Source organism: Rufibacter radiotolerans (assembly GCF_001078055.1).
In the GTDB taxonomy this organism is placed as follows: domain Bacteria; phylum Bacteroidota; class Bacteroidia; order Cytophagales; family Hymenobacteraceae; genus Nibribacter; species Nibribacter radiotolerans.
The window spans coordinates 3,560,068-3,617,738 of the sequence record NZ_CP010777.1; the positions used below are offsets into that span (position 1 = coordinate 3,560,068).

At 51.5% G+C, this 57,671-nt stretch carries 41 protein-coding genes and 1 pseudogene (1 of these 42 running past the window's edge); 18 read left to right on the plus strand and 24 right to left on the minus strand.

Annotated features, from left to right (window positions below; translation table 11 throughout):
• Positions 1 to 15: 15 nt before the first annotated feature.
• The 9 genes from TH63_RS14500 to TH63_RS14540 all read right to left on the minus strand — a co-directional run bounded on the left by TH63_RS14500 (position 16) and on the right by TH63_RS14540 (position 13,831).
• Positions 16 to 1,206 carry an AGE family epimerase/isomerase gene (locus TH63_RS14500; protein WP_048921571.1) on the minus strand — a complete coding sequence of 397 codons (1,191 nt, stop codon included), beginning with the start codon at positions 1,204 to 1,206 and terminating at the stop codon, positions 16 to 18.
• Between the two features lie 11 nt (positions 1,207 to 1,217).
• Positions 1,218 to 2,153 carry a DUF4434 domain-containing protein gene (locus tag TH63_RS14505; RefSeq protein ID WP_048921572.1) on the minus strand — a complete coding sequence of 312 codons (936 nt, stop codon included), beginning with the start codon at positions 2,151 to 2,153 and terminating at the stop codon, positions 1,218 to 1,220.
• A 128-nt stretch (positions 2,154 to 2,281) separates the two neighbouring features.
• Positions 2,282 to 2,968, minus strand: coding sequence for a GDSL-type esterase/lipase family protein (locus tag TH63_RS14510; protein ID WP_048921573.1), 687 nt, complete (start codon positions 2,966 to 2,968; stop codon positions 2,282 to 2,284).
• A 4-nt stretch (positions 2,969 to 2,972) separates the two neighbouring features.
• On the minus strand, positions 2,973 to 4,853 hold the full coding sequence (locus tag TH63_RS14515; RefSeq protein WP_048921574.1) for a sodium:solute symporter family protein: 1,881 nt from the start codon (positions 4,851 to 4,853) through the stop codon (positions 2,973 to 2,975).
• A gap of 36 nt (positions 4,854 to 4,889) precedes the next feature.
• The gene (locus TH63_RS14520; RefSeq protein WP_048921575.1) at positions 4,890 to 6,356 is read right to left on the minus strand and encodes a DUF5009 domain-containing protein; all 1,467 of its coding nucleotides are present in this window, start codon (positions 6,354 to 6,356) and stop codon (positions 4,890 to 4,892) included.
• Between the two features lie 261 nt (positions 6,357 to 6,617).
• Positions 6,618 to 7,961 (minus strand): alpha amylase family protein, encoded by a 1,344-nt coding sequence (locus tag TH63_RS14525; protein ID WP_082161704.1) that lies wholly within the window; start codon positions 7,959 to 7,961, stop codon positions 6,618 to 6,620.
• A gap of 135 nt (positions 7,962 to 8,096) precedes the next feature.
• Positions 8,097 to 9,995 carry an FAD-dependent oxidoreductase gene (locus TH63_RS14530; protein WP_048921576.1) on the minus strand — a complete coding sequence of 633 codons (1,899 nt, stop codon included), beginning with the start codon at positions 9,993 to 9,995 and terminating at the stop codon, positions 8,097 to 8,099.
• Between the two features lie 285 nt (positions 9,996 to 10,280).
• The gene (locus TH63_RS14535) at positions 10,281 to 12,530 is read right to left on the minus strand and encodes a GH92 family glycosyl hydrolase (RefSeq protein WP_048921577.1); all 2,250 of its coding nucleotides are present in this window, start codon (positions 12,528 to 12,530) and stop codon (positions 10,281 to 10,283) included.
• A gap of 122 nt (positions 12,531 to 12,652) precedes the next feature.
• Positions 12,653 to 13,831 carry a glycoside hydrolase family 10 protein gene (locus TH63_RS14540; RefSeq protein ID WP_082161706.1) on the minus strand — a complete coding sequence of 393 codons (1,179 nt, stop codon included), beginning with the start codon at positions 13,829 to 13,831 and terminating at the stop codon, positions 12,653 to 12,655.
• A gap of 330 nt (positions 13,832 to 14,161) precedes the next feature.
• Here TH63_RS14540 and TH63_RS14545 point away from each other — a divergent pair, with 330 nt between their 5' ends.
• Positions 14,162 to 15,394 carry an ROK family transcriptional regulator gene (locus TH63_RS14545; protein WP_048921578.1) on the plus strand — a complete coding sequence of 411 codons (1,233 nt, stop codon included), beginning with the start codon at positions 14,162 to 14,164 and terminating at the stop codon, positions 15,392 to 15,394.
• A gap of 106 nt (positions 15,395 to 15,500) precedes the next feature.
• Here the strand turns inward: TH63_RS14545 and TH63_RS14550 are convergent, their stop codons facing one another.
• The 10 genes from TH63_RS14550 to TH63_RS14595 all read right to left on the minus strand — a co-directional run bounded on the left by TH63_RS14550 (position 15,501) and on the right by TH63_RS14595 (position 31,511).
• Positions 15,501 to 17,171 (minus strand): phosphodiester glycosidase family protein, encoded by a 1,671-nt coding sequence (locus TH63_RS14550; RefSeq protein ID WP_082161708.1) that lies wholly within the window; start codon positions 17,169 to 17,171, stop codon positions 15,501 to 15,503.
• 75 nt (positions 17,172 to 17,246) lie between these two features.
• A complete protein-coding gene (locus tag TH63_RS14555) occupies positions 17,247 to 19,094 on the minus strand; it encodes a family 10 glycosylhydrolase (protein ID WP_082161710.1) in 1,848 nt (615 codons plus the stop codon).
• Positions 19,095 to 19,163: 69 nt separating this feature from the next.
• Positions 19,164 to 19,838 carry an SGNH/GDSL hydrolase family protein gene (locus tag TH63_RS14560; RefSeq protein WP_076606499.1) on the minus strand — a complete coding sequence of 225 codons (675 nt, stop codon included), beginning with the start codon at positions 19,836 to 19,838 and terminating at the stop codon, positions 19,164 to 19,166.
• Positions 19,839 to 19,961: 123 nt separating this feature from the next.
• Entirely contained in the window at positions 19,962 to 21,095 is a 1,134-nt protein-coding gene (locus TH63_RS14565; RefSeq protein ID WP_048921582.1) for an SGNH/GDSL hydrolase family protein, read from the minus strand.
• Positions 21,096 to 21,134: 39 nt separating this feature from the next.
• Positions 21,135 to 22,310: a hypothetical protein gene (locus TH63_RS14570; protein ID WP_048921583.1), complete on the minus strand. Its 1,176-nt coding sequence runs from the start codon at positions 22,308 to 22,310 to the stop codon at positions 21,135 to 21,137.
• A 307-nt stretch (positions 22,311 to 22,617) separates the two neighbouring features.
• The gene (locus tag TH63_RS14575) at positions 22,618 to 23,748 is read right to left on the minus strand and encodes a glycoside hydrolase family 10 protein (protein WP_053093824.1); all 1,131 of its coding nucleotides are present in this window, start codon (positions 23,746 to 23,748) and stop codon (positions 22,618 to 22,620) included.
• 21 nt (positions 23,749 to 23,769) lie between these two features.
• Positions 23,770 to 24,651: a hypothetical protein gene (locus tag TH63_RS14580; RefSeq protein ID WP_053093871.1), complete on the minus strand. Its 882-nt coding sequence runs from the start codon at positions 24,649 to 24,651 to the stop codon at positions 23,770 to 23,772.
• 78 nt (positions 24,652 to 24,729) lie between these two features.
• Entirely contained in the window at positions 24,730 to 26,532 is a 1,803-nt protein-coding gene (locus TH63_RS14585) for a DUF5018 domain-containing protein (RefSeq protein WP_048921585.1), read from the minus strand.
• A gap of 55 nt (positions 26,533 to 26,587) precedes the next feature.
• Positions 26,588 to 28,471, minus strand: a complete 1,884-nt coding sequence (locus TH63_RS14590; RefSeq protein ID WP_197088567.1) for a RagB/SusD family nutrient uptake outer membrane protein — start codon at positions 28,469 to 28,471, stop codon at positions 26,588 to 26,590.
• A gap of 13 nt (positions 28,472 to 28,484) precedes the next feature.
• Positions 28,485 to 31,511, minus strand: a complete 3,027-nt coding sequence (locus TH63_RS14595; protein ID WP_197088568.1) for a SusC/RagA family TonB-linked outer membrane protein — start codon at positions 31,509 to 31,511, stop codon at positions 28,485 to 28,487.
• A gap of 956 nt (positions 31,512 to 32,467) precedes the next feature.
• On the opposite strand from TH63_RS14595, the gene TH63_RS14600 reads away from it, so the two are divergent.
• Positions 32,468 to 33,712, plus strand: coding sequence for an N-acetylmuramoyl-L-alanine amidase (locus TH63_RS14600; protein ID WP_048921586.1), 1,245 nt, complete (start codon positions 32,468 to 32,470; stop codon positions 33,710 to 33,712).
• 144 nt (positions 33,713 to 33,856) lie between these two features.
• Here the strand turns inward: TH63_RS14600 and pruA are convergent, their stop codons facing one another.
• Entirely contained in the window at positions 33,857 to 35,509 is a 1,653-nt protein-coding gene (gene pruA / locus TH63_RS14605; protein ID WP_048921587.1) for an L-glutamate gamma-semialdehyde dehydrogenase, read from the minus strand.
• Between the two features lie 123 nt (positions 35,510 to 35,632).
• Here pruA and TH63_RS14610 point away from each other — a divergent pair, with 123 nt between their 5' ends.
• Positions 35,633 to 36,394 (plus strand): class I SAM-dependent methyltransferase, encoded by a 762-nt coding sequence (locus TH63_RS14610; RefSeq protein ID WP_048921588.1) that lies wholly within the window; start codon positions 35,633 to 35,635, stop codon positions 36,392 to 36,394.
• Positions 36,395 to 36,465: 71 nt separating this feature from the next.
• Here TH63_RS14610 and TH63_RS14615 read toward each other — a convergent pair whose 3' ends face one another.
• Positions 36,466 to 37,299: a metallophosphoesterase family protein gene (locus TH63_RS14615; RefSeq protein WP_082161711.1), complete on the minus strand. Its 834-nt coding sequence runs from the start codon at positions 37,297 to 37,299 to the stop codon at positions 36,466 to 36,468.
• Positions 37,300 to 37,386: 87 nt separating this feature from the next.
• Complete coding sequence (locus tag TH63_RS14620; protein WP_076606500.1) at positions 37,387 to 38,127, minus strand: nucleotidyltransferase; 741 nt, start codon at positions 38,125 to 38,127, stop codon at positions 37,387 to 37,389.
• A 298-nt stretch (positions 38,128 to 38,425) separates the two neighbouring features.
• On the opposite strand from TH63_RS14620, the gene TH63_RS14625 reads away from it, so the two are divergent.
• From TH63_RS14625 to TH63_RS14680, 12 genes are all read left to right on the plus strand, one after another.
• A complete protein-coding gene (locus tag TH63_RS14625; RefSeq protein ID WP_048921590.1) occupies positions 38,426 to 38,830 on the plus strand; it encodes a hypothetical protein in 405 nt (134 codons plus the stop codon).
• Positions 38,831 to 39,136: 306 nt separating this feature from the next.
• A complete protein-coding gene (locus TH63_RS14630) occupies positions 39,137 to 41,056 on the plus strand; it encodes a DNA polymerase III subunit gamma/tau (RefSeq protein ID WP_048921591.1) in 1,920 nt (639 codons plus the stop codon).
• A 60-nt stretch (positions 41,057 to 41,116) separates the two neighbouring features.
• The gene (locus tag TH63_RS14635) at positions 41,117 to 41,644 is read left to right on the plus strand and encodes a hypothetical protein (protein WP_048921592.1); all 528 of its coding nucleotides are present in this window, start codon (positions 41,117 to 41,119) and stop codon (positions 41,642 to 41,644) included.
• A 511-nt stretch (positions 41,645 to 42,155) separates the two neighbouring features.
• Entirely contained in the window at positions 42,156 to 45,119 is a 2,964-nt protein-coding gene (locus tag TH63_RS14640) for a M16 family metallopeptidase (RefSeq protein WP_048921593.1), read from the plus strand.
• A gap of 257 nt (positions 45,120 to 45,376) precedes the next feature.
• The gene (locus tag TH63_RS14645) at positions 45,377 to 46,387 is read left to right on the plus strand and encodes an alpha/beta hydrolase (RefSeq protein WP_082161713.1); all 1,011 of its coding nucleotides are present in this window, start codon (positions 45,377 to 45,379) and stop codon (positions 46,385 to 46,387) included.
• 33 nt (positions 46,388 to 46,420) lie between these two features.
• A complete protein-coding gene (locus tag TH63_RS14650; protein ID WP_048921595.1) occupies positions 46,421 to 47,071 on the plus strand; it encodes a hypothetical protein in 651 nt (216 codons plus the stop codon).
• A 174-nt stretch (positions 47,072 to 47,245) separates the two neighbouring features.
• A complete protein-coding gene (locus TH63_RS14655) occupies positions 47,246 to 47,740 on the plus strand; it encodes an RNA polymerase sigma factor (protein ID WP_048921596.1) in 495 nt (164 codons plus the stop codon).
• Positions 47,740 to 48,333 (plus strand): hypothetical protein, encoded by a 594-nt coding sequence (locus TH63_RS14660; RefSeq protein WP_048921597.1) that lies wholly within the window; start codon positions 47,740 to 47,742, stop codon positions 48,331 to 48,333. Before TH63_RS14655 ends, TH63_RS14660 begins: the two co-directional genes overlap by 1 nt.
• 234 nt (positions 48,334 to 48,567) lie before the next feature.
• On the plus strand, positions 48,568 to 49,350 hold the full coding sequence (locus TH63_RS14665) for an alpha/beta hydrolase (protein WP_048921598.1): 783 nt from the start codon (positions 48,568 to 48,570) through the stop codon (positions 49,348 to 49,350).
• Positions 49,351 to 49,380: 30 nt separating this feature from the next.
• On the plus strand, positions 49,381 to 49,779 hold the full coding sequence (locus TH63_RS14670; RefSeq protein WP_048921599.1) for a tetratricopeptide repeat protein: 399 nt from the start codon (positions 49,381 to 49,383) through the stop codon (positions 49,777 to 49,779).
• Between the two features lie 229 nt (positions 49,780 to 50,008).
• The gene (locus TH63_RS14675) at positions 50,009 to 50,470 is read left to right on the plus strand and encodes an ArsI/CadI family heavy metal resistance metalloenzyme (protein ID WP_048922874.1); all 462 of its coding nucleotides are present in this window, start codon (positions 50,009 to 50,011) and stop codon (positions 50,468 to 50,470) included.
• 635 nt (positions 50,471 to 51,105) lie between these two features.
• Positions 51,106 to 51,552, plus strand: coding sequence for a fasciclin domain-containing protein (locus TH63_RS14680; protein ID WP_048922875.1), 447 nt, complete (start codon positions 51,106 to 51,108; stop codon positions 51,550 to 51,552).
• Between the two features lie 241 nt (positions 51,553 to 51,793).
• On the opposite strand, the gene TH63_RS14685 is transcribed toward TH63_RS14680, so the two are convergent.
• Positions 51,794 to 52,699: an NmrA family NAD(P)-binding protein gene (locus TH63_RS14685; protein ID WP_048921600.1), complete on the minus strand. Its 906-nt coding sequence runs from the start codon at positions 52,697 to 52,699 to the stop codon at positions 51,794 to 51,796.
• A gap of 296 nt (positions 52,700 to 52,995) precedes the next feature.
• Here TH63_RS14685 and TH63_RS14690 point away from each other — a divergent pair, with 296 nt between their 5' ends.
• Complete coding sequence (locus TH63_RS14690) at positions 52,996 to 55,671, plus strand: metallophosphoesterase (RefSeq protein WP_048921601.1); 2,676 nt, start codon at positions 52,996 to 52,998, stop codon at positions 55,669 to 55,671.
• A gap of 239 nt (positions 55,672 to 55,910) precedes the next feature.
• Here the strand turns inward: TH63_RS14690 and TH63_RS14695 are convergent.
• A pseudogene (locus tag TH63_RS14695) lies at positions 55,911 to 56,185 on the minus strand (NADP-dependent isocitrate dehydrogenase).
• Positions 56,186 to 56,350: 165 nt separating this feature from the next.
• Here TH63_RS14695 and TH63_RS14700 point away from each other — a divergent pair.
• Positions 56,351 to 57,202, plus strand: a complete 852-nt coding sequence (locus tag TH63_RS14700; RefSeq protein WP_048921603.1) for a sialate O-acetylesterase — start codon at positions 56,351 to 56,353, stop codon at positions 57,200 to 57,202.
• 76 nt (positions 57,203 to 57,278) lie between these two features.
• Positions 57,279 to 57,671, plus strand: partial view of a glycoside hydrolase family 43 protein gene (locus TH63_RS14705; protein ID WP_048921604.1) — the 5' end (the start) only. Its footprint extends 966 nt past the window's final position; the window shows 393 of its 1,359 coding nt (coding positions 1-393); it begins with the start codon at positions 57,279 to 57,281; its stop codon lies off the right edge, out of view.

Genomic DNA, 57,671 nt, shown 5'->3' on the forward strand with positions numbered 1-57,671 from the left:
GCGGGCAAAAGTCTCTTAGCGGGAGTGCAGGGTGATCTCAGGCTGCGCCTGCTTCACGTTCTCCAGGGTCGTGTACACCTGGTACAGGCCGCGCGGAATATGGAAACAGCCTTTCCACTTGCCGCCTTTCAGGGGCAACAACACCTCATTGCGGCGGTTCAGGTAGCCAAACCATTCGCCGTACTGCTCATCCCTGAAATTGGCCCAGGTGTATTCATGCAGTTTGTCAAACCATTTCTGGCAGCGCTCATCGCCGGTGGCGGCGTAGGCCTTGGCCATGCACACCAGGGCCTCTACGTGCGGCCACCACAATTTCTGGTCCCACTCCAGCTGCTGCACCGGGTACCCTTTAATGTCTTTGAAATAGAACAGGCCACCAAACTCCTTGTCCCAGCCATAGTCCAGGGTGTGCAGGGCAATTTCAACGGTTCTGTTCACCAGGGCCTGGTCGCCCAGGCGCAGGGCCAGGTCCATGATAAACCACATGGCCTCAATGATGTGGCCCGGGTTGATCACGCGGCCTTCAAAACAGTCTGCGAAGGAGCCGTCCTGGTACACGTTCTCCAGAATAAGGCCGCTCTCCGGGTGGTAAAACACCTCCATCACCTCATAGATAATCTCAGACATGAGTGCGTCTACCTGGCTTTTGTCCAGCAGGTGCTCCATCTCCAGGGAAAGGTTGCTCAGGATCATGGGCAGCGAGAAGTTGCGCAGGTTGCGGGTGCCGGGGTAGGCCTTGCTGTACTTGCCCTTGGGGTTCTCGCGGCGGTCCAGAATGTTCTGGAAGGTCTGGCGGGCAATGTCTGCGTACTCGTCTTCGGGCTTTATTTTGTAGAGGGCACCAAAGCCCATGGCCGCAAAGCAGTCTGAGAAAATATTGTAGGGCTGCACCAGGGGCTGGCCGCTTTGAGTGAGGGAGAAATAGAAGTTGCCCTGGGCGTCTCGGCCATGTTTTTTCAGGAAATCTGCGCCGTGCACGGCCATGTCCAGCCACTCCTGCTTCTGCTCTACCTTGTCATACAGCATGGAGAACATCCAGGTCTCGCGGCCCTGCAGCCAAATAAATTTATCGGTGTCAAATACGTTTCCAAATTGATCCAGGCAAGTGAAAAAACCGCCGTGTTTCTCATCCTTAGAATGCTTCATCCAGAAAGGGATGACGTTCTCCAACAGCTCCTGTTTATACAGCGTAGAATAATGATTCATATAATCTGTGATTAGCGTAAACTCTGTAAATATTCTTTATATCTATTGTAAAGGTGGCCCGCCTGCAGGTACGCGCTCTGCGGACTCATGAAATGCGAAAACTCAAACGTGATGGCCTTGTCATAGCCGGCCTTGCGGGCGGCTTCCAGCTTCAGGCGCAGCTTCTCGAACTTGATAGGCAGGAACTTGATGGGCATGTCGCGGTCAAAGCTCTCGGCGTTGGTCCAGCACTGCAGGCCAAACCGGTCGGCCATCTTTTTGTTGATGGCGAAGAAATCCTCCAGCTCATGGTAGTCTATGTGCCCGTCCTGGAAGGCCACGGCGTCTACGCTGCCCTGCAGGCCGTCAAAGATCTCGCTCCACTCCTCTTCGTGTTGGCGCAAGGACACCGCGTCTTCTTTTGACAGCTGCGAAGTGGCCGCCATCACCGCTTTCTTGCCGTCAATCCAGGGCGAGATGAAGGTGGGCAGGCCGCCGCTCACGTCTTTGCACTGCTGGCCCAGCGTTCTAAAGGCATTGGTGGCGCCTTTGGTCTTGCGGCTGATTTCCATGCTCAGGTACCAGCCGCCAAAGCTTTTGAAGTGCCCGTACTGTTTCCAGACCTCGTCAATGACAAAGCGGTTGGCGTCTATCTCATCCTGCAGGTTGCCGGTGTCCCAGTAATGGCCGCTGTCATACAACCCGAAGTAGAACTTGAGGCCGTGCTTGTCTGCCAGTTCCAGGAACATTTCCACCAGGTCTACCGGCGGTGCGTAACACCCGTACTGCTTCTGCAGAAAGGCCGACGGGTAGGTGATGAATCGGCGGTAGCCGCTCCTGATCATGATCACCGTGTCAATGCCCACCGCTTTCATGTACCCAAAATCACGGTCCCATTCCTCCCGGCCCCAGTTCTGGTGCGGAATATCATGGGAGATCTCGTCTATAAAGGTTCCTGTTATCTGCATGCTTTTTTCAATGAGTGATTGAGTGGTTGAAGGAAGGAGTGAAGGTTTTCACTTCAATTCTTTCACCACTGCCTTTACTTCTGTTTTGGGCCTCTTTCCTGAAAAACAGGCTTAAAACGGCTTTGCTGCTACAGCGCTTTCTCTTTCTTCAGTTGGGCTACCCACTTGCTGTAGGCCACCAGTTTCAGGTGCAGGCCATCGGTACTCAGTTCCTTGTCCAGTTGGCCGGTGCTGTCTACCAGGGCCGGGTGAATGTTCACGTAGGTGTAGCGGTACTCCTTGGCCAGGGCCTGCAGTTGTGTGTTCAGCTCGGCTATGCGGGCGTTGGTGATGTTCTTGTAGATGGCGGCCAGCATGCCTTCGTTCACCGGCAGTACGCTCTGCACGTACACCTTGGTCTTGGGGCTTTCCTGCCGTACGCGCTGCAGTATGCGCCGGTACGCGCCGGCAATGGCCGCCGTGGGCACGCCGCGCTTAATGTCATTCACGCCAATGGCGATGAAGATCTTGGCGGGTTTTGAGGCCAGCACTTCCTCCAGACGGGCCAACACGCCCCAGACCACATCCCCGCTGATGCCCCGGTTCACCACCGGTTTGCCCGGTATCAGCTCCTGCCACTCCCCTACCTCGGTGATGCTGTTTCCCAGGAAAACGATCTCCTTTTTCTGGTTGGGCATGCTGCGGTAAAAGTCCAGGCGCATGTTGTAATGGCCGCCGCCATAGCTGCTGTCTATTTTGGCCGGTTCCTGCGCCAGCGCCTCTCTACTGAAAAGCACGCTGCCCAGCAACAGGCTTATAATGAGTATCTTCTTCATTTGCTTAGCCAACTTTTACCAGTTCCTTTTCTTTATGGGGCGTGTTCACAAACTCCTCATCGGCCTCCTTGAGGCGGTCCCACCAGTTTTTCTTCAGGAACACAGAAGTAATGATCAGGACCGCCACCCAGGCCGCGGTGTAGTAATTCTCCCTGATCATGAAGTAGATAGGAATCACTACCTGGGCCATCTGCCACACAATACCCACCAGAATATTGGCAGCATCTCGGCCTAAGTCTTTGTTCGGTACAAACGAAGGATCCTCGGCCATGACCTCGCGCTTGATAGGTCCCCAGAAACCCCAGGGGCGGGTCTCGCGGTAGTAGTTCTTCACGGCCTCGCGGTTAGGCAGCGGAGACATATAGGTACCCACCAGACAGCCAATCAACGAGAAAAGCAGAATAAGCGGGAACACGTAGATGTCCACAATCTCGGGGAACACGAACAGTTTGATGGTGGAGGCTATAAGGCCAAACAACATGCCGTAGAAGTAGCCAAAGCCGGTAAAGCGCCACCACACCCATTTAAGCACGTTAGCCGCCACGTAGCCACCGTACAGCGCCGAGGTAATCCAGAGCGTGAGCTTGTTCAGGGACCCGGCGTTAAACCCAAAGACAATGCCTACCATCACCAGCACAATAGAGGAAATGATGCTCAGGCGCACGTATTTCTTGTCAGAGGCGTGGGGGTTGATGTATTTGCGGTAGATGTCATTGACAATATAGGCCGGGGCCGAATTCACGAACGCCGAGAAGGTACCCATAAAGGCCGCCAGCAGACCGGCCAACAGCAAGCCGCGGAACCCGTCGGGCACGAACTTGTTAATGGCCAAGGGCAGAATCTTCTCAAAGTCCATGTTGGCGCCCATACCGTTCAGCTCAGGCACCAGGTACACCAGGGCCAGCACCGCAAAACCGGCCACCATCAGGTACCTCGGAATGTACATCACCCAGATGGTGGTAAAGCTCATCTTGGCGGCCTCTGAAGGGGTACGCGCCGAGAGCACACGCTGCATGTCATAAGACGGCACGGGCCCGGCAATAGAGGCAAAGATTCCTTTGAATAGCATCATCATGAACAACATACCAAACAGACCGAAGCCGTCATCAGATAACTTCTGGTTTACCGACGGGAACGGCGTCTTGCTCCAGTCCAGGTCCAGGTTCCAGCCAAAGGAAAGGTCTTTCCAGCCCGCCGGGATGGCGGCGTTGATCTGTTCGGCGCTCACCGAGGTGTAGGCCACGTACCCAATCACAAAACAGGAAATGGTCATGATGATGAACTGCAGAATCTCGGTGGCCACCACGCTGTACATACCGCCTTTCACGGTGTAGAGGGTGGTAATGGCGCAGATGATCAAGGCATAGGAACGCTCAGAAGAAACGGCCCAGTCACCTATCATAAAGGTTATGTCCCAGGGCAGAATGATAACACACAGTTTGCCTATCCCCTCAAAAAAGTAGGCGATAAAGCCCAGCACACTGATCACGGCAAAGGCCACAATAATGATATGCGAGAGCTTGGCCCCCTTGCCATCGCCAAAACGGAAGGTGATCCACTGCGCCCCGGTCATCACCTTTGAGCGCCGCATCCAGATGGCCAGGAACACAAACACGAACACCTGGTTCCAGACTGGCCAGAGCCAGGGAATCCAGGCGCTTTTGAGTCCGTACACAAACAGGATCATGACGGTCCACATGGTGCCCGAAACGTCAAACATACCAGAGGCGTTACTCAGGCCCAGGTAGTACCATTTCATGGTGTTGCCGCCCAGGAAATAGCTCTGCATGTCTTTGGAGGCCCTCTTGGAGATGTAGAAACCCACCCCCAGAATACCCACAATGTAGGCAAAGATGATAGCGATGTCTAAGACGCTTAAACTCATTTCAGTCAGTTAATTTGTTCGTTTAGTGGGCAAGTTCTAGGTGCGCCAGAACCAGCCTTTGCGTGTGGTATAGGCCGTGGCCGCCACTACGGCCCCGGTGATAAAGATACTCTTCACTACCCCCAGGTAAATATTTACATCGCGCAGCGCCGCCAACACGTCTGCCCCGTGCGTAAGGGCCAGCAGCGGAGAAATCAGGAAAGCCGTGGCCACGTAGGCCACCATAGGGTTCTGCCCAGTTTGGATAATGGATTTCCAGACCAAGTTTTGCGAGAACCTACTAGAGACCAGGTCACAGAGAATGTAGGCAAAAAAGGCCAGGCCGCTGGTCAAAAACCAGAAACTAAATGAAGACGGGTCTTTCTTGATACCGCCCCCATATGGCTCCATGGCCAACCCCAGGAACAGCAGAAACACGCCCCAGCCCACCAGTTGCCGGAACAGTTCGCCCTGCGGGGAGGCTGGTTTCCGGACCAGCCAGAGTGCCGCTGCACTCAATACCGCATCAAGAGTTAAAGTCAGGCCCAACTGGCGGGTATACAGGCCATACAGGTTCACTACTATCAAAGACAGACAGAGTAACCCCAGCAAGATTTTTGAAGGACCTTCTTCTTGTGCGGGCTCCTGGTTACTACGGTATCTGATCATCAGGTCGCCCAGCACCGAACCCGGCAACACAATGCACAGGTACTTGAGGAAGGAGAACTGGTACATCCAGCCTAAGGCCGGGTGGAAACCCCAGATGGCGTTGGTCCAGCTGCCTTCCAGGTCATGGGTGAGCCAGACCGCCGCAAAAAAAGCCAGCGCGCCCATGCGCAAGAGCAGGTTGTTTTGGGTGACAATCCAGATAAACGAGCCAAAAACGGCCATATTCGCCAGCACTACAATAATGATGTCATTGCGGCTTTTGTCAAAAGTGAAATCTGTGTAGAAAGCATGTGCCCAGAGCAGCGCGGCGATGACGGCAAAGCCGATCAGTTTCACCCCCGTGGCCCTAACGCTGCTAAGGGACGGAAACCGCATAAACACCAGAAAAAAGCACCCGAAGGCTACTAAAGAAGTTAGTTGGTTGACCCAACCCGGCCCCTGCAACCCAAACCAGTTCAGATGCCGGATCATGAGCGCAAAAAACACTAATAAGGCACCGCGCTTGAGCACGTTGACCAGCACCTCCGGTAATTTGCCTTCCTGGAGTTTCCGGCCCATTGCCAGCGGGAACGCCGCCCCCATGGAGAACAGGAAAAACGGGAACACCAGGTCTACCCAGGTAATGCCGGGCACGTCAGGGGTATGGGTGAAACTGGGCGGCCCCACCTGGGCATGGAACATCCAGCCCGGCCACGGCGCCTCATGCGGAAACACCCCCGAGAACACCATGCCAATGATGGCTATGCCCCGTAACGCGTCCAGCCCCAAGGCCCGCGTAGCCACCGGCCTGCCCACGGCTTCAGGAGCTGGGGCAATTGGTTTTGTGCTTACGGCTGGGGTGGCAAGTACGGCCATGGCTAAGTGGTTTAAGGCGTTGGTTCTGGTAGTCTATTCCTTGTTTCTGGCAATTAATTTTCTGGTTCTGTTCCTTTGTTCTTATTCGTGGCGGACCCCATCATTGCCACCCTGCCCGGCCCTGGCTAACATAGCGCCCAGTGTGGAGAGCGCCCGCTGTTGACCAGAAGCTTCTTGGCAGGAATGGCAATTAATGGGAATATGCCACAGAAAAACCTTGCCCGTTTTAGGCCTGCTTTCTAAAAAACAGGCCTAAAACGGTTATTCCGTGAGGCCTCGTTTCAGCTCTTTCCACCAGCCCTCATTGATCACGTGCACAATGTCAAAGACCATGGCCCCGTCTGATTTGGCGCGGCACATTTTCAGGGCTTTCACAAACTGCTCGGAGTGGCCTTTGTACTGGTCTACATACACTCCGGCGTAGACCGGCACTTTGCCCTTGGTGATCTTCATGGCCATCTCCGCGGAGCCTTCCACGGTGTACCAGTCTTCGGTGCCTTTGCCCTGCCCCGCCTCCGTGCGGTTCACCGTGGTTACATTTATGTTTTTGGCTTCTTTCTTCTCTACCTCAAAATAATAGCTGCCCGTGGTGTACAGGTCCAGAGCTTCGGCGTAGCCGTAGTTTTTGTAGGTGGGCGTGGCCCAATCATAGGTGGCCGAAGGGTCATATTCTTTGCTGGCCCAGTTCACGCCCACCTCATAATAAGTGGGGTACCAGGAGCCGGTATAATCCCCGAAGATGAGCTTGGGGTTGATTTTCTTCAGTTCGGTACGGGCCTGGTACACAAAGTCATAGATTACCTTGGCGCGCCACTCTACCCATTGCTTGAACAGCGGGCCCGGCACGCGCACCGGCTTCTCGTCTTTGGAATAGGTGTAAATGTCTGCCGGAAATTTAGCCACCGGTCTGCCCAGGTGCTTCTCAAACGCCTGTCTTGAGGCCTGGGAGAAATCTGACTCCAGGCCGTCATAGCGCACACGGTCCAGGATCACGCCGTCCAGTTTGGGGTAGCGCGTCACTAGTTCCTTTAAGATAGACAACTCATACTGCTGCACCTCAGGCAGGGCCGGGTTCACCATTGCAGAGTACTTGGTTTTGATCTGGGTGATGGGCGTCATGCCCTGCGGCGTGTAGTTGAGCGACTGCCAGTTTTTCTTGGCCGGGTCTGCGTACACCGGCCCGCGGTTGAAATGGTTGTGGCCCGCCACGAAGATATTGGTGGAGGCGTGCACGGTCATGCCCAGTTGGTGCGCCTCCTGGATGAAAGCGGTGAGCAGGTCAAATTTCTCGGTTTTGGTAAAGCCGGCCCACTCGTTCATGACCGGGGCAATCTTGCTGGGGTACAGCACCTCTCCCGAGATAGGCTTCACGTCTACCACCACATCAGTCACGCCCGCGTCTTTAGACTTCACCAGGTAATACCGGATAGAGTCCTGGAAGGAGAACCGTTTGAAATTGGCGGTGGCGTCAAAGTACAGCAGGTTGCGGTTTTTATTTTTTTTGTCAGCCGCAGCGCTATCCAAAGAAGACGTAGCCTGGGGCTTTCCGCACATGCTCATAGTTATCGCCAGAAACACCAGAACCGCTGAAGAATATTTGCTCATGTACCTTATGCTAAAAGTGCCGGGTGATGGTAAAAGGAAATAGGAGGTTTCCAGTGTGAATTTCCGTTTTGGGCCCGTTTTCCTGAAAACGGGCCCAAAACGCATTAGTGGAGTAGCCTTTTGAGCGGCTGCCGCCTACAGCTTTTCGTTGGTTTTAAGGGAGACTCCCTGCGTCTTTAAATGCCCCTTGAAATCTACCGGAAGACTGAATGGATTCAGGAACCGGTCCACAATCACGGCGGCCTGCCGTCTGTTCAGTTCCGTAGCGGGTGCGGCAGGGGCAGTTATCCCTAAGGAAGGCCACTGGGCCACTATGGTGTCATAAGTCACAGCAGGGTTCACCGCGGTGAGCATCTCGCCCAGGGTTTTAAGGGTAAGGTTGGCGCCAGACGCCTGAAAGGTCTTTAGTTGCTCTGGATAATAGGTTTTCAGGCCGGAGGCCAGTTCATGCTCACTGATGGGGCGCTCTGGGTAGAACCAGGTTTGGTTGGCCCACTTGTACGCCACGCCGGTGCCTTTCAAGATTCCCGTGGCGCCTATGCGCTGCAAGGCGGCAAAGTGCGGGTCTTGCGGTTTCACGTCAATGTAAGGCATAATAAAGGCTTTGGACGCCAGCAGGGCCTGTTGCACTTCCCGTATGCTTACTTCCCGCGGCTGCACGTTATTCCTGAGCGCCACGGCAGCTAAAGCTCCGGCCGCTTGCCCCAGCCCCAGTACCACAGGCTGCAGGCGGGTAGCACCGTTCACAATGTTGGTCACGCCAATGCTTTTCTCCGCCACAATCAGCCCGCCTACCTCCTGCGGGATCAAGGAACCCAGCGGCACATTGTAAGAGGGCACCTTGATCTTGATGAACTCAATGTTGGGCGCAGCCGGGTTCTTGAGGTGGTGGTGGTCAATGGTGTAGTCGCCCACGGCGATGCCGGTGCGGTAATAGGCTTCCTTCTGGTCAAATGGGTTGGCCACATGGTGCACCGCCAGTTGCGCCAGTCCCTTCACCCTCCTTGACTCCCGGTGGTACGGGATCATGGGCAGGTGGTCAGTAGTCGGGAACTCATCCTCGGCTATGCCGAAATTCTTGAAACCCAGTTCGGTCTGGAGGTAATACAGGAACCGGAGCGTATGAAGTTTGGCTTCTTTCAGAGCCTCGGTCCGTTGGGCCGGGGTCTTTTCCACAATATTCAGGTAGATGTCATTGCCGCACTTGGGCCAGTTGATCATGTACTTGTTATTGGGCAGCCTGCCGTACCCCATCATCTGCAGACAGTTCTTATTGGGGCCACCGTCGGCGGCTGGGTCAGACACGTCACAGGCGCAGTCAAACTCCTTGGGGTTGTAGCCGGCAGGTTTCTTGATGGTCTTGTCGGTCCCTTTGCCGTAGTCTTTCAAAACCACCACGTAGGTAAGGTCCTGCACAATATCGTTGGCTTTTTCTGGCGCGTAGGCCTCGCCGGTCTCCTGGCGGCTGTCCATACCCAGGTCATATTTGGCGCCGACTTTGGCCATGACGTCTCCTAGTTCTGTGGCATCAATGATGAGCTTGGCTTCAATGACTTTTTTCTTCTTGCCGTTTTTCACGGTTACCCGCCAGACCTTGCCGTGCTTTTTCACGTCTTGCCAGGCGGTGTTGTACCAAATGGTGAGGTTCTTTTCGTTGGCCAGTTCTTTGAGCAGGCGGTTGCCCACGCTAGGCTCAAACAGGGTATTGCTCACCCAACCGGTCTCCACGGCCGCCGGACCGCCATAGTAATTGTAAAGCTTCTGCCTAAACTCGCCCCACAGCCCCGAAGGCATCTGGTGGTTTCCGTCAATGGCGGCTACACCCGCCGAGGTGAGCATGCCGCCCAGCCACTCGGTTTCTTCAATCATCAGAACCTTGGTGCCCATGCGGGCAGCCTGCACCCCGGCCGTAGTACCGCTAGCGCCGCCACCTACAATGAGAAGGTCGGTTTTAACATCTTGGGCCTGCGCCTTGAAGGCCACCGATCCAAAACCCACGAGGATGATGATAAAAAAAGATAGTATTTGCCGCATATAGATTCCTTATACACCTCTAAATTATCTACATTTTTAAAAACTACAAAGTATTTTTAATTTTTTTTATTAAGTATTCTCATTAATGATGCCCTTGAAGCATTGGTCAATTTTGCGAAAAAGTGTATAATAGACACCAGAGAGGTTATAAAGAGCGTCTTTCCTGAGATGAATTTTCCAGAACCAGCCAGTAAACACCAAGGCCGCTTGCCGTTTTGAGCCTCTTTTACAGAAAACAGCCCCAAAACAGCAAACGGCCCCAAACAGGCAAATCTAAAACCGGCTCTACCTCCCGGTCATGGAAGGCGGACTTTGGGCGGGAGCCGTGGCCCACTTCTGATTAGGGGTATCACCCATCACAAAGGTCAGCTTGCCGCCCTGCATCACCTCCTGGTGGGTAATGTAGGAACGCTCCAAAGCCTTGCCGTTGAGGCTTACGGCTTGCACATAAAGGTTCCTGGTGCTATTGTTCTTGGCCTCTACCTCAAAGTATTTGTTGGGACCTACCTCAATGCGGGCCTGTGTCACCAGGGGACTGCCCAGCACATAGTTTCCGTCTGCGGGGTTCACCGGGTAGAAACCCATGGCACTGAACACGTACCAGGCGCTCATCTGCCCGCAGTCTTCGTTGCCCGCCAAACCGTCTGGTTTACTGCTGTACATGGTGGTCATGATCTGGCGCACCTTCTCCTGGGTTTTCCAGGGCTTGCCCGCGTAGTTGTAGAGGTAGGCAATATGGTGACTGGGCTCGTTGCCGTGCGCGTACTGGCCAATCAACCCAGAGATATCCGGGGACACGTTGGGGCCGGTCATTTTAGAGGTGACGTTAAACGTGGAATCCAGGTGCTGAATAAAGCTGGCATCTGACCCAAACAGATTGATAAGCCCCTGCACGTCATGGGGTACAATCCAGCTGTGCTGCCAGGCGGTACCTTCAATGTAAATACCGTCAAAACCGTGCTCAGAGTGGAAAGGATCAAAGGGAGACACCCAACTGCCGTTGGCGTTCTTGCCGCGCATAAACCTGGTCTGCTTGTCAAACAAAGCCTTGTAGGAGGCAGCGCGCTTCATGTACTTCTGGTAATCCTGGGGCTTGTTCAGTTTTTTGGCCACCTGGGCAATGCACCAGTCGTCATAGGCATACTCCAGGGTCTTGGTCACCGACCAGCCGTCTTTGTCAGCGGGAATATAGCCGTAGGTGCGGTAGAAATCTGTGCCGCGCACGTTTTGGGCCGCGCTCGCTTCCATGGCCGCGTAAATCTCATTTGCTTTCTCGGGCAGGTAGCCTTTCATGAGGGCATCGGCGAGCACGGGCACGGCGTGGTAGCCGGTCATAGTATTAGCCTCATTGCCCGAAAGCTCCCAAACTGGCAACAGCCCGTGCTCTTTGTAGCCCTGCAGCAGGGAATTCAGCATATCAGGCACTCGGTCTGGCTGCGTGATGGTGAACAGCGGGTGGGTAGCCCGGAACGTATCCCAAAGAGAGAAAACGGTGTAGCGCTGAAACGGCACGGTGGTCACCGTATCCCGGAAGCCTTTGTACTGGCCTTTCACGTCTGAGAACAGGCTAGGTGCCAGGGCGGTGTGGTACAAGGCCGAGTAGAAAATGGTATCCATGCCGGGCTCAATAAAGGAGGCCTGAATCTTGCCCATTTCCTGGGCCCACTGGTTTCTGGCCTGCCGCGCCACCCGTTTGAAATCCCACCCGGGCAGTTCCTGCCGGATGTTCTGCAAAGCCCCTTCAGTGCTGGCGTTGGAGATACCCACCTTCAGCAGCAGCGGTTTGGGCCCTTTGGCAAAAGTGAACAAGGCTTTGGCTTTTACGCCGTGTACCTCCTTGCCGGCCTTGGTTTTCACGCTATCCAGTAGTTGCGTCTTCTGTATAGGCTCTGAGAAAACGGCGGCAAAATACACCCACTGCTTGCGGGCCCAACCGGTAGACCGGCGCATACCGGTCACCAGCGTGTCATTCACCACGGTAATGCGGGTTTCCGTGGGTTTGTCCCAGTTAATCCTGAAGCCCAGATCCAGCACTACGCCTTTGGCCGAGTCGGCGGGGAACTGGTATTGGTGCAGGCCCACCCGCTCCGTGGCGGTAAGCGCTACGTTGATTTTATTGTTTAGCGTAACGGTATAAAACCCGGGCTCCGCCGATTCATTTGCATGGCTGAACTTCTGGCGCGGGTTCCTGGCCAAGTCAGGCAGGTACTGCGGCATAAAGGAAACATCGCAGAGGTCGCCAATGCCGGTGCCACTTAAATGCGTCTGGCTGAAGCCGGCAATCAGGCTGTCTGAATAATGGTACCCGGAGCACCAGTCCCACCCTTCCGTGCCGTTGTCTGGGCTCACCTGCACCATCCCGAAGGGGACCACCGCCCCCGGGTACGTATGGCCGTGGCCGCCGGTGCCCACAAAAGGATCAACCTTGTCTACACCAGCCGTTGCCTTCCCGGGCTCTCCCTGTTTCTGGAGGGCACACCCCGCCGCCAGGCCCAATGACAACATTACCCCAAATGCTCCTGTTTTTATCTTCATCTGCCAAGTATTCTTTAGTACTGTAGGCTGCCTTGCCCGCAGGCAAAGCGCCTTCTGTTTTGAGCCTGTTTTCAGGAAAACACCCCTGAAACAGTAATTGCTTTATTCTCCGTTACCGGAATTTACTGTTTTTGCTTTCTGAAGTCTGGGAACTGCACCCGGTCTTTATAGAGCGCCTTGAAGAATTCTTTGCGCTTCTTGAGGCCCTCATAGAAAAAGTACACTTCGCCATTAATGCCGTGGGCCCGGTTGTAGTTTACCATCTGGGTCAGCAACTCCGGCGAGGCCGTGTAGTCATCTACCTGCAGCAAGACACCCGGGTAAAAGCCTTCGGGGTTGAAGTTACCCAATTGCTGGCTCAGGACTTTGTTCATCTCATTCTGGTAAGGCGCAAAACCATAGCGGTACACCTGCGGAATCACCAGGTCTACCAGGCCCATGTTCAGCCAGGCGGGCCAGTCCTGCAGGTAATTTTCCTCGGCCCAAGGGTAAATGCTGGGCGCCATGGAAATGATCACGTCTGGCTTGGCCTTCCGCACCTCGGTCACCAGGTCTTTGAGGAATAGGTTCAGTTTGCCGGAGCGCCATTTCACCCACTCATAGTCTTTCTCATAGGCCGGGGGCGCCTTGCCGCTGTGCTCAGATTTGTACAGGTTCACGGTATAGGGGTCGTACCCGCCGTTGCTGGGTAGGGCCGGCAGGCGGTCATCGCCCTGGATGCCGTCTACGTCATATTTTTTCACTACCTCCAGCACCAGGTCCTTCACAAAGCCCTGCACCTCGGGGTGGAAAGCGTTCATCCACTGGAAGTTGTTCTTGGCCGTGATCTTGCCTGCTTTGTCTCTGGAGGCCCATTCCGGCTTTTTCTGCAGAAGAATCCCACCCGTAGAATCATTGATGGAGGCGGCAAACCCAAACTCAAACCAGGCAAATACCTTTATATCTTTCTTTTTAGCTTCTTCTATCAGTTCCTGCAGCGGGTCACGACCGGCAAAGGCGGGAGCAATGGACTGGCCGGTGAGTTTTTGCATTACCTCACTCTGGTACATGGTCTGGGCCTCATTCAGGGTCACTACAAAAATAGTGTTGAAGCCCAGTTCATGGCACAGTTCCACCGCCTCTTTTATGTTCTCCCGGGAATAAAGCGCGTCACTGACCACGTTGGTGAGCCACACGCCCCTGATGCCCGTTTTTACCGGAACTGTAGCCGTGGGTTTAGAAACCGAACAGCCGCCAATTAGTAACAGTCCACCTACAAAGAGGAAAATGGCACATAGCTTTTTGATAGAGGAATACGGCATGGACACGCGGGTTAAGTAATACTACAGGAGACTTGCACGGTTTCTGACTGGTGAGCCAGGGAGTTATAAGCCGGAAGCATATCTTCACTCGCTTTTCCCTCGCTAAATAAGCCACCGTAGCAGGACTAAAGTAAGGCATATTTTTTTAAACTAAAATTTGTTTTTAAATGTTTTTATAAAGTTAAGCGCAGTTATTTAATGCCCTTGATATAAATAAAATGCATAATATGTGTACTCACTACACTATAGATTCCCATAAATGAATAAATTTGATGTATAGGGAGTACAAGTCTGCCGTTAGGGCCTCTTTATGACACAAGACTTTTTAAAATGACTAAAAACTTTTTCACCGATATAAGCAGTGATACCCCTACTGGTGTTGCCTACAGAAACGTCAACCAAAAGAAGAAACTGATTTCTTACTTCGCCAATACCGGCAATGCCACCATTGCTGAGCTTGGCAAAGAACTAAACCTGAGCGTTCCTAAGATCACCAGCCTCCTGAATGACTTAATGCAGGACGGACTGGTGAAAGACTACGGCAAGGTAGACTCTACCGGGGGCCGCAGACCCAACCTTTATGGCCTGGCCCCAGACTCGGGCTTCTTCCTTGGCATTGACGTGAAGAAATTCCACATCAATATTGGCCTCACAGATTTCCAGAAAAACCTGGTGAGCAGCTTTGACAAATACCCCTACCGCTTAACCAACAACCTGGAGTCACTGGAGGAACTGTGCCAGATCATCAATAAATTCATTGATGATCTACCCATTCCCCGCGAAAAGATCCTGGGCATAGGCATTAACCTTTCTGGCCGCATCAATAACCAGAAAGGGTACAGCTACAGCTTTTTTCACTTCCATGAAGACCCGCTCAGCAAGATCATAGAGTCTGAGGTGGGCATCACAGTGTTTCTGGAGAATGACTCCCGGGCCATGGCCTTTGGCGAGTTCTGCTCTGGCGTGGTGAAAGACGAGAAAGACGTGTTGTTCCTGAACCTGGACTACGGCATAGGCATGGGCATCATGATCAACAGCCAGCTGTACTACGGCAAGTCTGGGTACTCAGGGGAGTTTGGGCACATTCCCCTTTTCCAGAACGAGATTATCTGCAAATGCGGCAAAAAAGGGTGTTTGGAAACGGAAGGTTCTGGCTGGGCCTTGATAGAGATGTTTAAGGAGCAACTCCAGGCGGGGGCCTCCACCCTGGTCACCCGGGAAAACATAAACCTGGATGACCTCAAGCTGGAGGACATTATCAAAGCCATCCACAATGATGATGTATTGGCCATTGAGCTTATCTCTAAAATTGGGGAGAACATTGGCAAAGGAATAGCCCTGCTCATCAACATCTTCAACCCTGAGTTGGTCATCCTGGGCGGAAGCCTCGCTTCTACCGGAGAATTTATCTTACTACCCATCAAGAGTGCCATCAAGAAATACTCCCTGAGCCTGGTGAACAATGACACCCAACTAAAGATCTCTATGCTGGGTGAACAGGCAGGGGTGATTGGCGCCTGCCTTTTGGCCCGTAATAGAGTATTGGCCTTAGAGGACATCTAACCAAAACTTGGATTTCAGAGAAAAAAGGATCGCCCCTGTTTTAGGGCTGTTTTCAAGAAAACAGCCCTAAAACAGGGGCGATCCTTTTAAAGGTAAGGAGGGGTGGCTACTGCTTCACAATGCGCTTCACCACCTTGCCTTCCGGAGATTCCAGCACCACCAGATACACGCCGGCCGGCACCTTGGTCAGGTCCAGTTCCACTGTCTTGCCTGTCAGGTTTTGCTTACGCAGAATGGTGTTTCCTACTAGGGTCATCACACGTACATTCCCGTTTTTCCGAAGGGCCTCCGGAACCTCCAAATACAGTTTGCCATGCGTGGGCACTGGGTACGCCACTACCTGGCTGGCCAGCACGGCGTCTTTGGAGGAAGAGGCCAGCGTTCCAATTTTCTGCAGCCTGATGGCATCTATGGTCACATAGGTGGTAGCTTGGCCGGGAGTGGCACTGGCCAGGTTGGTCACTACCAGGGAGTCATTGGCCCTTAGGTCATACGTACCCACCACATTGAATTTAGAGCCGTTAAGGGATTGGTCCATGGCCACGGACGGCTGGGCTACCCCATCATGGTACACCGTGTAAGGCGTGTCCTTGGCCCGGTTAGTGGAGTTGACCCACCAGGCACTCAGCTCGTAGCGCCCAGGCTCCAGATCCACGAATTTATAGCGGGCCACCTTGTCTCCAGTGCCAATGGCCATGATTCTGGCCTTAGAAGTACCGTAATAGCCGGCGTTCCCGGTTTCGCCCCAGCTTCCGTTGCGGGTTGCAAAGGCCTCCGTCATTTCCGTGTCATAGATCTTAGGCTCCGGGGCCCGTTGTTTTAGAACAAGCGAAGAAGGCATGGCCCGCTCCACGCCGGCATCAGAAGGCCGTATGGTGGTGGCGCCTTTCACCACCATGGTGGAAGAGCCGCCGCCATCTAAGTTCAGGGCCTCTACGGCGCCCAGGCTTACCATGATATCGGCTACCTCACTTAGGGTAGCGCCATCAGAAACCCCTGGGTTACCGCCTTCCACTACCAGTAGGATCATCTTTTTGTCTGCGGTATAGCCAATAGCCGTGCGGGCCCGGCGGGAGTTGTTATCTATCACAATGAGTTCCTCTGCGTCTGTGATCATTTTAGCCCCGTTCTGCACCAATACCGGAGAGCCGCCTATGCCCACCGAAGGTCGCCAGAGAGCACCCCCGGCCGGAAACGTGGCGGTAGGTACTGGTTGCGGGGCCTCACCTAAGCGGTTAGGACTTGGTACCGAATAGCTATAGGTGGTATTAGAGGCATCTATGCTGTAGATCCAGGCTACATCTGGCGTGTTATTCGCTAAGATCCCAAAGGCGCCGCGGGTAGGATAGTAAGGCGTAGAGGTGCCATTTAAATCGCGGTTCAGGGTCTTGATATTGGGGGCCAGCACCGCCGAACTCTGGGCCAGATAGCTGTAAGAGACATTCCCACCAAAGAACCCGCCATTGACGGCCACATAAGCCGGCTCCCGTTGCTCCTCAGTAAAGAACTGGGTTGTAGTCTTGGAGGAAGTTCCCCCGCCGTAGGCCGCCTTCAGCTCAAGATTGGGATCCTTTAAATCTGCCAGAGTATAGTACGCCTTGGTAGGCACCCCAGCCGCAATAGGCGTGGTGGAGAGGAAGACTTCCACAGAGGCAGGCAAGCCCGAGTTGAGGGTGGCCGGTTTGGTCCAGGTCATTTGCGCGAATCCCGGCTGCGTAAACAGCAGGAGCGCTCCCATACCCAGAAGGCTTTTCACAGAGCGTAATTTTCTTGTCATAGGGTAACGTTTATTAGTAAGATGTCTATTTGTTTTTAAGAGAACACACGCCACCAAGGCATACCTGAACCGCAGTTAAAGCACTACTATTTTTTGCCTGTATAGTAATCGGCCTTGCCGCACTTGTAAGGAATAAAGGCCCGGCCTGACTCCTTTGAGAGAATAAGTGAAGGGCGTGGCCAATGGCTCCAGTTCCAGCACCAGCTTTCCCGTTGCGTCAAGCAGCCTTACGCTCTCCACTTCCCTGCTCTCCTCAGGCAGCACCAACCGGAAAGCACCAGAGGTGGGATTAGGGTATATCCTGACTTCCCCTTTCCTTGGGTTTATATTTTCAAGCGCAGCACTTAAGAGAGGAGGAACAGGGGCGTTGTCTAACCGGCGGTTCCGGATGATCATCACCGCATCGGCACTGACCAGCTTGCCCGCCTCCACGTTCTCCGTGGTCAGCGTGATAAGTTTTTTCCGGCCAGCGGTCAGGTAGAAATCGCCCAATTTGTTCCAGCCGGCCAGGGCGGGCGTGGTCTGGTTCAGGGTTTTCACCACGGAGCTGTTGCGGTAATCAAACACCTGGTACGCGGCGGCGGTGGTTCTATTGGAGGCCGGCACGTTGTAGACATAGACCTCATAGTAGGCGTTGGCCGGCACTGTCACAAAATAGTCAATGGCCGCAGGGCCGTCCAGCCCGCCGTAGATGCTTTTCCCGCTGTACCCCTCCATGCTGCTGGCGGCCCAGGAACCGGTCCGTACCGCATCCTGGGCATTGTTCACGGTGGTAATGGCCTTTTGCTCGCGCCAGTCCGCAAGGGCGTAAGGTGGGTGCGCCGGCGTGGCAAAACGGGTCTGCCGCAGGTAATTGAACTTGCCTACCAGGTCGTCATAAAACCAAAGTGCCGCTCCTTTAAAGCCTAGGGACGTATTCACGTTCAGGTAATCCACCACCTGTGGTCCGGTAAGGTTGGTAGAACCCGGGTTTACCGCAAACGAGGGATAAATGCGCTCATAGTTGCTCACCGCGTTTTTGGTGTAGGTTAGCCAGTTCTGGTAGGTAGAGATGCTGGAGGAGTAGCTTTGCATTTGCAGGTTATCTACCTTGTTGTTGGTGATCCACCATTTCCAGTCCTGCAGCAGGCCCTCATAGGCCGTGTAGGTAGAAGACCCCATCTGGCTGGGCGCGCTGGAAACATTCACCTGCGGGTTCACCGCTTTCAGGCTGTCATAGAGCAGGGCCACAAACTGGTTCAGCTTATCGGCGCGCCAGCGCATCCAGGAAGTATCATTCACATCAACAGGAGGGGCCGCGCCGCTGTGCTCGCTTTTGTAGAGGTTCACGGTAAAGGGATCATACCCGTATTCTTTGCTGGAGTACCGGATACGGTCCATCTCAATGCCGTCTACGTCATACTTGCGCGCTATTTCTGTAGACAGACTGATGAGGAACTGGTGCACCTCTGGGTTACTCTGTACCATCCAGTAGAAATTGCTTGCGTCCTTCTCCTCCCCGGCCTGGGTGCGGGCTATCCATTGGGGGTGCGCCTCAAAGATGGGACCTTTGGACGTAGTACCGGCGGGCGCATAGCCGCCCACAAACCCGTACTCAAACCAGGCTTCCACGTGCAGGCCTACGCGGCGCCCCTCGGCAATGGCCTCTGCCAGAATATCACGCCCGGCGTAGGCGGGGTCAATGAGAATGCCGGTGTGCTTCTGGAATACCTCGCTCTGCCACAACGGGTAGCCGCGGCTCCAGACGTTCACATACACCACGTTGAAGTTGGCAGCGGCCAGGCTGTCCATCTGCGCGGCTATTCTGGCTTTGCTGGTGAATGAGGAACGGGCCATCCAGGTTCCCCGCAATTCCTGCGCCTGCACGTTGGCCAGCAGTACCAGGATCAATAGAAGACAGATCAAAACTCCAATTTTTTTCATAAGCGTTTCATCTCTCAAAAGCTGGCACAAGTATTTTATTTGGCCCTGGGAGAAGGCTGTTACTCAATTTTATTTCCTGAGGTGAGGCTTCACTAGCTGCCCCCATAGCACGTAGCCGGCAGGCGTCATGTGCAATCCGTCGCCAATGAAAAGCTCGGGCCGGGGTTTTCCGTCGGGGCCCAGCATGGGGGTGCCCACATCCACAAACTTCAAGTTCCGGTGCCAGAAGGCGTACCGCTTTATCTTTTTGTTGGCTTCCTGCATGACAGGGTACATGTCCCAGCGCGACAGGCTGGGCTTAATAGACAGGTACACCAGCTCAGCGTGGGGCAATTCTTCCTTCATTTTCTTCGCGAAGGCTTTGAACTGGGCATAGGTCATCTCAGCGGTTTTGCCGCTGGCAATGTCATTGTCCCCGGAGTACAGGAATACCTGCTTTGGGGCATATTTTTTCACAATGCGGCCAAAGTAATAGGTAGCGTCGCCTATTCTGGACCCGCCAAACCCACGCAGAATAATAGGGTATTCCGGAAAATCACCGGGCAAGGTGCGCCAGCCCCTGATAGAGGAACTTCCGGTGAACACAATTCCGCCGGGGGCGGGCATGCGCAGGCTGTCACTCTTTTCAAAAGCCCTTATTTCTTTTTCCCAAAGAGCGGGCGTATCTGGTTTCTGGCCCAGGGCAGGAATCAAAAGGCCTAGCCATAAAAAGAACAGAACCGAAAGAAAGGAGGCTGATTTCATGGTGTGAACAAGAGGGAATGAATGCGACTTAACGGTTTGAAATATTCAGAAGAATGCTAAGCTGTTTATGGCCTGTTTTCAGGAAAACGGCCATAAAACAGAAAATACCAACCTGGGTCCTGGTTAAGGGAGCCGTGACTTTTTATCAATGGTTTTAATGTCCTTTACCAGGGCACCGGCCAACTGGGAAAAGCCAAGGTCTGTAAGGTGCACCCCGTCTACAGTGCCTTCGCCGTCTGTATTAACCAAGCCTTTATTGTTGCGGTAGTAAAGCTGTTTCACTCCTTGGGCTTTTAATTGCGCATAGGCTTGCCGCAGGTTGTGGTTCTTTTTCTGCACCAGATCAGAGACGTGCAGGTCAATCCAGGTATGGGCATAGTTGATGTTCTCCAGCAACAGGATAGGCGTATCTGGCCGGCTGGCCCGCAGCAGCAGCACTACCTCCAGCGTTCTGGGCAGCACCTCTTCGGGCTTCATGTTGGGCAGGCAATCCAGCACGTATAGGCTGGGGTCAAGATCGGTGAGAAGCGTCGCCATTTCCTGGTCCATCTTGCCGTTGCCCGAAAAGCCCAGATTGATGGTCTCCCGGTTCAACTGCCGCCCTATAATGGCCGGATACGCCATACCGGCGCGGGAAGCGCAGGCCCCCTGCGTGATGGAGGTACCATAGATGACAATTGGTTTTCGGGCCGGTTTGGCTACGCCTGAAATGGAAGCGCCGCTCTCAATGCCAATGGCTACGGAATCTACCCCGTCATACAAAGGCAGGTAGAGCAGGAACTCCCGTTGCCCGGCCGCCATGTTGGCCACAATTTCGGCTTCGTTTTTCTTACCGGTTGGTTTTCCTGCCCCTACCCACTGCCAGCCTTTGGGGCCGCGGGCGTATAGGTCTACCCCTTTCACGCCGGTAGCCGCCATGTGGTTAAGGGTATTGTTGCCCCGCACGCTCCACCTCACCTTAATACTTTTAGAGGTACTTGTAAACTGCACGTGCGCCCCGGCGGAGTGCTGCCCCAGTTTCCAGACCTCGTCTGTCACCTGGCCTTTTGCTTTGGCCGGCAAACGGGTGTAGGTTTTCTCCAGTTCGGGCCACCCTAACCCTCTCACTCCCAGTTCCTGCGCGTCATGCCATTCGGTAGCGGCGGGGGCTACTGTTTTCGTCACTACATTGGCATGGGTAACCTGCCCACCTTCCACAGCAAAGTAGATTAGCAACAGCACGCCCATTAAGGGCACCAAAAGATTGGATTGCTTCATAAGTATAGGCAAGTGAAAGGTGAGAAAAGCAAGGCGCGCTTACTTCATGTCAATGGGCACAAAGATCAAGGGTGTAGGCAGGCAAGAGGCCCCGGGCGGGGAATACGTGAACCTGATGGTCTGCTCTTCTCCGTTGGCGGCCGGCGGAAAAACCTGAATCAGGATAGCCTCTGGGTCTTTTTTTGTGTTCAGGCGGTCACTGGGCAATTGAATGATGCCGGCGTCAAACTTGCCTTTGCTCACCACCATGGTAGCCGCCATGCCGCCACACCACTGGTTATCGTCGGCGCGGGAGTTCCAGGTGACCAAGGCCAGGCCTTTGCCATCTGTGCTTTTCCATTTCATTTCCACCTCATACATCACCCCATAGTTACCGGCCAGGGTAGCCACCTCTCCCCTACTGCTTTCACGCCCTTGCACCCAGGGGTCTTTCTTGCCATCTGCGATGATGATTTCGGCGGCGCCGTTTTTGGTATCTAACACGCCCTGGGTAATGACCCGGTAATTGCTCACGCCAAACACGCCGCGGCCAGCGCCGCTTTTACTTTTGGGGGGCAACACGTTGGTGATTCTGGCCAGGGCTGCGGGGCCCGAGGTTTTCAGGTCGGTCTGCAGCACGCTTACCTCGCCGGGCTGGTCTATTACAAACTCATAGAACCCGTGCACCAGCTCATCATACTTGACCACGTTTTTCTCCAGTCTCTCATCAATAGCGATAGCCTGGCCTGGTTTAATGGTCCTTATCTTGTTTTCTGGCTTTGAGGCGAAGTAATCTGCCAGGCCTTCTTTGCCGGCTTTAAAGTAATTGGTGGTGGGGGCCTGAGAAGAGTATTTCAATAGGCGCAGATGCATGTCTGCCGTTCCCGTGTTTTTGATGACCGCGGTGATTTTACGGTCTATCTGCCGGGGCTCCTTGACGCCATTCACGTTGTAGACATACAAACGCACCGCCCCCGGCTGCACCGGCTCTTTGAACGCAATGGCCTCTGGCACCCTAATGTATTCCGGGTCATCAGAAATGAGGTACTGCGGCCCGGGCTGCACTATCTTTTGGTACTCAATGGAAGAAAATTTTTGCTTAAGAAAACCGGGCAGTTCTACCACGTTTCCCTGTTTGGCCTGCAAAACCGCTTTGTTTAGAGCAGGGTCCAGGGACTGGGCTTTCACGATTCCAGATAAACAGATCAGAAAGAGTAGATGGGAGAATCTTTTCATAGAGCACCGAATTGGAGGAAGAATAACAGCTCTGAAGCACGTCTTAGAAAGTGCCCTAAGCTGGACTAAATATAAGATTACTTTCTATTATTAAAAAATTTTAAAATCTAATATACACTTAAAAAATATATTGCTTTGCCAGAAAAAAGAAGGCGATGAGCAGGCTCTAAAAAGCAGAACCCTCTTTCCGTTTTGGGCCTGTTTTTAGGAAAACAGGCCCAAAACGGAAAGAGGGTTCTGGAGTTTACGTATGCTTCTTAAGACTTACTTAGTAATCACTTCCAACAGTTATTTACCAACTTGTGATTTACTTCTTATAGGTCTCAAAAAACTGCGGAAACTTTTTAACTCCCTCAAAGAACCAGAAGCTTTCACCGTAAATCCCTTGGCGGCGGTTTTCATCTACCATTTGCTTCAGGAACTCAGGCGAAGGGTTGTAATCTGCATTCTGGATCAGCAGCCCCGGAAAGAACTTAGACCTGTGCTGTGGCTTGAGGTAATCTAGCTGCTGCTTCAGCACGGCCTGATACGCGGCGAAATCATAGCGGTAATGTTGGGGCAGCACCATGTCTGTGTATCCTTTGTCTAACCAGGCGGGCCAGTCTTGCAGGTACTCGTCCTTTGCCCAGGGGTGAATACTAGGCGCGGTAGAGACTATCACGTTTGGTTTCACCGCTTTTACCGCCTTGTACATTCTGCCTAAAAACTCTGTGAGCAGGTTGGCCCGCCAGTTTACCCAGGTAGCTTCTTTGTAGTTAGACGGGGGAGCGGCACCGCTGTGCTGGCTTTTATACAGGTTCACGGTGTAGTCATCATACCCGCCGGTGGAAGGCAGGGCCGGCAAGCGGTCATCTCCCTGCACGCCGTCCACGTTGTAGTTTCTTACCACCTCCAGCACCAAGGAAATCATGAAGTCCTGCACCTCGGGTTTGAAGGCATTCATCCACTCAAAGCCGTTCTTTTTGAGCAAGGCTCCGTTGGCATCTTTGGCGGCCCACTCGGGCTTGGTCTGCAGAATAAGGCCTCCGTTTTCATTGTTGGCGGCGGCAAAGCCGTACTCAAACCAGGCATGCACCTTAATGTTCTTCTTATGGGCTTCCTCTATCATCTCAGCCAGGGGATCACGGCCCGCGAATTTATCGGCAATTTTTACCCCAAACTGGGCCTCCATGATCTGGCTGGGGTACAGGGTACGCCCCCGGTTCCAAACCACCACAAAGATGTTGTTGATGCCAGACTGCTCGCACACGCTTACGGCCTGCTGAATATTGGCCCGGGAGTCTAAGGCGGTACTGGCTACGTTGGTGATCCAGACGCCGGAAAATCGCTCTTTCACGACAGGGGTTACTGGGTCAACTTTCTCTTCCTTGCCAGAGCAACTCCCTACGGAGAAGAACAACAGGAAAAGGCAAAGGAACGTGGTGAGGTTATTTTTCATATTCATGATCTTTAAAGAAAGTTAATAGCTGGCACCGCTGATATTGATGGTTTCAGCGCCTGCCTTTCGCTCCTCATCAGTGGCCACTATCCTGAAGTAATTTATGTTGGGGCAGCGCATATCTGTAAACCTTTTCTGGTGCATGGGCACAGAAACCACTTTCCCTTCCCATTGACGGAACAGGTTGGTTTCCTTCCACACGGCGTTTTCTACCTTGGTTTTAGTGGCCTGTACTGGCTTGCCTTCATTGGCCACCTGGTCTATGGCATTCACGCGCTTAAAGTCTCCCTGGCCGCCCATTCTATAGCCGGCGGCATCAAACTCTTTCTCAAAGCGCTTGCCTGCGCCTTCTATGATCAGTTTCAGTTTTCCCTCTGCCACCACTTGCACAGACATAGACACCTCTTCACCGGGGTACCAGTAATAACCGCTTTCCGCCGGCGCGTTTTCATAGCTGGCAGGTTGTCCACTAACGTGGGAGGTGCGCCGCAAAAACGGCCGGAATGCTTTTCTGTCTGGGGTCACATTGCCCTGGGCATCTCTAATTACCTCCCAGGTGAGGCCAATGTCGGTTTCCTGCCCGCCCATGTTGCCCCCCATGTATACCGAAGGATTATCTAAGTATTGCTGCGGCTTGGCCGGGTTTATGCGGGCTGGGTCAAAGGCGATAGTGGGTAGTACCACTTTTCCCTGAATACCTAACCACACATCTTTACTGGACACCACCTTGCGGTAATACGCGCCGCTAAAACAGTTGGCACTCAGGGCTGGCTTTACTTCATTGGGGAAAAACGTGGTGATAGGATCTTCAGCCGTTGGGGTCACCTTGGGTTCTGGATCTGTATTGCTACAGGCGCCAAAGCACAAGCCCACCGCTGTTAAAAGACTAAGCAAAACTCTCATAATAGGAGGAAATTTAAAAACCACCATGGTCGGTTCTGCCTGTTGTAAGACAGGCAGAACCGACCATGGTAGGAAAGATTACTTCTCAAGCTTATAAAGGCGCATTCCAATATTGGTACACACAAAAGCGGCATGCAATTTCCCGTTTACCACTGCCATATCTGCGTCCATGGTGTTGTTGGCATTGGCGGCGGTAGAAGGCATCAGGAGATTCATGATCGGGTTCTGGAACGAAGCCACTTGTCCATCTGTGATATCACATACCCTAAAGTACGCCCCTTTACCAGAGGAATAGGCGGTATAGGCTAAATAGGTACGGCCTTTGTGCGCCAGAACGCGGGCGTCGGTGGCGGTGATTCCCGTTTGCTTGTGCAGTTCCGCCATGGTACTGTTCAGGGAAATAATTCCGTTGAAGTTAGTTCCGGTGGCAGCGCCAACGTAACCGGCAGTTCCTATTGGCATTGGCTCTACACTCCAGTAAAAACCATTTCCGGTGAACGGGAAGTTATACCGCGTTGGGGTTGGGTTCAACACCCCGCCGGTTACCGTCCAGACAAAGACATCTGTTTTCTGGGCCATGCCTACGGTGATAATGGCATTGCCGTCTAGGCTACCAGAGATATTGATACCAGCCGAACGAGGCGTGTAATCTACCCCTAACGATGCTCTGGAGTATTTGATGTAAGGCACTGGCGCCGCGGTGACGTTATCCCATTTGTAAATGGTCTGCTCTGCGTCTGTCAGGCCCAGAGGCACTACCAGAATGGCGCCTTTAGTATCTGTAGCCAGCTTGCGAAGGCTATGGGCAATCACTACCCCTGTCTTGTTCAGAACACCTACCTGCTGGCCGGTGAAGTCATAATAATTTGGTCCTACTACGGTAGGCGCTACGGCAGAATAGTTAGGCACCACCAGGTAATTCCCACTGAAGCCTACGCTGTTCAGGTCATTGGCCCCATAGCCAAAGCTGGCGTAGTCTTTTGAGAAAACAGGCAATAAAGACAACTGCGGACGGCCGATGGTGAATTCTTTGACAATACCGTCTGTACCCGTGATTTTCACTTTCACGTTGCCTGCCAGCAGGTTCAGATTCTGGCCAGTGAAGGCAGGGTCTACCCGGTTCCCGAAACCAGTTTCCAGCATAACGGTTGAATTTGTAAAGTCGCTCAACCCGGTTACGTACGGTACCAGGGTTGTACCACCCACTACTACCACTGAATCTGTGGGAAGACCGTTGATCTGCATGGACCGCACTGAGGCCGGCCCTACCTGCTCGGTAGTGATGATCAGGTCATATGGGTAAATGGTTTCATCATCTACCCCTTTGATCTTGAAGGTCTTTTTATCAGTATAGTCAGCAGCAACCCCATTAGTAAACTCCTGCAGGGTGCCATTGACAAATTCCATGGTCACCTTCAATTGCTTCAGGTTGGTTCCTTTGGGCACCTGCACAATGAGAGAGCTAGCCCCAAAGTAAATGTCTTTCTTCTCCACGTTCACCCCTTCAATGATGAAGGAAGATAGCGCAGGCGGTGACTGCACCTTAAGAATCACTTCGGTCTGCTCTCCGTTGGCTCCTTTCAAGCTTAGCTTGATAGGTTTCCTGGCGTCATATTTCTCATTGTTCTCAAAATTCTGGGCCTCTCCGTTGGCTACCAAAAGCTGTAGTTTCACGTTTGACAGGTCACGCCCGTTGGGTAGCGCAATCTGCACCACGTTGCCGGCGTATTGCGGGGTGTACAGGTCATTGTTCACCTTTACCCCCACTACTTTCACGGCCTCGTAGTTTCTGGACAATTCATCTACGCTACAGGCGCTTACTACCAAAAACAGCAGGACTGCAAAAATCCCCTGCCACTTAGTATTATAAATCTTTTTCATATGGTGCTGATATTTGCTGTTACAGGGCTGCCCCTTTACTTAAACCAAATCAGTATTACTGGCCGTAACCGTCATTCTGGGTGAGCCAAGGCGCCTTGTTGCGCTCGGTCTGCGGAATGGGCCATAAATAGAACTTATCATCCCATTGGCGGCTGCGGTCACGGACCCTGAGCTTGCTGGCAAATGCCTGGTAACTGGCAATGTCATTCAAGTCTCTCTCTGAGCCGGGCGCGCCATAAGAAGGCACCATGTCTGCCGTAGCCTGGTCATAACCGTCTGGGTAAACTCCCTGCGCGGCATTCACGCCAGTTGCCAATGGATACCCGTAAGTAGGCTCAGCATTCTGCAGGGCCCCAATTCTCCACCGGCGCATGTCAAACAGGTAAAGCGACTCTTTAGCCAGTTCCACTTTTCTTTCACGGCGCACAATCTGGCGCATCTTGTCCTGGTTACCGGCACGACCTGGGTCTGCTTGCAGGATGCTTGGCATACCTACCCGGGCTCTCACCTGGTCAATGGCATTTACCACCGTCGCGTCCATTTCACCTACCTCAATTTTAGCCTCGGCGTACGTGAGCAGAATCTCCGCGTAGCGCATAATAATGATGTTGTATGTAGGCAGCGCGCTGCTTTCATCATCAAAGTGGTTATACTTTCTCCAGGCAAACCCTACCCCGCTTTGCACATAGCCAAATGGGGCCACCGCTCCGGAATAATCTTTGTTGTCAATCATTTTCAGGTTACCGGCCTCATCCCATGACTTGGTCTGGGGCTTGTATACTTCCATCAAGAATTTAAGCTTGTTGCTTCCGGTGTTGCCTATAATGGTATCATGGTGGGTATAGATAGTATACTTGAGACGGGGATCTCGGCTTGCAAAGGGGGTTTTGGGGTTATAGCCAGAGCCAGGCTCATCAATGCGTTTCCCGTTGGCCATCTCATAGGTATCTACCAGCTGCTGGGTAGGGAAACGGCCACTCTGCCCAATCATGCGCACTTGCTCACCCAAAGACATGTAATGCGAGTTCTTGTCGCCAAAATCTGAGAACATCATAAAGAACAGGTTCTCGCGTTTGGCGTCTGCCTTCATTTGCCCCGTGCGGGTGAACAGGTCATTGTAATTGGTCGCCAAGCCACGGCCACTCTCATCCATTACTCTCTTAGCAGCGGCCGCTGAAATTCTGAAGTACTTCTCGGCTTGGGCAGGATTTTTTACCCCACTCATTCCGTACCCGAATTTATGCCATGAACCGGCGTATAGGGCAATGCGGGCCTTAAGACCCAGCGCCACAGATTTATCTACCCGGCCCCATTCGGTGGCCGTCCAGGGGAGGTTAGCGGAGGCGTCATCCAGATCTGCGATAACGGCGTCTACCACTTCATTCCAGGGCGTGCGGTTCACCCCCGTTAATTGCTCAGTGGTAACGGAGTTAGGGAAGTAAGGGACATCCCCGAACAGGGAAACCAACTGTATGTAGAAATGGGCTCTTAGGACTTTTACTTCCGCCAGGTACCGCTTGGCGTTGTCATTCAACTCGCTTTGGTAGGGAGCCGCGCCGTCCAGCACCGTGTTTGCCCGGGCAATGGAGGTATAAAGGGTGGACCAAAGCAGTTCCTGGGTGAAATTGGTTCTCAGGTCAATGTTGCCTACCCCAATAGAACTGTTGTCTGCCCGCTCAATCCCGAAGGGGGTGTACATGTCCCATAAGATGGAGAAGGGAATATTGCTAGTGCTACCATGGTTCATTTTCAACCGCTGGTACACCCCGTTGGCCCCTTGCTTGATGGCGCCTTCATTGTTATAGAAGTTAGAAGACAGGTAGTCGCTTTGGGGCTCACGCTCCAGAAAATCATCACAGCCAGAAAGGGCCACTAGTCCCAGGGCACAAAGGAGCACCTTTGCCCTAAACAGTTTTTTGAAAGTATACTTCATTTTCATGTCGATTTCTAGATTAGAACTTTAAGTCAACGCCCAAGGTGTAGGTCTGCATGATGGGGTAGAATTCACCGCCAACGCCGCCACCGTAACTAACCTCTGGGTCATACCCCTCAAAAAAGTTGCTTCTGGTGAACAGGTTCTGACCACTCACATACACCCTGAAGCTCTCTACTTTTACCCGTTGGGTAAGAGCCTTAGGAATGGTGTAGCCTAGGACCACGTTCTTCAACCTGGCATAAGCGCCGTCACGCACCCATTTGTCTGAGCGCACAAAGTTGTCTGATGAGTTAGCCTCAGGTACCAGCAGCGGATATTCCGCATTCTGGTTTTCTGGGGTCCAGGAATCTAACTGGTGCTCAAACAGGTTACTGCCATTGGCAAAAGGCTTCAGGCCTACGCCGCTCATAAAGGTGGAACGCTTGCCTACCCCCTGAATAAAGGTGGTAAAATCAAAGCCTTTCCAGCCTGCGTTCAGGTTCAGGCTATACTCGTAATGCGGGAACGGATCACCCAGGTACACCAGGTCACGGGAGTCTATCAACAGTGGGTTAACACCATCTGCCTGGTAGATCTTCTTGTACTTCACAAAGCCAGGGCGGGCCGAGGTGCCTAATTTTGGGGAGGCGGCCACGTCATCCCAGTCTCTGTAGTAGCCATCTGTCAGATAGCCCCAGATGCCTTGGTTAGGGTAGCCTTCCACCATGGTCCTGTCCTGAGAGTTCAGGCCGTTCAGGTTCGTGATCTCATTCTGGTTGTCACTCAAGGTTACCGTTGCGCCGTAGCTGAAGCCGTTTATCTCATTGCGGTGGGTAAGGCTTATCTCCCAGCCATTGTTTCTCATGTCACCGGCGTTGGTGAACGCCGGGCTGATGCCTGCATAATAAGGCAGCGGGAATTTCATGAGCATGTCATACACGCTCTTGATGTAGTAGTCGGCGGTTAAAGACAATTTGCCTCTCCAAAGGGCGGCATCTACCCCCACGTTGAATTGCTTTGATTGTTCCCAGCCAATGTTGCTGTTCTCCAGTTCTGTCTGCGCCACACCAGGCACCAATTCTTTGTTGTCACCCAGGTAATAGCCATAGCCCGGGTTGATGGTGGCCGTGTATGGGTAGTTCCCTATGTTCTGGTTACCCAGCAAGCCGTAAGAAGCCCGCACCTTTAACAGGTCCAGTTTGGAGATATTCTCCATGAAGCTTTCTCTGGATATCACCCAACCAGATGACACGGAAGGGAAGAAACCCCATCTGTTTTTGGCCACGAACCGGGAAGAGCCATCATAGCGCCCGTTTACCTCCAGCAGGTATTTGTCATCAAAGGTGTAGTTAAGGCGAGCATACCCAGACATAAGGGCCCAGGCGCTGGCTCCGCCACCTGAGGTAGCCGTGGCACCGTCACCGTTTCCTAAGTAATACCGGCCCAGCTCAAAGCCCTGCTTTGCGCCGAAGAATGAAGAGAATTCACTTTCCTCGGTCTGGAAACCAGCCAGCACCTTGGCATAATGCTTACCCAAATCCTTTTCATAGGAAGCCTGGGTCCGGAAGTTGTTTTGAACCGTCTGAGACCATCCTTCGGTAAGGCCATCTTCAGCGGGGTAGATACCCAGCACCTGACCTTTTAAGGAAGTAGTATACGGCGTCACCAGGCTTCTGCTTCTGCCGGTTACGTTACGGCGGGAATATTGGGTCACCAGTTCCAGACCAGCTAGCGGGGTGGCCGTCAGGGTTCCGTTGATCAGGATCTCAGAGCTTTTGTTTTTGTTCTCGCCGCTGGCATACGCCTGCGCGGTAGGGTTGTCTCCGTTTTTACCATATCCCCAGTTTCCGTCCAATTCGCGGGCGGCAGAAAGGGTGGGCAACATGTAGAGTGCTTTGTTGATAATACTTTTAGGCGAACTCACCCCCGGAGCCAAGGTGTTGGACTCCCGTACCCCCGTAATGAGGCCGGCCTTCAGCCATGACGTGATCTTGGCATCTGTGTTCACCTGAATATTGGTGCGGTTAAAGCTGTTATTGGGGATTAAGCCATCCTGGGTTAGATAAGACCCTGACCCAAACATTCTCAGTTTTTCTGTACCACCGCCTACTGACACGTTGTGTTGATGCAGTAAAGCGTAGTCTTTCAGGGTTTCCTTTTTCCAGTCAGTATCATACCGGTTCCAGTTGTCTGGCTCCAGGTTCTTCTGGTCTTCAATCAGCTTTGTTTGCTGCTCTCTCTGGGCCGGTGACACACTCACGCCCGCGTTGTCAAATGACTTGAGTTCGGCTTCCAGGTACTGCCAGGCCCTTACCACGTTAGGCATGTTGGTAGGACGCTGCACGGTGGCAGACCCGCTGTAAGAAGTAGTGATGCCGCCTTCTTTTCCACGCTTGGTGGTAATCAGGATAACCCCGTTAGCGGCCCTGGAACCATAGATAGAGGCCGAAGCCGCATCTTTCAGCACAGACACACTCTCTACAATGTTGGCGTCTACTTGGTTAATATCCATCTCTACGCCATCAACTAACACCAATGGGTAGGTACTTGAGTTAATGGAGCCTATCCCTCTAATTCTGATATTGGACCCGTCTGCGCCTGGCTGACCAGATGTCTGTTGCACGGTAACGCCGGGCATAGTCCCTTGTAGGGCAGTAGAAAGCGACGCTACTTTTCTTTGGTTCAAGACCTCTCCGCTCACAGAAGAAACCGCCCCGGTTAAGGTTGCTTTCTTCTGGGTGGCATAACCTACCACCACCGTTTCCTGCAATTCAAAGGCGTTTGGCTCTAAGTTTACGGCTAGCTGCTTTTGGTTAGTATAAGGCACTACCTGTGTCTTATAGCCAATAAAAGAGAATACCAGCTCATCGCCTGGGGTTACATTCAGGCTGAACTTCCCGTTGACATCTGTGGCCGTCCCCTTGGTGGTTCCTTTCACCACCACACTTACGCCCGGCAACGGCTCTGCTTTGTCAGAGACTGTTCCAGTTAAAGTAAAGTCCTGCGCAAACAGACTGGCAGACCTTATCAATAAGAATAAAATCAAAGTAAAAACTCTTTTCATGTTTTTAACATTTTAGTAAAGCTTGGGCTGAAAAATCTAATTCTAGTCTTGACCGGTGCCAACCAAGACGGATAAGCATTTGGGGTGATGGTATAAATAGGAGGCCGAAACCCTTTAAACTGCTGCGGACTCGCGCCTAACTCTGTATTGCCAGATTCTTACAGTAAGACCTTCTTCTAAAATTGGGGGCATCTAGAAGCATGCTTACCTGGTGCTGCTGTATTCTTCAGAAGCTTCTTTTCATTCCTGAAATCATAAGAAGTTCTGCGGCCATAAGGATTATCCTCACCCACCAATGCTTCAGCAAGGCCTTCTCTTTAGCAATAGATCTGCCTGCGACAGTTAAATCTCTTTCTGCCTGAAAATAAGCCACCTATCTCTTCAAGTACCAGGTTGCCTTCACTTCCTGTTCTTGCCTCTATAGCCAACCAAATATAACAAAAGCAAAAAGTGATTACCAAATTAATAATGATTAAATTTTAAAAGGTTGTTTTAATTAGAGTTAAAGTTAAAATGATTGCAATACTTTTTAAATAAAATTAATTTCAATTTTACATTCCCTTCTATCTTATTTTGAAAGAATATCTATAAAAAGGATAGAAAAGGCTATTATTTACATTAATGGAGGTGCTGAGTTTTTTTAAGCTTCAGGGCCTATGTTTCCCTCTAGTAAGTAACTAAGGCAACCTTTACCTCCCAAAGTGGTGGTTACAAAAAGGCTAAATCCTTGCTCTCTTACCCCAGTGAATTGAATCCCCTTCTACATCCTGAGGGTCAGGCATTCCAGGGGCTCCTATATGAGAAGGAGATTTCATCTAGAATAAATTTAAAAAGCCCGTCCCTCTTATTGCATTCTCCTCCTAAAACAATTACTTTAACAGAGTTTATTGACCAACAGGAATTTATCGTCTTCTGTAGGAGAGAAACACCTTCCAATCAGCCCCAACGCATCACCTATGACAAAACTGCTACCTCTCCTTTCAGCCCTGCTTTTTTGCCTTTCCCTATCCGCCAGCGCTCAGGGCATTAATCCGGTTAGGGATACCGTGGTGACCGTGCAGCCGGGCCAGAGCTATCCCCTACGTCTGCAGAAGGCCGGGGCCATTGCCGTTAAATGCGAAACTTGCACCCTGGCCGGCAGTTATTTCCTGCAGGGAAGCGACACGTTGGAGATAGTACCAGACCCGCATGAAGACCAATCGGCGCTGGTGTCTTTGGAGAGCCCTGGTGAAGCCATTACCTTCTTTAGCGGTGGTATTACCGGCGACCTCAAGTTGCTGTTCATTTCTTCGGGCACAGTGAAAGCGGCCGCTAAGAGCAAGGTAGCGCAGCGCGAAGGAAATGGTGAGTGCGCGTTTGAAGTGGTGCCTACTTCTGTGTGGCGCGCCGGCCTGGCAGAACCTACCTACACCCGGTCCTATACCGCCACCAAGCACGTGGCCGTGCACCACGCCGCGGGCTCCAACACCGCCACCGACCATTATAAGGTGGTGCGCGACATTTACCTCTACCACCGCAACTCCAACGGCTGGAGTGACATAGGCTACAACTACCTCATTGCCCCAGACGGCACCATTTTCCAGGGCCGCGACAACCCGGCGGGTAACTTTGACCATGATTATGTACTGGGCGCGCACCTGTGCAGCAACAACTCCAACGCCATGGGCATCTGCCTGCTCGGCGATTTCACCAACACCCTGCCTACCCAACAGGCCATGGACGCCTTGTACAAGGTGATCAAGTGGAAGACCAAGAAAGACAACATAGACGTGTTCGGGAGCACGTCCCATACCATAGGACCATCTTCCTACATGGCCACCGCCATGATGCCCAACGTGCTGGGCCACCGCGACGGCTGCCAGACTGGTTACACCGCCTGCCCCGGCAATCTGCTCTACACGAAAATGGCGGATATCAGAAACCAGGTGAACACCATCTGCCCCACTCCTTTGGGCATTTCTGAACCGGGCGCGGCTTCTTTGGTAATAGTGTACCCTAACCCAACAGACGGGGCGCTGCTCCAAACCCAATTCCCCTGGACCTCAGCGGATATCTTTACTTTAGGTGGACGGCTGGTGCAAACCGTTTCCGGCAAGGCAAGCCAGGAACTGAAAGTAGACCACCTGCCGGCGGGCGTGTATCTGTTCAACTTCCAGACGCCCGAGTTTGGCAAAGTGGTTAGAAGAGTAGTGGTGCAGTAAACCCAGAAACCTATTCTACTTAGTTTTCAAACTTCTTTGCCTTTCCGTTTAAAGGCCGTTTTTCTTGAAACAGCTTTAAAACAAAACAGCCCCAAACCGGATTTCCAGTTTGGGGCTGTTTTCATAAAAACGGGCTATAAACGCTTAGATGGCTCCTTCTGGGGCGCCGTCTTGTTGCAGGAATGGGTAGCGGTAATCTACCGGCGGCACAAACGTTTCTTTGATGGTACGGGCCGTGGTCCAGCGTAGCAGGTTCAGCATAGAACCGGCCTTGTCATTGGTACCCGAGGCGCGCGACCCGCCAAACGGCTGCTGGCCCACTACAGCCCCGGTAGGCTTGTCATTGATGTAGAAGTTACCGGCGGCGTGCGTCAGTTTCTTGGTGGCGGTTTCTACGGCGTAGCGGTCATTGGAGAAGATGGCACCAGTCAGGGCGTAAGGGGAGGTAGTGTCTACTAGTTCCAGGGTTTCCTCAAACTGATCGGCGTCATACACATAAAGCGTCAACACCGGCCCGAATAGCTCTTCGCACATGGTTACGTACTTAGGGTCTTGGGCCACGATCACAGTAGGCTCAATGAAGTAGCCTTTGCTCTTGTCATAGTTGCCTCCGGCGATGATCTCTACGCCCTTGTCTTTCTTGGCGGCATCAAGGTACTTGGCCAGCTTATCAAAGGATTTCTCGTCAATCACGGCGTTCACGAAGTTGCCAAAATCCTGCGGGTCGCCCATTTTCAGGGAACCAAGGTCTTCTATCACGTGGGCTTTCACGTCCTCCCAGATATTGCTGGGGATATAGGCACGGGAGGCTGCCGAACATTTTTGCCCCTGGTACTCAAACGCGCCACGGGTAATGGCCACGGCCACTTCTTTGGCGTCAGCCGATTTGTGCGCCACAATAAAGTCCTTCCCGCCGGTCTCGCCCACAATGCGCGGGTAGTTGCGGTAGTTGCCTACGTTCTCGCCAATGGTTTTCCAGATGTTGTTGAACACCCCGGTGCTACCGGTAAAGTGGATACCAGAGAAATCACGGTGCTTGAAGATCACCTCGCCGGCGGTGGGGCCGTCTACATAGACCAGGTTGATCACGCCATCGGGTACGCCCGCCGCGCGGAACAGGTCCATGATTACGTGCGCCGAATAGATCTGGGTATTGGCTGGTTTCCACACGACCACGTTCCCCATCATAGCTGGGGCAGCGGGAAGGTTGGCAGCAATAGAGGTAAAGTTGAACGGGGTCAAGGCGAAGATGAAGCCTTCCAGCGGGCGGTGCTCCAGACGGTTCCACATGCCCGGCAGTGACTCCGGTTGCATCTTGTAGATCTCGGTCATGTACTTCACGTTGAACCTAAAGAAGTCAATCAGTTCGCAGGCAGCGTCAATCTCGGCCTGGAAGGCGTTTTTGGACTGACCCAACATGGTAGCGGCGTTCATGCGCGCCCGAAAAGGTCCGGCCAGCAGGTCGGCGGCTTTCAGGAAGATGGCGGCGCGGCTTTCCCAAGGCATAGCGGCCCATTTCTCGCGGGCGGCAAGGGCGGCATCAATGGCCTGCTGTACGTGGGCGGCCTTGCCTTCGTGGAACTGGCCAATAACGCGTTTGTGGTCATGCGGCGGCGCAATGTTTACGGTCTTGCCGGTACGCACTTCTTCGCCCCCAATGTACATAGGGATATCCAGTTGCTGCTCACGCAGGGAATTGTAAGCGGCAAGTAATTCTTGTCTTTCTTTGCTTCCGGGCGCGTAGCTTTTTACGGGCTCGTTTATTGGAATAGGAACGTTGAAAAATCCGTTGGCCATATGACTATAGTTTTAGATTCTGATAAGGTGTAAAGGTAGGCATATTGTATGAAAAGGCTAACACCTATTAGCCCTACCGCCTGCCGCAGTTTGTGCAACAGCATAAATACGTACCTTGTTCCTATGACTGCTTCTAAAGACAACTTCTCCCGGCAGGCCGCGCTCTACAAACAGTTCAGGCCAACCTACCCGGCGGCACTTTACCAGTACCTATTAACCCTGGTTCCCGCCCGCGGCACCGCCTGGGACTGCGGCACCGGCAACGGCCAGGTAGCGGTAGAACTGGCCCGGCATTTCACCCACGTCATAGCCTCTGACATCAGTCAGAAGCAACTGCAACAGGCAGCCCTTAAAGAAAACATTGAGTACCGCCTAATGCCCGCGGAGCAGACCGATTTTCCAGTCCAAACCTTTGACTTAATTACGGTAGGGCAGGCGGCGCATTGGTTTGACTTTGACCGATTCTACGCCGAGGTAAACCGTGTGGCCAAACCCAACGCCATTCTGGCGCTCTGGGGCTATGGGCTGCTTTCTATTTCGCCGGCCATTAATGATGTCATCCACCGTTTCTATACCCAGACCATAGGCCCCTACTGGGACCCGGAACGGGATTATGTGGATGCCGCGTATGCCACGCTCCCCTTCCCTTTTAAAGAGTTGGCTCCGTTTACCGGCTCCATTACCCAAACCTGGACCCTGCCCGATTTGGAAGGCTATCTGAATACCTGGTCTAGTGTGCAGGCATATATCCAGAAACGAGGAGAGAATCCGGTTACAGCGTGTATAACTGAGATCAAAACCGTTTGGGGAGAGCAGGAAGCGCTATCGGTCCTGTTTCCGGTATTCAGCAGGATAGGCAGAGTAGTCAGGAAAGAATTGATTTAAAGCAAGGAGCCGTTTTGGGCCTGTTTTTCTGTAAACAGGCCCAAAACGGCTCCTTGCTGTCTGGTCAGGCGTTACACGTCAAATAAAAAGAACGGCATGGCAAAACCGGCTTTCTGGAGAATAGGCTTGGCTACGTTGAAGACTTTTACCCCGTGGGAGGTCTCCCCTTCTAAGGTACCAATGTGGGCATGGCCATGGAAACAGGCCAGCACGTTCTGGCGGTTCAGAGGCTCGGCCAGGCGGGAGCAGCCCAGGAATGGATGGATGGCTTCAGGCTCACCTTCCACGGTGGCTTTAATGGGTGAATAATGCAGCAGGGCAATTTTTTTTATGTCTGGATATTCAACGTCCAGGCGGGAAAGGCCGGCTTCCAGTTTGAGGGCTTCGTCTACAGCTTCCTGCACGAAGGCCTTGTTAGCCGTTTCGCCAAACATAGACAGCATGTGGTGCCCAAACCCGCCCCCGAAACCCTTTACGCCTGTAAAGCCCACGTTTTTGATGACCACGGCATCGCCATCCACAAAATGGACATTGTCATTTATGAGGCAGGACCGTATTTCCTCGTGCTGGCCCTTGTCATGGTCATGGTTGCCCAGCACGCAGATCACCGGTATGGTGCAGGCCCGCATTTCCTCGGCCAGCACCTCGGCCTCCTTGGCATATCCATGGTCGGTGAGGTCGCCGCAGAGCAGCAGCACATCGGCCTGGGCCGAAGCCGCCTTAAAGAACTCCACCCATTTCCCTTTGTCGGTTTCGCGCACGTGAATGTCGCCTACGGCCGCAATTCTTACCGGCGCGGCTGCCTGCGGCACGGGTGTTTCTAATTGCTCCTCTGGTTGCAGGTTTACGGGCTGTAACGGCTGAATAGGCTGCGGCGTCAAGAAAGGTTGGGGCTGTTGTTCCATGTAGTAAAAATTGCTGGTTGCTGATTGCTGATTGTGTAGATAAAGTGTTCGGTATAAACCGAACAACTACTAACGATCAACTAAAAACTAGATGGTCATGATGGTCATGGCTTTGAAGCCCCATTCGGTGACGGCCGGGGCATATTGGGTCTGGTCAATGAGCAAACCGCGGCAAACGCGCTCAGTGGGCGGCGGCATGTCAAACTGTTCTTTGGCGCGCAAGATCAATTCATCAAAAAGGTCGCGCGGAATAATGTCCCGCTCTGAGGGGTACACAAACTGGAAAGAAAGCAATTGCATGAGCAACAGTTGCCAGTGCTGCTCCAGGGTCTGCAAGATGCGCTCCCAGTCCATTTTATCGCCGTGTCTTAGGATGAGGTGATTCAGGTCTGAGCCGTCATAGCGCTCTCGGTTCTGCACGTAGATTTTGCATTTGAAAAGATCCTCGGCAGAGATGTACTTGACGGGCACGCCGAACTCCGTTCCTTCCGGGGCTCTCCTGAACCAGCCGTCGTTGACGGGCATGTTGCTGGCGGGGTTGTTGAAGATGAAGTCTACGTACTTGCCGTCTTTGTAGGCCTTGGCCAGCCAGCGGGCATCCACCAGTTCGGTCTTGAAGCCTTCATCTGAGAAGATCTTGAGCAGGCGCGGACAATCGCCGGCCTTGCAGAACACGTCCATGTCTTTCATGTCGCGTTGCATACCGGTGTACTGCCGCAGGGCGAAGCCACCACCCATTAAGAAGGGCAAACCGCTTTCATGCAGCATTTGCAGGGCCTGCGGGTAAAATTCTTTGGCCACTTCGGGGGCCATATCGTCCAGTTCCATAATAGTCTGTTGTTGCTAGTGCTGTTATAATATAAGAGGTGTGCCCTGCTAAGGCTACGTATACTTCCGCCGCCGTCAGGTACGTCAAAAGACGCTTCTGGCAGGTTGGCGGCAGGTATTGCATTTACTGAATCCTTAGAAAAATGTTATCCTGAACTGCCCCTTCAGGCTTGAAAGGAGGAAAAATTCTGTTTATAGCCTGTTTTCAGGAAAACGGCCCTAAAACGAAAAAGACTATGTTTACGGGGTTGAGGCAGAATTGCATAAGTTTGCCTTATAGGCTTAACCTTCTCCTTTTATGACCGGCAAGAATTTGAAATATATGTTGCTGGCGGTCCTTGCCGCCTTTGTGATCTGGTTCGTGAAAGACGCCTTCACCCAACCCGGCGTCAATAAACTCTCCGGCGATTTCACCGAGGTGGCCCTGTACCGCAACGAGAACAATACCGGCCCCATCAAGCGCATTTACGCCGTCACCACCGCAGACACCCTCTGGAACCAGATGCAGCAATACGGCGACTTCATGCCCCACACCAAATACGGCACCACCACTGTGTATTTCTTTTTAAAAGGGAAACCCGTGCCAGAGAAGGTGTACCCTGGGGAGCAGAACTTTGACGTTCAGTTTCAGGAGCAGTGTATAGCCAGATATGAGAAGGACGCCATGGGGCAGGTGAGTTTGGTGAAGCGGCCGTTTAGATAGGCGATAAATTTTTTACTCTTTCCAAAGACAACCAAAAACAATAGAGAGAGAAAGAAGAGGCATAACCGCCTACTAAGCGCAGACTCTCCCCTCAAGGGGAGAGTCTGCGGTGATTAGAAGCCTTTGGGCACTTCTGTCATTAAAGCCGGTTTAATTAAGAACTACTAGCCACCTTCTCCCTTTCCACCCCACTTTCCTCAAAAACACCCTCCAACCGCCATCCTCTTTGCATTAAACCAAGAACCTGTTCTTACCTTCCTTTTTCCGTTTCGCAATCGAATCAGAATAGATTAACTTTGTAGAGCGATGGAGAATTTTGTTGTATCTGCTAGGAAATACCGCCCGGCCACCTTTGACAGTGTGGTGGGGCAGCACCATATTACTACTACTTTAAAGAACGCAATCAGCAGTAACCACCTGGCCCAGGCGTTCCTTTTCTGCGGCCCGAGGGGCGTGGGCAAGACCACTTGCGCGCGTATTCTGGCCAAGACCATCAACTGCCAGAACCTGACGGCTGAGGTAGAGGCCTGCAATACCTGTGACTCCTGTAAGAGCTTCAATACCAACAGCTCCTTCAATGTGCATGAGCTGGATGCGGCGTCTAACAACTCGGTAGATGACATCAGAAACCTGGTGGAGCAGGTGCGCTATGCGCCCCAGACGGGCAAGTACAAGATCTATATCATAGATGAGGTGCACATGCTCTCCAACTCGGCGTTCAACGCGTTTCTGAAGACCCTGGAGGAGCCGCCGTCCTACGCTATTTTCATTCTGGCTACTACTGAGCGTCATAAGATCATCCCCACCATTTTATCACGGTGCCAGATCTTTGACTTCAACCGCATTCAGATTGAAGACATGGTGCGGCACCTTGACAGCATTGCCGGCAAAGAGCAAATCAAAGCCGATGCCGATGCCCTGCACCTGATCGCCCAGAAAGCCGACGGCGCCCTGCGCGATGCCTTGTCCATCTTTGACCAGATGGTGACCTTCTCGGGCAACCACCTCACCTACAAGGCCACCGTGCAGAACCTGCACATCCTGGACTATGACTATTACTTCCGGCTCACAGACTTCCTGCTCACGCAGAATCTGAGCGGTGCGTTGCTTTTATATGATGAGATCCTGAAGAACGGTTTTGACAGCCATAACTTCGTGCTTGGTATTGGCGAGCACTTCCGGAGTCTCTTGGTATGCAAAGACCAGGTAACCATTCAGTTGCTGCAGGTCTCTGAGAATATAAAGGCGCAATACGCGGTGCAGGCCCAGGAGGCTTCGCTCAGTTTCCTGCTGTCAGGATTGAACCTGGTAGGTACCTGTGACCAGAACTTTAAATCTACCAAGAACCAGCGGCTGCATGTAGAGCTGCTACTCATGAAACTGGCGCATCTGCCCCACGCCCTGCAACTGGCCCAAGACGTCTCTGTAACCGGAGAGGTTAAAAAAAAAACTAATGGAAGTTCCGGCATAACCGCGCCAGCTCCTTCCCTTCCTGCCCCGTCGGCCCCGGCACCAGCCGTAACTGCCCCGGCAGCGCCGCCGGTTTTGGCCCCTTCTGCGCAAAACACTGCAGAAACGCACCACAACACCGCCCCATCAGACATGGATTCGGGCGAAGACCCCATCTTTGACACGTACCCAGAGGAGGCGCCTTCATTGGTGCCTGAAATGGCCAAACCCGCTCCGGTCATGGCTGCCCCGGCGGCTCCGTTGCGCACCGCCTCGTCTCCCCTGGCCAGCCGCAAAGTCTCCAAACTGCCCAGCCTCAAGAACATTGAGGAACGGGTGGCAGCCTCGGCGGCGCCAATGGTAGAGGTGCTGGAGGAGGAAACCGAAGCCTACGTGCCCGGCACTCTGCCCACCATTAACGCCCATAAACTAAAGCAGCTCTGGCAACTGTACGTAGACCGCGTCAAGCACACCGACCGCACCCTGGAGTACACCATCCTGAACCGTGAGTGGTACTTTGATGCCGAGAAAGCCGAAGTACACCTGCAGGTGGAAAACGAGGTGCAGGTAGCCGAATTCAACAGCTTTAAGCCCGAGTTTCTTCTGTTTCTGCGCCAGGGACTGGGCCATAACCGCCTGCAGGTGACCATAGACGTGGTACAGCAGGAAAACGGCCGCAACCTCTACACTTCCCAGGACAAGTACAATTACCTGTCGGAGCTTTACCCGGCACTCAAAGATCTGAAAACCCGCCTGGGCCTGGACACCGATTTCTAACGACCTGCGTAAACCTGTGAGACCTTTACCGTTTCACAGGTTTTTACTTTTATCCCCTCCATGAGCAACCTCTTCGACCGTAAAACCGACAATTTCTTTGGAAGCCTCAGTTACGTGGGCTATGTCCTTTTAGTAGTCGGTCTGGCAACGGCTAGCAGTCCCTGGTGGTGGGGTGAAGGCGCCGACCAAACCCAGATGCTGGCGGTAGGCGGTTTATTGGTGGTGCTGGGGTTCCTGTTCAAATTCACTTACCATGGTTTCCAGCTGGATCTTGCGCACCAGCGCGTGCGCGAGTACCTGAGCATGTTCGGGTTCAAGACCGGCAGATGGGCCCCGCTGCCCGCCTTCCAGCGTGTCACCCTCACTTCTAACCTTCAGCTGGCCCCTGACCACGGGCATTCCCACGGCGAGGAACCAGCGCCTCTGGTCACCTGGTACACCATCGGGCTTTATTCCCAATCCCCCTCGGCAGACTATGAACTGCGCACTGATAACCACCAAGACGCCCGGAAGACAATGCAGCTTTTGGCGGAGAAATTAAGGATTGCCGCTGAGGACCATACCTTGGTAACGGCGCCTTTGGGGTAGTGTTTTGGGGCTGTTTTTCGGGAAACAGGCTTAAAACAGGTTGATCTGCAGGAGTGTATCATCCTCCCTACCCATTTCAAAGGGGGACGGACTAAAGTGTGTAGCTGATTAGATCTTTATCAGATATGTAGAGGCGTTACACTGTAACGCCGTGGCTCTTCGCAGCAGTGCCGCCTAACCCCACCTAACCCCACATTTGCAACCAAAAATTACTGCTGTGTATCAAGGTCTGTTCTTAACGAGCCGTTTCTGTTATATGGCACTACGGCGTTACAGTGTAACGCCGCTACATTGATCAACAATACCAGTTTGCGCCTTCTCAAAAAACCTCGTAGTGTGCGCAGCTCTTTTCGAGTGTCTACGCCAATTACCCCAAGCGTTTTGGGCCTGTTTTCGCAAAAACAGCCCCAAAACACCCACACACTTCTCCCCTATCCAAAAGCGTTAGCACCTATACAAGCAAATGCTTTCATTTTCCTATATTTGATAACTAACAATCCACCCATTTCCCGTGAAGAAAAAACTCCTTCCTTTCTCTATACTAAGCGCCTTGCTGTTAACCCAGTGTAAAACCAGCGCGCCTACCCAAACCGCCCAGGACACCGCCCCCGCCATGGTGGTGGAAGCGCCTAAGGAAGCCTTTCCGTACAAGACCGTTCCCAATGACCCGCTCAAGGCGCGCATTTACACCCTGGACAATGGCCTGACGGTGTACCTCACGCAGTACAAAGATGCGCCACGCATTCAGACGTACATTGCCGTGCGCGCGGGCAGCAAGAATGACCCGGCCAATGCCACGGGGTTGGCGCATTACCTGGAGCACATGGCCTTTAAGGGCTCAAGCCGCCTGGGCACTATTAATTGGCAGAAGGAGCAGGAAGAACTGGCCAAGATAGAGGGCCTGTATGAAACCTACCGCACCCAGAAAGACCCGGCGCTGCGCAAGAAAACCTACCACCAGATTGACTCTATCTCGGGGGTGGCCGCCAAGTATGCGGTGCCCAATGAGTATGACAAACTGGTGGCGGCCATGGGCATGAAAAACTCCAACGCCAGCACCTGGGTGGAGCAGACCATTTACTACGGTGACATCCCCAGCAACCAACTGGCCAAGTGGGCCCTGCTGGAATCAGAGCGGCTGGGCGTCATGATCCCGAGGCTGTTCCACACCGAGCTGGAGGCGGTGTACGAGGAGAAGAACCGCTCCCTGGACAATGACAACAACAAGGCCTTTGAGGCGGCCTTCGCGGCACTGTTCCCTACGCACCAGTACGGCGCGCAGACCACCATTGGCACGGTGGAGCACCTCAAGAACCCGTCCATCACCGAAATCAAGAAGTACTTTGATAAGTACTACGTGCCCAACAACATGGCCATTGCCATGAGCGGCGACCTGGACTTTGACCAGACCATCAGAACCATTAACGAGCATTTCGGCCGTTGGAAAAAGAAGGAAGTGCCGGCCTATACGCCTCCGCAGGAAAAGCCTATCACGGCCCCGGTGGTGAAAGAAGTGCTGGGACCTGAGTCTGAAATGCTGCTGATGGCCTACCGGTTCCCGGGCATTAAGTCTAAAGACGCGTTGGTACTGCGCATGATCAACCAGATCCTGAGCAACGGCCAGGCCGGTCTCATTGACCTGAACATTAACCAGAAGCAGGCGGCCTTGGGCGCAGGGTCTTTCTCTGAGATTTACAATGATTACAGCGCGCATTTCCTGAGTGGAAACCCGCGCCAGGGCCAGACCCTGGACCAAGTGAAGAACCTGCTGCTGCAGCAGATTGAGCTGGTGAAGAAAGGGCAGTTTGAGGACTGGCTGATTCCGGCCATTGTGAACAAGAACAAGATAAGCAAGATGCAGGCCTATGAAAGCAATGCGGCCCGCGCCACCGCTTTTGTAGACGCCTTTATTGCCCGCCAGGACTGGGCCGATTACCTCAAACAGGAAGAGGCGTTTGAGAAAATCACCAAGCAGGACGTGGTAGACGTGGCCAACCGCTATTACGGCAACAACTACGCTATTATCTACAAACGCACCGGCCAGGACCCCAATGCCCAGAAAGTGGAGAAACCTACCATCACCCCGGTGCCCGCCAACCGCGAGGCCCAGTCGGAGTTCTACAAGTCGGTGGCCGCTATTCCGGTGTCTGACCTGCAGCCGCAGTTCGTGGATTACAAGAAAGATATCCAGCAGGGCACTTTGAAAGGCAACATTCCGGTGTACTTCACCAAGAACCAGGAGAACGGCCTGTTCAGTTTGTACTACATCCTGGACATGGGCACCAACAATGACCTGAAGTTGGGCCTGGCCGTGGATTACCTGCAGTACCTGGGCACCGACAAATACTCCGCCGAGGAGCTGCAGAAAGAGTTCTTCAAGATTGGCTGCTCGTTCAGCGTGTCCTCGGGACAGGACCAGGTGTATGTTTCCTTGACCGGCTTAGATGAGAACCTGGAGAAAGGCCTGCAGCTCTTTGAAAGCCTCCTGCAAAACCCCAAAGCCGACCAGAAAGCCCTGAACGACATGGTGGCCGGCATCCTGAAAGACCGCAAGGACGCTAAGCTCAACAAGAACATCATCCACAGCGTGGCCATGGTGAACTACGCCAAGTACGGCCCCAAGAACCCGTTCACGCACATCTTAACTGAGCAGGAACTGAAGAAGGTGAAGCCCTCTGAGCTGATTGCCCGCATCAAGAGCATTCCTACGTACCAGCACCGGGTGTTGTATTACGGCCCAAGAGAGTTGCAATCCATTACCGCCACCCTAAACACCGGCCATATTGTACCCGCCACCCTGCAACCGGTGCCCGCTGAGAAAGCCTTCAAAGAACTGGACATTAACAAGCGCCAGGTGTACTGGACCAACTATGACATGGTGCAGGCCGAGCTTCTGTTCCTGACCAAGTCTCTGAACTATGATCCTAAGTTGGTACCCACCATCAGGCTCTACAACGAGTACTTTGACGGGGGCATGGGCGCCATTGTGTTCCAGGAGCTGCGCGAGTCAAGGGCGTTGGCGTATAGTGCTAGCTCCCGGTTTGCCAACGCCAGCCGGAAAGACCGCGCCAACTACATCATGTCGTACATCGGCACGCAAAGCGATAAGCTGCCCGAGGCCATGGCCGGCATGCAGGAACTCCTCAATGACTTGCCGGTGGCCGAGACCAACTTCACCAACGCCAAGGCCTCGGTACGCAACAGCATCGCCACGGAGCGCATTAACAAGGTGGGCATTTTGATGAACTATGAGCAGGCCCGCAAACTGGGCATTGACTATGACATTAGAAAGGACATCTACCAGAGCCTGGACGCCATGACCCTGGACCAGATCAAGGCGTTTCAGCAGCAGTTTGTGAAAGGCCAGAACCAGACCATTCTGGTGATAGGCTCCAAGAACCGCCTCAACTTTAAGGAACTGGCCAAGTACGGCACGGTGAAGCAGTTGAGTTTGAAAGAGCTGTTTGGATACTAGTTGTTAGTGTTTAGTTATTAGAGAGGGAGCAGCCGCGGGTTGCTCCTTCTTCGTTTTGGGGGTGTTTTGGGGAAAACAGGCTAAAAACGAAGGAGATCATGTAATCATATGCATGATGCCTATTGCCTGCGGCATGGGCCTCTCACTTCAAGGTTCCCAGGTAGTTGTGGCTAAAGTAATTGAGGAGCCCTGCACCTTCTGTAATAATTCAGGCTTGAAGCCTACTAATTAAAGGCATACTACTAAAATAAAGCTCCATGAAGAGATTAATCTTGCTCATTTTCCTACTCCTCTTCTTTGTCTTTAGTAAGTCACAGGTGCATGCGCAGGCCTGTCATACCAGGGTATTAGACCCCAATGTTGCGGCCTTTCTGAAAATGATTGGGTATGAAGATTTATCGCTTGCCCAACTAAGGCGCATGCCCATAGACCAGATTAAGTTTGCAGGTCCGCCGCCAAGACCTTACCCCCAGGAAGATGTCAAAAGGATTAAGATTACCGCAGACAGTATTCCTGTTCTGGTGTTCAATGCCTCCAAAGGGCAGAACCTTCCTATTCTCATCAATTACCACGGTGGCGGATTCATTTCTCCGCTGCTGCCAGGGTTAGAGCATTCTTTGTGGCAGGAGTCTAAAACGTATGGCGCCATTGTGTTCGCCATAGACTACCGTGTGGCCCCCGAACACAAATTTCCGGCAGCGGTAAATGACAGCTACCATGCCTTTAAATGGATTGCACAACACGGCAGAGAGTTAGGCGGAGACACCAGCCGCATTGCTTTGATGGGCAACAGTGCCGGAGCCAACCTGGTGGCAGTCATCGCGCAGAAAGCCAAAAAAGAAGGCATTGCCAGAAAAATAAAGCTGCAGGTAATGAATGGGCTGCCCGTTGACTTGCGCCCGAGCAACATGGAAACTTCTATTTCTTACCAGCTAAATGCCAAAGGGTATTTCCAGACAAAAGATGCCTGCTATTTTTCTATAGAAACCTATGCCCCCGGGCAGATCAATAACCCAGAAGTCTCCCCAATTCTAACCAAAGATTTAACTGGCCTGCCTTCGGCGGTGATTATCAATGCTGAGTTTGACCCCTTACGGGAAGACGGTATTTTATATGCCGCCCAATTGAGGAAGGCGGGCGTGAAAGTGTGGGATAAATGCTTCGCGGGGCAGATACATTGTTTAATTGGTTTGCCGCCCGGGGCGCCTGCATTGCAAGAATATGAGGCCCTGGTGAAGGCAGCGCTGAAAGAGAGTTTCCAAAAATAAGTTACCCAAGGTTTCCTTTTAGATGCTCCCATCATGGGTCATCAGATACAAGGTCCGTCTGGCGTAGGCCAGCCCTACCCTTCAGGCAAACCCAACAGAAAAGTTAATATGGACAAGGCATCGTTTTTTAAGGTAAGAATTTGGTTTACGGCATTGGTAGCCATTGGCATCTGGTCGCTGTTGAGTTATCAGCATTACCATGGGGGCGTGCCTGTTCACCATATCCTGGCAGATGAAAACCTTCCTAGCTTTTCTAATTGGTGGGGAGCGCTTCTGCTTCCGGTGCTGACCTGGATTTTGTTGTACCGCATAGAAAAAAGAGCCTTCAGCACAAAGGATTCTGGGCATTCAGGTGCGCCTACCTCTCTGAAATATGTAGCCCTTGGATTTGCCGGTGCATTATTATTTGGCAGCCTCCTCTCCATCTTCTTCTCGCTAGGGTACCAAGACCTGCCCGGCTATATGCTGTTAGGCTTATTTGCCCTGGCATTGGTTGTCCCTGTGTACCGCGCCCAGTGCCTGCTGGGTTTTGTACTGGGCATGACCGTTACCTTTGGCGCCGTTCTGCCCACGGGCGTAGGGCTTATTCTGTCTTTGATTACCGCCGTGATCTTTCTCCTCCTTAGGCCTTCAATCTTGTTTGTCTTCTCAAAATTGACCCGGAAGCAACCTACCCAAGCTTAATCTTTTTCTACTAAGGCCGGCTTCTCTTTAGCTGGTGTAACCTCACAGCGTTTTGGGCCTGTTTTCTGAAAAACAGGCCCAAAACGTCCATCCCCCCTCTCCTGAAAATAATTCTTCCTCTACCTGTGATTTTCCTGCGCCTTGCTACACTAATGGGGTGAAGTTTGATTATAGATGGACCTACACCACCAGTTTACCAGCGTCATCCAAGAGCACAAGGGCTTGATCCTGAAGGTCTCGGCTATGTACACCAACTCCCCAGAAGACAGGATTGACCTGCAGCAGGAGATTGTGTACCAGCTCTGGAAGTCGTATGGAGCCTTTAAGCAGGAATCTAAGCTGAGTACCTGGATGTACCGCGTGGCTTTGAATACAGCCATCTCTTACCTAAATCAAACCAGGAGAAGAGTCAGCACTATTCCCTTGCAACTAGAGGCGGACCGTTTAGCCGAGGATTATGATAAGACCGAGGAGGAACAGATTCAGCAATTATATACTCAGATTCAGAGCCTTCACCTGCTGGACCGGGGCATCATCCTACTGTTCCTGGAAGGAAAGAAGTACGAGGAGATTGCTGCCATTGTAGGCATTACCGCCAGCAACGTGGGTACCAGAATCTCGCGCATCAAAGAAAGACTTAGGACACAACTAGTTAAACAACCTGCATAATGGAACTGGAAGAAATGCAACAGGCCTGGGGGAAACTGAGCCAACAAGTAGAGAAACAAGAGATTCTGACCAATCAACTACTAGACAAAACAACCCGCCAGAGCTACCACTCCCGGCTGAACAGAATCAAGTACTCTGAGTTGGCTGGCACCCTGGTCTGCTACGCCGCCGCCGCATACGTGAGTGTGCACCTCGCCCAACTAGAGGGTCTCTGGATGCAGGCGTTGGCAGCCCTGACCATTGTGGTGCTGCTGGTGTTACCCATTCTGTCGCTGGCCTCGGTGCGCGCTGTCAAGGGCGTCAACATTTCCGTGGCTACGTATGCAGAAACCATCCAGACTTTCGCCCGGCAGAAGATCAGGTTCCAGCAATTGCAGAAAATGAATGTGTTGTTAGGGCTGGTGCTGCTGGTAGTTGCCTTGCCGGTACTAGCGGCCATACAAGGCAAAGACCTTGGCCAGATCCCGTATCTCTGGGCGGTGATGGTGCCGGTAGGTATGGCGGTGTTCCTGGTGTTTGCTTTCTGGGTGCTTAGGGCCTACAACAAAACCCTGGCTGAAATGGAAAAGGCACTCTCAGACCTTAATGATTAGTTGTTAGTGATTAGAGCAAGGAGCGGCCAAAGCAGTTTCTCCTTCTGCGTTTTGAGGGTGTTTTGGCGAAAACAGGCGTAAAACGCGGCAGGGGCTTACACTAAAGAAGCACTTCGCTTACTATTAATTAAACAATATATAGCCTTTGTTTAAGATTGGATCAGGCAATCAGCTTACCTTAGATGGATCAATGCTATAAAGGCACAGAAACAATTCTTTTCCGCTTAATCACCCATGAGAACATTCCTTTTCCTTTTATTCCTGCTTCCAACGCTTTGTCTGGGGCAAACCACCAAACAGCCCGATACCCCAATCACCATAGGCACCAAGCAGATCCTTCACTCAGCTATTCTAAAGGAAGACCGAACCCTGTGGGTATATGTGCCTAAATCAGGTGGCGATGGCGCGAAAACGCGTTTCCCGGTGATGTACCTGCTGGACGGAGAGGCTTTTTTTGCGTCCATGGCCGGCACGGTAGACTATCTAAGCGGACAAGGCAAGATGCCCGAAATGATCATAGTAGGCATCCAAAGTCCAGATCGGGTACGGGACCTGACGCCTACCCATTATCCGTTTTGGGCCAGTGGCGAGCCGGCCAATGATTTAAAATCTTCGGGCGGCGGGGCCAATTTTATGGCCTTTCTGGAAAAGGAGGTGATGCCATACATTGAAAAGCGCTACCAAACCCAGCCGTACCGCATGCTGGTGGGGCACTCCCTGGGCGGGTTAACCGTTTTGCAAGCCCTGGTGCACCAACCAGCCTTGTTTACTTCTTACGTGGCCATTGATCCTAGCATCTGGTGGGACAAGCAACTCATCATGAAACAGGCCGAGAAAGCCCTCACCCAAAAAGACTACGCCGGCGAAAGTCTCTTCTATGCTGTTGCCAACACCATGGACAAGGGAATGGATACCGTGCGGGTGGTGCAGGACAAAGCGCAAGGCAACCATAATGTGAGAAACCACCTTCTCTTCAGGGAGACGCTCAGAAAGAGCAAGAGCCTGGCCTGGGCCTGAAAATACTACCCAGAAGACAACCATGGCTCGGTGCCGTTTCCGGCGCAGTATGACGCCCTGCGGTATCTCTTCAAAAAATATGAGCTAGACAAGGAACTGGATGATGCTACCATCACGGTAGAGTATATTAAAAACCACTACCGTGCCGTGTCTGCCCTATTACAGTACCCGGTGTTGCCTGCCATGGGCACGGTGAATACCTTGGGCTATGTCTCCCTGGGCGAAAAAAAGTATGACCAGGCATACCAGTACTTTAAAATGAACCTTGACAATTACCCCACGGTTGGCAACCTCTATGATTCCATGGGCGACTATTACGTGAAGATAGGTGATAAGAAGAAGGCCATGGAAGCCTTCCGGAAGGCCTTGTCTCTGGAGGAAGTAGCAGATACCAGAAGAAAGCTGAAGCAACTGGAGGCGGGTCAGTAACTGGCCTTATAATTTGATTAACTATTGCAGAAGGAGCAGCCTCAGGTTGCTCCTTCTGCGTTTTGAGGGTGTTTTCGCGAAAACAGGCGCAAAACAGAACCTATTTCAAAAACCTGACAATCAACCTATTAAAACCCATCCAAAACCAAAAGAAAAATATTTTCAGAAAGTCTGCGTCTTTTCGGGACCCGGGGCGTCTTCAGGGCAGAACATTAAAAACGGTAAAGCCATGAAAAGATTTCACGTACACGTAAGAGTTGAGAACCTCCAGGAAAGCATTGATTTCTACAATGCCTTGTTTAACACCCCGCCCACCGTGGTAAAGCCAGACTATGCCAAATGGATGCTGGAAGACCCCAGAATTAACTACGCTATTTCTACCGGGCACTCTGAAAACGGCATTGAACACCTGGGCCTGGAAGTGACCAGCGAGGAAGAACTGCAGGAGGTATACGCCAACATGCAAAACGCCAAAGGCACCATCAGAGCCGAAGGCGAATGTACCTGCTGCTATTCCAAATCTCAGAAAAGCTGGATCACAGATCCGCAGGGCGTAGACTGGGAGGCTTTTTACACCCACGGCACCGCCACGGTCTACGGCGAGGGCATCAATGCCAGACCGGCCCCCGAAGCCATGGACCAATGGACCGGTAACGATGGTAAAAACGCCCCGGTAACCGCCCTGGCTTAAGAAAGAGATCCTCCACTTTAAACAACCCATACCACTCCTCCCCCCGGCTGCCTAGCCTCAGATTTTGTTGGCTGCTGGTGAGGCGTGATTAAATTTTGCAGAAGGAGCAGCCTGGCGGTGGCTCCTTTTGCGTTTTAGGCCTGTTTTCAGGAAAACAGGCGTAAAACGGTCCGGCACCACACCTACCCTTCCCTCCTACTAAGCATAAGAATTTTTGGCTGGCGTTATGGCTTTCTCCTCCACTTGCCCCTCCCCTTACAGCACAACCACTAGTATTCCTTTCTCCTTAACCTGAGCCCAAACTAGCCAACAGGATTAAATAGCTTTCTGCTTTTGCTGGTAAAGAAACCACCAGTTTTATACTCCGCAAAAACGATACTTGGTTTCCTTAAAAACGGAACTCAGAGAAATAAATCACTTCTTTTATTCACTTCGAAATAAATTCTAAACAATACGTATACAGGCTAGTTTACCTTTTGATTATCAATCTACTACAAAAACCAAAACGTATGAAAAAGTTAACCATTTTCCTGTTTTCAGCCACTGTTTTCTTTGGCTGTAACACCAATGAAAAAGCCACCGAAACCACAGACACCACCACCTCCAGCACGGAGACCGTGACCACCGATGACACCATGACCACCGATGCCGCGGCCGCTACCGGAACGAAAGACATTGTAGCCCTGGCTTCAGAAACCCCTTCGCTCTCTACCCTGGTGCAGGCCCTGAAAGCCGCCGACCTGGTGGGCGCTTTGCAAGGTACCGGTCCATTCACGGTATTCGCGCCTACCAATGAGGCCTTCGCTGCCTTACCCGCCGGAACCCTGGAAAGCCTGCTGAAGCCTGAGAACAAACAAAAGCTGATAGATGTTTTAACCTATCACGTGGTAGAAGGCAACGTAAAGTCTACTGACTTAACCAACAACATGATGCCTAAAACCCTGAACGGCGCCACCCTGAAAGTGATGCTACACACCAATAGCGTCATGATCAACGACGCCACCGTGACCATGCCCAACGTAGCCGCCACCAACGGCGTAGTGCACGTGATTGACAAAGTATTGTTGCCGCCCAGCAAGTAATCTGGGTACAGGAATAATTGAAAACGGGCCGATGCTTTAAAAGCGTCGGCCCGTTTTGCTTTTAGGAAGACATGGCAAGAAACCAGCGCAGGTTGAAGGAGTGTTTTGGTGAGGCTACCTTGTGCAGCGACCCTATCACCACGCGAACTGGGTGATACAGGTTCACAGGCTACTACAAAGCAGACGAAGCAAAGCGATCCAGTAAGATCAAATCCAACCCGTTATCCTGGGTTGCACCACGCTACCCCTTCCGGGCGGCCAGCACTTGCTGCACGGTGGTCCATTTTATTTCCGGATAACGGGCATTGTCCAGGGGTTCCAGTTTTACTTTGCCGGCAAACATATCCCGCATGTATTGCATGCCCTGCCATGCCGGGAACACTTCGCCTTTGCCAGGCGCCAGCATTTTAGTAACCGTGATCAGGGCGTTGAGTACCCCCAGCCCTCCTACCCGTAGGGGCTTGAACTTTTCGCCGGTGGCGGCACTGGCAGCCTGCACCAACCCGTGCACCGAAAGCACATCGCCGGCAATGCGCAGATAGCGGGGCGTAGTGGGATCAAGGGCCGCGGCGGCAGTATAAGCGGCCGTGTTAGCAATGGTAGTGAAATCCAGCAACTGGTTGGCGTTGCCATAGTACATGACCCGCTTGATAGGGAACAGCACCATGGGTGCCTGCCCGGTGAGCAAATCTGTGAACATGCCGTTGAGAATGGAAGTGGCCTGAATAGGCGCTTTATCCAGAATGGCCTTGAACTCCAGCCGGAAGTCCAGGTTGCGGTTATGGCCGGGCGTGAGTTTGGTGAAATCAATGGAGAAGTCTGAGGGAATAAACCGGGGCACCCCAGCCGCTACCGCCGCCTTCAAAAGCTGGGTCTGGGTGTCTACTATCACGTCCCGCAAACCCGACAAGGCACTCACTACGCAGGTCCCGCCCTGACAGGCTTGGGTCAATGCTTGTGCGTTTTGAAAGTCCACCTCCACCACCTCGGCGCCCAGGGCTTGCAAGGCAGAACGTTTGCCGGCCTCGGTTCCCACCCGCACCAAGGCCCGCACGTGCGCGCCTCTTTTGCGCAACTCTTCGGCGATGAGGCCTCCTAAGTGGCCAGTGGCTCCGGCGAGGATGATGGTTGGGGTGGTGGGTGTCATAGGGGTTTATTAATTATGCCTCATGAACTATCAAAAAGCAAAATAGTTTTTAATAAGTAATAATAAACGTGTTTATTTATTAATTAAAGTTCTATATAGTATATTCGTTTCTGACTTTAAAGTTGTTGGCCAAGAATGATAAAATAACGGATACATGGCTCCGAACAAAGTGCATATAACCAGAAAAAATCCGTTAATTACTTAGTTGTGCTACATCTTTAAAACCACTATAATTATTCACGAAAAAGCATTATATATTTTCTAATCTACATAATTAATAAACTCATAATAACATAATGCGAATAGTACAACTATCAGACATCCACCTGAGCAATGGCAATATAGAAGATCTAAGAAATTATTATTTACAAGCCCTCATCGAGGATCTTAAGAAATTTCACAGTGAGAAGAAAATAGATGTGATTTTATTTACCGGTGATTTGGTTGACAAAGGTGGTGAATCTCTCGGCAGTGAACCCTATGTGATATTTCGCAATGAGGTTATTAATCCAATTGTTGAAGCACTCAATATTACTACAGATCAAGTACTCCTCATACCAGGAAATCATGATGTTAACCGGTATGAAGTTGAAGAATATAGTGAAACTGGGCTCTCCACTCGTTTAGACAACTCGTCTGCAAACGATCTAGTGCGTTCAACTAGAGAAAACTTTTCACCTGTTAATAAACGGATGGAAAGATTCAAAAATTTTGAAAAAGAGTTTCACAAAAACAATCAAAACTACTCTTATTCACATTATGAGTCAACCACTGACTTTATTAATGAAGGAAAAAAGGTGGGTTTTGCCTTGATTAATGATTCTTGGAGATGTTCCGCAGCATTAGTGCGAGAACAGCACTTTATCGGACATAATCAGTTATTAAAAACAGAGCAACTACTAAACAATAACGGGTCTATTTTAAATATTGCAGTATTCCACCATCCACTTACAGCTATAAACCAAAATGAAAGCGATGAAGTTGAAAACATTTTAAAATCAAAAAATTTTGATATTGCTTTTTTTGGACATAGTCACAAACATGAGGCTAAATCTCTAACTACAGCAACTGGAGGTTATTTGACAATTAATGGCCGTGCTGCTTTTAACCAGCCAAGAGAAATTATAGCAAAATTTCAACCCGGGTACAATATTCTTGACGTAGATCCAGAAAAAAGAAGCTATTCACTTTTTTCTCGTTTATTTATTAGGGAAAGTGGGTATCGGTTTGATAGCGACACAACATCATTGCCAGGTGGGCAAGAATTTGGCATGCTTCCAAGTAGAATTCCATATTATAAACTTGCAAACGCAGAAGAATCCAATAACAATGACAGAGCTCTTCCCAACAGCTATTCAGCAGATGTTCATAGAATTGTTAAACTCTTAGTCGGAAAATCGTTATACCCTAACCCATACTCATTTGTCCGTGAATTAATTCAAAACTCTGTAGATGCTTGTAATAGAGTGAGAAAAAATCAGTCTTACCTTTCACCCAAAATAATAATCAATATCAATACCCGAGATAATTTTTTGGAAGTAATTGATGAAGGGGATGGGATGACAAAGAATATTATAAAAAATCACTTTTCAGTTATAGGAAAAAGTATCAGCCAAGAATTTAATGATAGTACGGGTAACTTTAATTTAATTTCCCAATTTGGCATAGGATTCATGAGCACCTTCATTGTCGCTGATAAAGTAGTTGTAGCAACCAAGAACAATGAAGATGAACTGATTACGTTCGAAATTACTGATGTATTTAAAGAATTTAATTATTTAACACCCTCCCCGGTTACAGGTATAGAAAAATCTGGAACAAGTATACGTGTATATCTAAAAAAGAATTTTCATTTAAGTATAGCACTAAACCATATTAGAAATTACTGCCGACATATCAATAATCTTCAAATATATTATGACGGAAATGAACAACAGATCAATCAAAGCTGGAACATTGAAGGATCAAATCACACATTCCAATTACAAACAGAAAGTTACCAATTACAACTTGGCATAAGTGTAAATTCTAAGCACATAATAGCAACAAATAGCGGCTTTTTAATTACACATAATCCAGCACCACTTATACCATACAAATTTCCATTTATAATTAGTGGAGAAGTTAATTTTGCCCCCAAAGGCATTGATTTTGACATGTCAAGGACCAATATTATGACATCCGAAAAATCTGAAAGCTTCCGCCGAAACATGTCTGTTTCATTGCGCAAATTATTCCGTGAGGCTTTGGAGGCTGGTGATCCCCAATTATCGCAATCCATAGAACAGTATCTTCACTATTACCTTCAATACTATGACGTTAATAATACACAAATGGAGCAGTCACATACTGACTTTTACTCTAAAAGAGAACTAGTCACATTATGCAGTGATTATACCCGGTTTCAATACCAAGGCAGAGAGCAATCACTAAATAATATTATTGAATCAATGAAGACGAGATCACTCGATACTTTGTTTTATATCAATAGCCAAGTCCTCAATGATTATCAACTTATTCTAATCCAGTATTTAGAAAATAAAGGGTATTTGATTTTTATAAACAGAAGCTATAATGTAGCATTTAGGGATGGGCAATCTACTGTAACTCTGTTAAATGTTTTGCAACCAATAGCGGCAACTCACGGCATGCAAATTATGGATATTAATCTAGCTCAAGAGTATGTTACTAAAGATATGAAAATGGATAAAAATAAATTTCAAGAAAATATACAAAAACATATTAAAAAAATTGAGTCGCAGTATGGAGTAAATATTGAGATTGGCAAGTTTAGCAGGTTGCCAAAAGCTTCTGTAAGAAATAATAATCAAATTTTTTTAAACTTCGATCATCAGACTTTTCAATCCTTAATAAATAGGACAGATCTTCCTGATCAGGCCTTAGAAATTTACCTACTTGGTATACTTGCTCTTCAATTACCTAATACCAATGATCATATAGAGGTAAAATAAGCTATATGAATTCATTAGTCGTTCCTAGAAACATTAACCATGAACAAGCCTAATTCATAGGGAACAAGCCTAATTCATAGGCTTTAAAGATGTTCTAAAAAAGTAAGAACGTACAACAATGCGCAACCGGCTTCTACGGTAAAGGGCCTGCGCCGTCGCTTATTCTAAACCATTAATTACAAAAAGGCCGCTTGAGATTTCTCTCAAGCGGCCTTTCCTTTTCTAAACTATTCTCCCTCCTAGAACTGGTCTAAGAAAGAATTCAACGTGGCACTTGGGCGCATGGCTTCGGCAACTTTGGCCGTGTCTGGGTGGAAGTAACCTCCCATGTCTACGGATTTGCCTTGGGCCGCAATCTGCTCCTGTACAATCTTGTCTCCGTTCTCGGTTGAGGCTTGGGCTAGGTCCGTGAAACGGGTTTTCAGTTCCTCGTTATGGTTTGCTCTGCCAGAGTTTGGGCCCATTCAAGCGCCAGATAGAAGTAGCTTCCGCGATTGTCAATGCCACCTACCATTCTATTAACATGTCTAGTTTTATAGAAATAAAATGACCAATTCAGCTAATTGGCCTTTTTTTTAATATCTTAATGCCAACGTTGGCACAAATCTATTCTAGAAGTGCTAAAAGGCATCCCAACCGGTTGCAAAATACAGGTAGACAGAATAAACCATAAGACAGTATGAAATATAAAATGAGCTTTTCCTTGTTGGCGGTCCTATTTCTCATGCACGTGACAGCCTTCGCCCAAGATCCTAACTTTTACATCTTCCTGTGCTTCGGGCAATCCAACATGGAGGGCCACACAAAATTTGAGCCCCAGGATACTACCGCCAACAAACGGTTTATGGTGTTAGAGGCAGTAGATTGCCCTAACCTGGGCAGAAAGAAAGGCGAGTGGTACCCTGCCACGCCCCCTTTGACCAGATGCAACACCGGTCTTACCCCCGCAGATTACTTCGGCCGCACCCTGCTAGCCACTCTCCCAGACAGCATTAAAGTAGGCGTCATCAATGTGTCGGTGGGAGGCTGCAAAATTGAGCTGTTTGAAAAAGGCAGTTACCAATCTTACGTGGCCACCGCCCCTTCCTGGATGACGGCTGCCCTGGAGCCCTATGACAAAAACCCCTATGGCCGCTTGGTAGAGATGGCGAAACTGGCGCAGAAAGATGGGGTCATCAAAGGCATTCTGTTACACCAGGGAGAATCCAACACAGGTGATACCGCCTGGCCTTCTAAGGTGAAAGGCGTCTATGACAACCTGTTAAAAGACTTGAACCTCAGGCCTACTGCGGTGCCCTTGCTGGCCGGGGAAATTGTCAGCAAAGAGCAGGGCGGCGCCTGCGCCAGCATGAATGCCATCATTGCCCAACTGCCCCAGGTAATTCCTAACGCACACGTCATTTCCTCTGAAGATTGCCCGGCTCTAGATGACCACTTGCATTTCACTGCCGAAGGGTATCGGAAACTAGGCAGACGCTACGGGGCCAAAATGCTGGCTTTGCTAGGGTATAAAAATGTAAGGCCTGAGTAACAGAAACTCCCGGGAAGAAATATGCCGCCCACCAAAACGGCTAATTATTAATCAACTTAAAATAGGATTTCAACTCATGCGAAAGGTAAAGATTGCCGGGTGTCTGCTTCTGATGTTTTGTATCCTCCAGGGAATTCAGGCCCAGAATCCCATCATCCAGACTGCCTATACCGCAGACCCTGCGCCCGTGGTGTATAATAACAAACTGTTCCTGTACACCAGCCATGATGAAGACGGTTCTACCTGGTTTACCATGAACGACTGGAAGTTATATACCACTGAAGACATGGTAAACTGGACAGATCATGGCACCATTCTGTCCTACTCAGATTTCACCTGGGCCAGAATAAATGCATGGGCCCCGCAATGCATTGAGCGGGGAGGTAAATTTTACCTATATGTTCCCTTAACCACCCATGATAACAAAGGGGCCATTGGCGTAGCGGTGGCCAACAGTCCGTACGGGCCT

Coding starts and splice junctions, on each gene's coding strand:
- TH63_RS14660 (WP_048921597.1), top strand. CDS start 47,740: ATGGAACTGGAAGAAATGCAACAGGCCTGGGGGAAACTGAGCCAACAA.
- TH63_RS14655 (WP_048921596.1), top strand. CDS start 47,246: ATGGACCTACACCACCAGTTTACCAGCGTCATCCAAGAGCACAAGGGC.
- TH63_RS14600 (WP_048921586.1), top strand. CDS start 32,468: ATGACAAAACTGCTACCTCTCCTTTCAGCCCTGCTTTTTTGCCTTTCC.
- TH63_RS14535 (WP_048921577.1), bottom strand. CDS start 12,530: ATGAAGATAAAAACAGGAGCATTTGGGGTAATGTTGTCATTGGGCCTG.
- TH63_RS14700 (WP_048921603.1), top strand. CDS start 56,351: ATGAAATATAAAATGAGCTTTTCCTTGTTGGCGGTCCTATTTCTCATG.
- TH63_RS14615 (WP_082161711.1), bottom strand. CDS start 37,299: ATGGAACAACAGCCCCAACCTTTCTTGACGCCGCAGCCTATTCAGCCG.
- TH63_RS14675 (WP_048922874.1), top strand. CDS start 50,009: ATGAAAAGATTTCACGTACACGTAAGAGTTGAGAACCTCCAGGAAAGC.
- TH63_RS14680 (WP_048922875.1), top strand. CDS start 51,106: ATGACCACCGATGCCGCGGCCGCTACCGGAACGAAAGACATTGTAGCC.
- TH63_RS14645 (WP_082161713.1), top strand. CDS start 45,377: ATGAAGAGATTAATCTTGCTCATTTTCCTACTCCTCTTCTTTGTCTTT.
- TH63_RS14540 (WP_082161706.1), bottom strand. CDS start 13,831: ATGCCGTATTCCTCTATCAAAAAGCTATGTGCCATTTTCCTCTTTGTA.
- TH63_RS14555 (WP_082161710.1), bottom strand. CDS start 19,094: ATGAAAAAAATTGGAGTTTTGATCTGTCTTCTATTGATCCTGGTACTG.
- TH63_RS14520 (WP_048921575.1), bottom strand. CDS start 6,356: ATGGCCGTACTTGCCACCCCAGCCGTAAGCACAAAACCAATTGCCCCA.
- TH63_RS14565 (WP_048921582.1), bottom strand. CDS start 21,095: ATGAAGCAATCCAATCTTTTGGTGCCCTTAATGGGCGTGCTGTTGCTA.
- TH63_RS14625 (WP_048921590.1), top strand. CDS start 38,426: ATGACCGGCAAGAATTTGAAATATATGTTGCTGGCGGTCCTTGCCGCC.
- TH63_RS14585 (WP_048921585.1), bottom strand. CDS start 26,532: ATGAAAAAGATTTATAATACTAAGTGGCAGGGGATTTTTGCAGTCCTG.
- TH63_RS14545 (WP_048921578.1), top strand. CDS start 14,162: ATGACTAAAAACTTTTTCACCGATATAAGCAGTGATACCCCTACTGGT.
- TH63_RS14665 (WP_048921598.1), top strand. CDS start 48,568: ATGAGAACATTCCTTTTCCTTTTATTCCTGCTTCCAACGCTTTGTCTG.
- TH63_RS14515 (WP_048921574.1), bottom strand. CDS start 4,853: ATGAGTTTAAGCGTCTTAGACATCGCTATCATCTTTGCCTACATTGTG.
- TH63_RS14610 (WP_048921588.1), top strand. CDS start 35,633: ATGACTGCTTCTAAAGACAACTTCTCCCGGCAGGCCGCGCTCTACAAA.
- TH63_RS14685 (WP_048921600.1), bottom strand. CDS start 52,699: ATGACACCCACCACCCCAACCATCATCCTCGCCGGAGCCACTGGCCAC.
- TH63_RS14580 (WP_053093871.1), bottom strand. CDS start 24,651: ATGAGAGTTTTGCTTAGTCTTTTAACAGCGGTGGGCTTGTGCTTTGGC.
- TH63_RS14690 (WP_048921601.1), top strand. CDS start 52,996: ATGCGAATAGTACAACTATCAGACATCCACCTGAGCAATGGCAATATA.
- TH63_RS14550 (WP_082161708.1), bottom strand. CDS start 17,171: ATGACAAGAAAATTACGCTCTGTGAAAAGCCTTCTGGGTATGGGAGCG.
- TH63_RS14570 (WP_048921583.1), bottom strand. CDS start 22,310: ATGAAAAGATTCTCCCATCTACTCTTTCTGATCTGTTTATCTGGAATC.
- TH63_RS14590 (WP_197088567.1), bottom strand. CDS start 28,471: ATGAAAATGAAGTATACTTTCAAAAAACTGTTTAGGGCAAAGGTGCTC.
- TH63_RS14620 (WP_076606500.1), bottom strand. CDS start 38,127: ATGGAACTGGACGATATGGCCCCCGAAGTGGCCAAAGAATTTTACCCG.
- pruA (WP_048921587.1), bottom strand. CDS start 35,509: ATGGCCAACGGATTTTTCAACGTTCCTATTCCAATAAACGAGCCCGTA.
- TH63_RS14510 (WP_048921573.1), bottom strand. CDS start 2,968: ATGAAGAAGATACTCATTATAAGCCTGTTGCTGGGCAGCGTGCTTTTC.
- TH63_RS14635 (WP_048921592.1), top strand. CDS start 41,117: ATGAGCAACCTCTTCGACCGTAAAACCGACAATTTCTTTGGAAGCCTC.
- TH63_RS14530 (WP_048921576.1), bottom strand. CDS start 9,995: ATGCGGCAAATACTATCTTTTTTTATCATCATCCTCGTGGGTTTTGGA.
- TH63_RS14500 (WP_048921571.1), bottom strand. CDS start 1,206: ATGAATCATTATTCTACGCTGTATAAACAGGAGCTGTTGGAGAACGTC.
- TH63_RS14575 (WP_053093824.1), bottom strand. CDS start 23,748: ATGAAAAATAACCTCACCACGTTCCTTTGCCTTTTCCTGTTGTTCTTC.
- TH63_RS14650 (WP_048921595.1), top strand. CDS start 46,421: ATGGGTCATCAGATACAAGGTCCGTCTGGCGTAGGCCAGCCCTACCCT.
- TH63_RS14525 (WP_082161704.1), bottom strand. CDS start 7,961: ATGAGCAAATATTCTTCAGCGGTTCTGGTGTTTCTGGCGATAACTATG.
- TH63_RS14595 (WP_197088568.1), bottom strand. CDS start 31,511: ATGAAAAGAGTTTTTACTTTGATTTTATTCTTATTGATAAGGTCTGCC.
- TH63_RS14505 (WP_048921572.1), bottom strand. CDS start 2,153: ATGCAGATAACAGGAACCTTTATAGACGAGATCTCCCATGATATTCCG.
- TH63_RS14560 (WP_076606499.1), bottom strand. CDS start 19,838: ATGAAATCAGCCTCCTTTCTTTCGGTTCTGTTCTTTTTATGGCTAGGC.
- TH63_RS14630 (WP_048921591.1), top strand. CDS start 39,137: ATGGAGAATTTTGTTGTATCTGCTAGGAAATACCGCCCGGCCACCTTT.